Source organism: Pseudomonas sp. P1_A1, from assembly GCF_056406935.1.
Genome location: NZ_JBFTZE010000005.1, coordinates 1 through 55,704 on the forward strand (window position 1 = coordinate 1; position 55,704 = coordinate 55,704).

Consider the following 55,704-nt stretch of genomic DNA (forward strand, 5'->3'; position numbering starts at 1 on the left):
GAATTGCTTGATTCAGTTGTTAAAGAGCGGTTGGTTAAGAGCTTTCATCTCAACCGAGGCGCGCATTCTACAGCAGCCTCTGTTGCTGTCAAGCGGTTATTTTCAGAAGTTTTCAAAGTTTCCCGTAAGAAACATCAGCAACTTCAACCACTTGCGCTTCCGATCTCTCGTTAGCGGGAGGCGAATTCTACAGCGTTAGTCGCTGCTGTCAACACCTCTTTTTCTCCGCTTTCGACCGAGAAGATCGAACCGTCAATAAGGCGACAACACCCTGCCTTACCAACTCCTTCTGGCTTCGATGAACTGAAGCGTAACCGCTGTCGAAAACTGCGTAACTCGTTGTTTACCAAGGAGTTTTCCGTTTCGACTGCGCCGGAAGTGGGGCGAATTATAGACGTCCCGGATCTGCCGTCAACCTCTAATTTCACATTTCTGTCATATCGGTCAAAACAGCCCGAAAACACAAAGGCCGACCTCAAGAGGTCGGCCTTCTGCCCTTCTACTTACAAACTAGGGAAGGCGAATTGCGAAGCCTCATGGCTCGCCCGTTGCGGCCAGCGCTGGGTAATAGCCTTGCGACGGGTATAGAACCGCACGCCATCCGGACCATAAGCATGCAGATCGCCGAACAGCGAACGCTTCCAGCCGCCAAAGCTGTGATACGCCACTGGCACCGGCAACGGTACGTTGACGCCGACCATACCCACTTCGATCTCATCGCAGAACAACCGCGCCGCTTCCCCATCACGGGTAAAGATGCAGGTGCCATTGCCATACTCGTGATCATTGATCAGTTGCATCGCCTCTTCCAGGCTGTTGACCCGGACGACGCACAGCACCGGCCCGAAGATCTCTTCTTTATAGATGCGCATCTCCGGCGTGACGTTATCGAACAGGCAGCCCCCCAGGAAGAAGCCGTCCTCATGACCGGCCACGCTCAGACCACGACCGTCCACCACCAGCTTCGCACCAGCGGCTACGCCGTCTTCAACATAACCGCTGACCTTGTCCCGCGCCTGACCGGTGACCAGAGGCCCCATGTCCAGGCCACAAGTTGTACCGGCGCCGATTTTCAGTGCCTTGATCTGCGGTGTCAGTTTGGCCACCAACGCATCCGCCACCTGGTCACCGACACACACGGCCACCGAAATCGCCATGCAGCGCTCACCGCACGAACCGTAAGCGGCGCCCATCAACGCGCTGACCGCGTTATCCAGATCTGCATCCGGCATCAATACCGCATGGTTCTTCGCCCCGCCCAGCGCCTGGACGCGTTTGCCGCGCTTGGTGCCTTCGGCGTAGATGTATTCGGCAATCGGCGTCGAACCGACGAAGCTCAACGCTTTGACTTCCGGCGCTTCAATCAGCGCGTCCACTGCGGCCTTGTCGCCATGCACCACACTCAGCACGCCTTTCGGCAGGCCGGCTTCCAGTAACAATTGAGCAATCAGCAGCGTCGAGCTTGGATCGCGCTCGGACGGCTTGAGGATAAAGCAGTTGCCGCAGACGATCGCCAACGGATACATCCACAGCGGCACCATGGCCGGGAAGTTGAACGGGGTAATGCCGGCCACCACGCCCAATGGCTGGAAATCCGACCAGGCATCGATGTTCGGCCCGACATTACGGCTGTACTCACCCTTGAGGATTTCCGGTGCCGCGCACGCGAACTCGACGTTCTCGATCCCGCGCTTCAATTCACCGGCAGCATCTTCCAGGGTCTTGCCGTGTTCTTCGCTGATCAGTTGTGCGATACGGGCTTCGTTCTGCTCCAGCAGTTGCTTGAAGCGGAACATCACCTGAGCGCGCTTGGCCGCTGGCGTATTACGCCAGGCCGGGAACGCAGCCTTGGCCGAGTCGATGGCTTTCTGAATGGTTTCGCGGCTGGCCAACGGCAGCTTGTGGATAACCTGGCCGGTGGACGGGTTGAACACATCGGCCGTGCGACCGTCTTCGGTCACCAGTTCGCCATTGATCAAATGCGGGATGAGGCTCATGCAGGGCTCCTGAAATTGTCCACAGGCGTCCTTTGAAAGGACGCCTTTATATAGAAGAGGGAATCAGTCGATCTTGTTCAGCACTTCGCCGACCGCATCGAACAGACGATCAAGGTCCTGCGGCTTGCTGTTGAAGGTTGGGCCGAACTGCAGGGTGTCGCCGCCGAAGCGCACGTAGAACCCGGCTTTCCACAGCGCCATGCCGGCTTCGAACGGACGCACGATGGCATCGCCGTCGCGAGGCGCAATCTGGATTGCACCGGCCAACCCGTAGTTGCGAATGTCGATGACGTTCTTGCTGCCCTTCACACCGTGCAGCGCGTTTTCGAAATGCGGCGCGACTTCGGCCACGCTCTGCACCAGGTTTTCCTTTTGCAGCAGGTCGAGTGCCGCCAGGCCTGCGGCGCAAGCCACCGGGTGCGCGGAATAGGTGTAGCCGTGCGGGAATTCCACCGCGTACTCGGGCGTCGCCTGGTTCATGAAGGTCTGGTAGATCTCGGAGCTGGCAATCACCGCGCCCATCGGGATCGCGCCGTTGGTGACTTGCTTGGCAATGCACATCAGGTCCGGAGTGACACCAAAGCTGTCGGCACCGAACATCGAACCGGTACGACCGAAACCGGTGATCACTTCGTCGAACACCAGCAGGATGTTGTGCTGAACGCAGATCTCGCGCAGACGTTTGAGGTAACCCTGCGGCGGAACCAGCACGCCAGCGGAACCGGCCAGTGGCTCGACGAACACAGCAGCGATGTTCGAGGCATCGTGCAGTTCGATCAGCTTGAGCAATTCATCCGCCAGCGCGATCCCCCCCTGCTCCGGCATACCACGAGTGAAAGCATTGCTCGCCAACAAGGTGTGCGGCAGATGATCGACATCCATCATCGCCTGACCGAACAGTTTGCGATTGCCATTCACACCGCCAAGACTGGTGCCGGCGATATTCACGCCGTGATAACCACGAGCGCGGCCGATCATCTTGGTCTTGGTCGCCTGGCCTTTCAGGCGCCAGTAGGCACGCACCATTTTCACCGCCGTATCTGCGCACTCGGAACCCGAATCGGTGAAGAACACGTGATTCAGATTGCCCGGGGTCAGGTCGGTGATTTTCTCGGCCAACTGGAACGACAGCGGGTGACCGTACTGGAAGCCCGGCGAGTAATCGAGAGTGCCCAATTGCTTGGCCACCGCCTCCTGGATTTCCTTGCGGGTGTGCCCGGCGCCGCAGGTCCACAGACCCGAGAGCGAATCGTAGACCTTGCGGCCCTTGTCGTCTGTCAGCCAACTGCCCTCGGCCGCCACGATCAGGCGCGGGTCACGCTGGAAATTGCGGTTCGCGGTGTAGGGCATCCAGTGGGCGTCAAGCTTGAGCTGGCTGGCCAGGGAAGTCGGGGCGTTTTCAGGCACGTTCATGGGCAAAACCTCGCAGAGCAAATAAGCGGCGTGGAGATCAAAAGCGTTCTTGCAGCTAAATTGCCACGGGGATAAAGTCGGTGAAATCCAACTTTTCTAACCTTCAGTCAGCCATCTACTAAACTTTGAGTAAATGAAGCATGAGTACCCGCCGTCCCGACCCGCTGGCGCAAGTCAGTGACTTTGATATCCGCCTGCTGCGGATTTTTCGTAGCGTGGTGGAGTGCGGCGGCTTCTCCGCGGCGGAATCGGTGCTGGGTATCGGTCGCTCGGCCATCAGCCAGCAAATGAGCGATCTGGAGCAACGCCTGGGCCTGCGCCTGTGCCAGCGAGGTCGCGCGGGGTTTTCCCTGACCGAAGAAGGCCGCGAGGTCTACCAATCTGCGCTGCAGCTATTAAGTGCGCTGGAAAGTTTCCGCACCGAGGTCAATGGCCTGCACCAACACTTGCGCGGCGAGTTGACCATCGGCCTGACCGACAACCTGGTCACCCTGCCCCACATGCGCATCACCCACGCCCTGGCCCAACTGAAGGAACGCGGCCCCGACGTGCAGATCCAGATCCGCATGATCGCGCCCAATGAAGTCGAACAAGGCGTGCTCGACGGTCGCTTGCATGTCGGCGTGGTGCCGCAAGCCAGCGCGTTGTCGGGGCTGGAGTATCAGCCGCTCTACAGCGAACGCTCGCTGCTGTATTGCGCGGTCGGCCATCCGCTGTTCTATGTCGACGACAAGCAACTGGACGATGAGCGCCTCAACAGCCAGGACGCCATCGCCCCGACCTTCCGTTTGCCCGCCGAGATTCAGGCCCATTACCAGGCGCTCAATTGCACCGCCAGTGCGTCGGATCGCGAGGGCATGGCCTTTCTGATCCTGACCGGGCGCTACATCGGTTACCTGCCGGATCACTACGCCAGCCTCTGGGTCCAGCAAGGCCGTTTGCGTGCACTGAAACCCAAGGCACGTTTTTATGACCTGAGCCTGGCATCGGTTACACGCAAAGGCCGTCGCCCGCATCTGGTTCTGGAGAGTTTTTTGGAAAGCCTGGCGGCGACGCGCTGAAAACTTGTGGGAGCGGTGGCCTAGGTTTTATCGCAACAGGACTTGTCTGAGGCCCGCGGGTGCGCTATCAACGCATCTGGTTGCACCCATCTACCTGTTCGGAAGTGCCTATGACCTTTGAAGTCCCAGCCCACGGCGGCAAACCCGCCAGCCGCATTCGTCAGAAGAACGAAGAGACCATCATCAAAGCCGCCGAAGACGAGTTCGCCCGTCACGGGTTCAAAGGCACCAGCATGAACACCATCGCGCAGAAAGCCGGGTTGCCCAAAGCAAATCTGCATTACTACTTCACCAACAAACTCGGTTTGTACGTGGCGGTGCTGAGTAACATTCTTGAGTTGTGGGACAGCACCTTCAATACCCTGACCGTCGAGGACGATCCGGCAGAAGCATTGACGCGATACATTCGTGCAAAAATGGAATTCTCCCGGCGCCAGCCACAAGCTTCGCGGGTCTTCGCCATGGAGGTCATCAGCGGCGGTGATTGCCTGACCGAGCATTTCAACCAGGACTACCGCACCTGGTTTCAAGGTCGGGCCGCGGTGTTCCAGGCGTGGATCGACGCCGGAAAAATGGACCCGATCGACCCGGTGCACCTGATTTTCCTGCTGTGGGGCAGCACCCAGCATTACGCGGACTTTGCCACGCAGATCTGCCGTGTCACCGGGCGCACCAAGTTGACCAAGCAAGACATGGAAGACGCCGGCAGCAACCTGATTCGCATCATTCTCAAAGGCTGCGGCCTGACGCCGGCTATTTAAGACACCCATGCCTTTTACCCTCAGCGGTTTTTGCGAATACCGCGAAGAGATTCGCAAAAGCCGCTTCATCGCCCTCGCCGCGCCGATCGCCAGCGCAGCCGATGCCCAGGCGTTCATCGAGCAACACAGTGATTTGAACGCCTCGCACAATTGCTGGGCCTGGAAGCTCGGCGATCAATACCGCAGCACTGACGATGGCGAACCCGGTGGCACCGCTGGCCGGCCGATCCTTGCGGCGATTGAAGCGCAGGATTGCGATCAGGTCGCGGTCGTGGTGATCCGCTGGTATGGCGGCATCCAACTGGGCACCGGCGGCCTCGCCCGAGCATATGGCGGCAGTGCCAACAAGTGCCTGCAAGGGGCACCGAAAGTCGAGCTGATCAGTCGGGTACCGGTCAGTTGTGCCTGTGCATTTGGCGAGTTGGCGCTGGTGAAGCTTCGGGTGGCGGAGCTGGGTGGTTTGGTGGTGGAGGAAACCTTCACGGCCAATGGTGTGGAACTGCAATTGGCGATTGGCGAAGGGCAGATAAGTACGCTGCAAACGCAGCTGGCGGATTTGAGTCGCGGGCGTATTTTGTTGCAGCGTTGAAGATCAAAGATCAAAAGATCGCAGCCTTCGGCAGCTCCTACGCCGACCGTGCACACCCGTAATACCGGATAAACGCAAATCCCGTAGGAGCTGCCGAAGGCTGCGATCTTTTGGGGCACACCGGTTTTCTCGGCGCGTACCACTTGCCCACATCTGCTGTGCACCCGGCTGTGGATAACCTGAGCACATTCTGCTGTAACCCTTCTGTCATGCGGCTTTGCGGGCATTGCTCATTTTTCGTCCAACTCGCCATACGCGACGTTTATTCCATGTAAAAACAATCAGTTAGAGTGGTTTATCGCCATTAGAAGAAAGCCCCTCAGTGCTTATGCCCACGCGGTCGGCTTGCGCACAGATACTGTGGAACAAGCTGTGGATAACCCGTTCATGGCTGGCGCAGCCCCATGCCTGACAATGCCTGCAGCCTATTGCTCGTTTTTTGACCAATTGATCGCGCGCAAAACCGGAGCCTGATCAAAAACCTTGCCCTCAAGTGGTGCCTCTCCAGGAGTTGGAATAGGTCGAGGCAGCGTCCGCAACGCCTCTGCCAGCGGGCTTTTGTCGATTTCCTGACTCAATGGCCAGGAAATTGCTTTATCCACAGGCATAACCTTTTGCGACCCGAGCCTGTCATGTCCAACCCTGCGCCTCCCCCCGATCAAACACCCCGCCTGCAATTGCGCAGAATCAGCAAACGTTACCCCGGTTGCCTGGCCAACGATGCCATTGACCTGAGCATTGCGCCCGGTGAAATCCACGCCCTGCTCGGCGAAAACGGTGCGGGCAAAAGTACCCTGATGAAGATCATCTACGGTGTGACACACGCAGACTCAGGGGAGATGATCTGGCAGGGCCAGCGCGTAACCATGCGCAACCCGGCCCAGGCTCGTAGCCTCGGGATCGGCATGGTGTTCCAGCATTTTTCGCTGTTCGAAACCCTGAGCGTGGCGCAGAACATCGCCTTGGCGATGGGCGCGGCGGCCGGAACACCGAAGCAGCTTGAACCGAAAATTCGCGAGGTGTCCCAACGCTATGGCATGGCGCTGGAACCGGAGCGACTGGTCCACAGCCTGTCCATCGGCGAGCGTCAGCGGGTGGAAATCATTCGCTGCCTGATGCAGGACATCCGCCTGCTGATTCTCGATGAGCCGACGTCGGTACTGACCCCGCAAGAGGCCGACGAATTGTTCGTCACTTTGCGCCGGCTGGCCGCCGAGGGCTGCAGCATTCTGTTCATCAGCCACAAACTCGGCGAAGTGCGCGCGTTGTGCCACAGCGCCACGGTGTTGCGCGGCGGACGAGTGGCCGGGCATTGCGTGCCGGCCGAGTGTTCGGACCGGCAACTGGCGCAGTTGATGGTCGGTGAAGCCGCCGAGCTGATTACCGACTATCCGAAGGTCAGGGGTGCTGATGCGTTTCTGAACGTGACTGGATTGTCCTGGCACAACCCGGACCCGTTCGGCTGCTCGCTCAAGGACATTAATCTCGAGGTGCGCAGCGGCGAAATCGTCGGTGTCGCCGGAGTGGCCGGCAATGGCCAGGATGAGTTGCTGGCCTTGCTTAGCGGTGAAGAACGGCTGCCGGGAAATGACGCGGCGAAAATCAGTTTCGGCGGGCAACCAGTAGCGCACTTGAGGCCGGATGCACGACGCAAATTGGGCCTGGCCTTCGTCCCCGCCGAGCGTCTGGGCCATGGCGCGGTGCCGGAACTGAGCCTGGCGGATAACGCCCTGCTCACCGCATTTCAACAGGGGCTGGTCAGCAACGGGCTAATCCAGCGCAGCAAAGTCGAGGCACTGGCCGAAGACATCATCCGCCGCTTCGGGGTCAAGACACCCGATGCCCAGGCACCGGCCCGCAGCCTGTCCGGCGGCAACTTGCAGAAATTCATCCTTGGTCGGGAAATCCTTCAGCAACCCAGATTGTTGGTGGCCGCGCACCCGACCTGGGGCGTGGACGTCGGCGCCGCCGCGACCATTCACCGAGCGCTGATTGCCTTGCGCGACGCTGGCGCGGCGATCCTGGTGATCTCCGAAGACCTCGACGAACTGTTCCAGATCAGCGATCGCCTCGGCGCCCTGTGCGGCGGCCGGCTGTCTGCACTGCAAGCCACCGTCGACACCCGCCTGATCGATGTCGGTGGCTGGATGGCCGGCCAGTTCGATGCACCTCAATCACCTGCCCCCGTAACGCTTTAACGGAGTTTCACATGCTGCTTTCTCTCGAACCCCGTGGCCAGCAATCGCGCCTGATGTTGTGGTGCTCGCCGTTGCTGGCGGCTGTGTTGACCCTGGGCTGTGGCTCATTGCTGTTTATCGCGCTGGGCCACGACCCGTTGCTGACCTTGCACACCTTGCTGATTGCACCGATCAGCGACCTGTACGGGGTCTCTGAGTTGTTGGTCAAAGCATTGCCGATTCTGCTCTGTGCATTGGGCCTGGCAGTGGCGTATCAGGCACGGATCTGGAACATCGGCGCCGAAGGTCAGTTGCTGCTCGGCGCCTTGGCCGGCAGTGCATTGGCGGTGAACATCATCGACCTGCAAAGCCGTTGGGCGCTGGTGTTGATCCTGCTCACCGGCACCCTGGCCGGTGCCGCGTGGGGCGGGCTGACGGCATGGCTGCGTACACGCTTCAACGCCAATGAAATCCTGACCAGCATCATGCTCAATTACATCGCTTTGAACCTGCTGCTGTTCTGCGTTCACGGGCCGCTGAAGGACCCGGCCGGGTTCAACTTTCCGGAGTCGGCGATGTTTGGCGATGCCAGTCGTTTGCCGTTGTTGATGGAGGACGGACGGGTTCATGCGGGCGTGTATTTCGCCTTGCTCGTGCTGGTAGCGGTGTGGGTGTTGTTGCAGAAAAGCTTTGTCGGTTTCCAGATCAAAGTGCTCGGGCTGGACAAGCGCGCGGCGGGTTTCGTCGGCTTTCGCGAGAAGCGGCTGATCTGGCTGGCGCTGTTGATCAGCGGCGGCCTGGCGGGGCTGGCCGGGGTTTGCGAAGTCACGGGGCCCATCGGCCAATTGGTGCCGCAGGTCTCGCCGGGTTACGGCTATGCGGCGATCACCGTGGCGTTTCTCGGGCGGCTGAATCCCATCGGCATTCTGTTTTCCAGCCTGTTGATGGCGCTGCTGTACATCGGTGGCGAGAGTGCGCAGATGAGCATGAACCTGCCGCAAGCCATCACTCAATTGTTCCAGGGGATGATGCTGTTTTTCCTGCTGGCCAGTGACGTGCTGATTCTCTACCGACCGCGTTTGAACCTGCGCTGGGTACGGCGCACCTCGACCACCGCCGTACAAGCAGGAGCCTTGTGATGGATATCGATCTGCTGAGCAATATTTTCTACGCCATGGTTCGCTGTGGCACACCGCTGTTGTTGGTGGCGCTGGGCGAGCTGATTTGCGAGAAGAGCGGCGTCCTCAACCTCGGGCAGGAAGGCATGATGCTGTTTGGGGCGGTGATCGGTTTTATCGTCGCGCTGAACAGCGGCAACCTCTGGCTTGGTGTGTTGCTGGCAATGCTTGCCGGGATGCTGTTGTCATCGCTGTTTGCCTTGGTGGCGCTGGTGTTCAACGCCAATCAGGTGGCGACCGGGTTGGCGCTGACGATCTTCGGCGTGGGCCTGTCGACCTTCGTTGGCGCTGCGTGGGTCGGCAAACCGCTGGCGGGTTTCGAGCCGGTGGCGATTCCTTATCTGAGTGAAATTCCGCTGATCGGACGGATGCTGTTTGCCCAGGACCTGCTGGTGTATCTGTCGTTTGCCCTGTTTGCCCTGGTGGCCTGGGTGATTGTGAAAAGTCGCGTCGGGTTGATTATTCAGGCGGTCGGCGAAAGCCCGGACGCCGCCAGTGCGATGGGCTTGCCGGTGTTGCGCGTGCGTACGCTGGCGGTGCTGTTTGGCGGGGCGATGGCGGGATTGGCTGGGGCATATTTGTCCTTGGCCTATACGCCGATGTGGGCAGAGAACATGAGCGCCGGTCGCGGCTGGATTGCCCTGGCGTTGGTGGTGTTTGCCAGTTGGCGAGTGTGGCGGTTGCTGCTTGGAGCGTATCTGTTTGGTCTCGCCAGCATCCTGCATTTGGTGGCGCAGGGGTTGGGGCTGGCAATTGCGTCGAGTCTGCTGGCGATGCTGCCGTATGTCGCGACCATTGTGGTGTTGGTGCTGCTGTCCCGGGATGCCGTGCGCACACGATTGTATGCGCCGGTGTCGTTGGGGCAGCCGTGGCGGGCGGGGCATTAAATGGTGGCCCGTGAAGGCGTCCGAACCGGCAACACCTGAGCCACACCCCACATCAGTTCAAAGAACAGGAAAATCACCAATAGCGAACTCGCCCCATGGGCCAGCGCATAAGCCTGCCAGGCCGAGAACAGAAACCTCCCCACCGCGTCATATCGCCCAAACATCTGCTGCGGATCGCGAATCCGCAGCACGGCCCATACGCACACAATCGAGCCCAACAGATTGGCCATCAACATGTGCACCGGCTCGAACGGCGGTAGCTCGCCGGGCAGATTGAAAGTCTGACTCAGGTTTAACAGCACGCCATGCAACGCCGCAAAACTCCACGGCGTGGCAAATGCCGCCGTGACGATCAGGTCGTACCACGCGCTGCCACGCACCAGTTGACGATATTGCGTTGAAGTCCACATTGGCATTGCTCCATACATTCAGGAAGCAACAAGGCTAAAGCCTGGAGTATGCTCCAAGGTCAAGCCCTCTCGAGACATCAAGGAAGCCATTCATGTCCACGGCAAAAACCGCACTCATCATCGGCGCCTCCCGGGGCTTGGGCCTCGGTCTGGTGAAAACCCTGCTGGCCGACGGCTGGCAAGTCACCGCCACCGTGCGCAACCCGCAGGGTGCCGAAGCCTTGCAGGCGTTGGGCAAGGTACGGATCGAAAAACTCGACATGGACGACCAGCAAGCGGTCATCGCCCTCAGCCAACAGCTCAAGGGCGAGGTGTTCGACCTGTTGTTCGTGAATGCCGGGGTCAAGGGGCCGGAAGTCCAGACGCCGGGTGGCGCGACCCTGGCCGAGGTCGGTCAATTGTTCTTCACCAACGCCGTGGCGCCGATCAACCTGGCCCAGCGCTTCGTCGCGCAGATTCGTGAAGGCAGCGGCGTGCTGGCGTTCATGAGTTCGGTGCTGGGCAGCGTGACCATGCCCGACGCGCCGGAGCTGGCGCTGTACAAGGCCAGCAAAGCGGCGCTGAACTCGATGACCAACAGCTTCGTCACGCAATTGGGCGAACAGAAACTCACCGTGCTGTCGCTGCACCCGGGCTGGGTGAAGACCGACATGGGTGGCGAAGGTGCCGACATTGATGTGGAAACCAGCACCCGCGGGCTGATCGATCAGGTGAATGCGTATGCCGGCAAGGGCGGGCATCATTTTGTGAACTACCGGGGTGAAACCATTCCCTGGTAACACTCCCCCCTATGGGAGCTGGCTTGCCCGGCTCCCACAGGCTTTTGCATCGTCTGGTCGCGTGAGGCTTGCCCGGAACACGGTTTTGTTCGAAACTCCGCACCTCGCCCCCCGCGGCGACCCTGGATCAGCAGACAGGGCAACACTGAGCTGGCAACCCTGAACCCCACTTTCAGAGGAGCCGGCCACTATGCCTGCGACCCGTACCTGGTTAAAAAATCCCCTCGCCATTTTCACGGCCAACGCGCTCGATGCCCGTGGCGGTCTGGTGCTACAAGACGGTTTGATCGTCGAAGTGCTCGGCGTCGGCCAGCAACCGTCCACTCCCTGTGGACAAATCTTCGATGCCCGCGAACATGTGATCTTGCCGGGGCTGATCAACACCCATCACCACTTCTATCAAACCCTGACCCGCGCCTGGGCGCCGGTGGTCAATCAGCCGTTGTTCCCGTGGTTGAAAACCCTCTATCCGGTCTGGGCGCGACTCACGCCGGAAAAACTCGCCCTCGCCACCAAAGTCGCCTTGGCCGAGTTGCTGCTGTCCGGCTGTACCACTGCGGCCGATCACCATTACCTGTTTCCTGAAGGCCTGGAAAATGCGATCGACGTACAGGTCGAGAGCGTCCGCGAACTGGGCATGCGCGCCATGCTCACTCGCGGTTCGATGAGCCTCGGAGAAAAAGACGGGGGGCTGCCGCCGCAGCAAACTGTCCAGGAAGGCGAAGTGATTCTCGCCGACAGCCAACGCTTGATTGCCGCGTACCACGAGCGTGGCGATGGCGCGCAAATCCAGATCGCCCTGGCGCCGTGCTCGCCGTTTTCGGTGACCCCGCAAATCATGTCCGCCAGCGCCGAACTGGCGAACACCCTCGACGTGCGCCTGCACACTCACCTGGCCGAAACCCTCGACGAAGAAGACTTCTGCCTGCAACGCTTCGGCCTGCGTACCGTGGATTATCTGGACAGCGTCGGCTGGCTCGGCCCACGCACCTGGCTGGCCCACGGCATTCATTTCAACCCCGACGAAATCGCCCGCCTCGGCGCGGCCGGCACCGGTATTTGCCATTGCCCGAGTTCGAACATGCGCCTGGCTTCAGGGATTTGCCCAACCATCGAGTTGACTGACGCCGGCGCGTTGCTGGGCCTGGGCGTGGACGGTTCGGCGTCCAACGATGCCTCGAACATGATGCTCGAAACCCGACAGGCGCTGTACATCCAGCGCCTGCGTTATGGCGCGCAGAAGATCACCCCGGAACGCGTATTGGGCTGGGCCACCAAGGGCTCGGCGCAGTTGCTCGGGCGCAGCGACATCGGCGAATTGGCGGTGGGCAAGCAAGCGGATCTGGCACTGTTCAAACTGGATGAACTGCGCTTCTCCGGCAGCCATGATCCGGTGTCGGCGCTGCTGCTGTGCGGCGCGGACCGGGCGGACCGGGTGATGGTCGGCGGCAAGTGGCGGGTGATCGATGGGCAGGTTGAGGGGCTGGACCTGAAAGGCTTGATCGCCGATCACAGTCAGGCGGCTCGGCAGTTGATCAGCGGCGTCTGACCGGACGCCTTCGCGGGCAAGCCCCCGCGCCTACAAGGGTCACGCAAAACCTGTAGGCGTGAGGCTTGCCCGCGAAGCTTTTTAAAGGCCCAACAGTGACAACATGATAAACGTCGCAAACAGCACGAAATGGGTCATGCCTTCAATGGCGTTGGTTTCGCCGTCATTGAGATTGATCGCGCTGACGATCAGGGTGATGAAGATCATCACGGTCTGCACCGGAGTCATTGCCATCTGAAACGGTTGGCCGGTATAGAGCGCCATGGCTTCCATCACCGGCACCGTCAGAATCACCGTCGATAGCGAGGCGCCCATGGCGATGTTGACGACCGACTGCATGCGATTGGCCAATGCCGCCCGCAATGCGGTCAAAATCTCTGGCGCAGCGGAAATTGCCGCCACCAGAATCGCCGTGATCACCGGCGGTGCTCCGGTTCCTTCCAGCCCCAGATCGAGGGTCTTGGACATGACTTCGGCCAATGCGCCGATCACCACCACTCCAAACACCAACGTGCCGATGCTCAATGCCAGATTGATCGGCTCGGGCTCCTCGTCCGGTTGCTTCCTGCGACGTTTTTCCGGGTAGCTGTAACTGAAGAAATAACTGTGCGGCCCAACCTGCATGCGCAGGAACAGGGTGTAGAGCACGACCATCGCGCCGATGGTGAAGGCTGAATAGAGTTTCCAGTTGGCCTCGGGAATGAACTCCGGCACCACCATGGACACGCCCATGGCGGTGAGGATCATCACGCTGTAGCTGCGCGCCGAATCGTCGTTATAAGACTGCTCACCGTGCTTGAGCCCGCCCATCAACGCGGCCAGGCCGAGGATGCCGTTGATATCGAGCATCACCGCTGAATAAATCGTGTCGCGTACCAGCGTCTTAGATGCTTCGTTGCTCATCATGATCGCCAGGATTACCACCTCCACCAGCACTGCGGCCAAGGTCAGGATCATCGTGCCGTAGGGGTCGCCGACTTTTTCGGCGAGCAGTTCGGCGTGATGGGCGACCCGCATCGAGGCGGCGACGATGAAGGCAATCAGCACCAGGCCAGCGGTCAGCGCGATGGTCTGGCCGCTGTGCAGCAGCCAGTGCTCCATCGGGTAGGTGACGAAGGCAGCGAGCAAGGCCAGCAGCAGAAACTTTTCTTGCTTGAGGAGTGTGAGCATCGCGGGCCTTTTTGCCGAATGGAGCGAAATCGGTGTGATGAGCTAGTGACTGCAGGGCGGCGCCAACGTTTCGTTACACCTTAGCGCACCAGTGGATGGCGTGAGTGGGTGAGCGCGCACCGGGATGGTTCTGTGGTGGTCGTCAGGGCCGCTTCGCGGGCAAGCCTCGCCCCTACGGGGTTTGTGCCTGTCGCGGGATTGGGTACGGCGCAAAACCTGTAGGAGCGAGGCTTGCCCGCGAGGCCGTTACACGGACTCCGCATTTGTTGTCCTGTTGGTCAGCAATTTGCATTACCCCTGGCACACCTCACAACAAAATGGAGTTCCCGTTCATGCACAAACGTCCGTTGAAGCAGCTGCTTTGCGCTGTCGCCGCAGCCATCGGTCTGAGCGCCAGCCTGACCGCCAGTGCTGCCGCCCCGCTGAAAGTCGGCTTCGTCTATATCGGCCCGATCGGTGACCACGGCTGGACGTATCAGCATGAACAGGGACGCAAGGCACTGGCAGAGAAATTCGGCGACCAGATCACCACCAACTACGTGGAGAACGTCGCCGAAGGCGCCGACGCCGAGCGGGTGATCCGCAACATGGCCAAGGACCAGTACGACCTGATTTTCACCACGTCTTTCGGCTACATGAACCCGACCCTGAAAGTCGCCAGACAATTCCCCAAGGTGACCTTCGAACACGCCACCGGCTACAAGCAGGACAAGAACCTCGGCACGTACCTGGCACGCACTTACGAAGGCCGCTACGTCGGCGGTTTCCTCGCAGCGAAGATGACCAAGACCAAGAAAATCGGCTACGTCGCTTCCTTCCCGATTCCAGAAGTGATCCGCGACATCAACGCCATCCAACTGGCTCTGAACAAGTACAACCCGGGCACCGAGATCAAAGTGGTGTGGGTCAATTCCTGGTTCGATCCGGGCAAGGAAGCCGACGCCGCCAATGCGCTGATCGATCAGGGCGTGGACGTGGTGTTCCAGCACACCGACAGCCCGGCGCCGATCCAGGCGGCCGAACGGCGTGGCGTGTATGCCGTCGGTTATGCGTCGGACATGGCGCACTTCGGGCCGAAAGCGGTGTTGACGTCTATCGTCAACGACTGGGGCCCGCACTACATTCAGGCGACCCAAAGCGTGCTCGACCATGCATGGAAATCCCAGGATTACTGGGGCGGTTTGCAGGAGGGCACGGTTGAGCTGCCCATCAGCGACCTGGTGCCAGCGGCGGTGAAAACCGAAGCCGAGCAGATCATTGCCGACATCAAGAGCGGTGCGCTGCATCCGTTCACCGGGCCGATCAAGGATCAGGCCGGCGTGGAGAAAATCCCGGCGGGCGTGAGCGCGACCAATGCGCAACTGGCGTCGATGAACTACTACGTGGAAGGCATGAAGGCCGAGATGCCGAAGTAAATTTCCGTCAGTGAGACCGCCAGGATCGCAGCCTTCGGCAGCTCCTACAGGATTTMGCATTCCCCCTGTAGGAGCTGCCGCAGGCTGCGATCTTCTGGCCAAACCACAAAAACTCGCCTGGAATACTTCATGAACCAGCTCCCCATCATCGACATAAAACAGCTCTACAGCGATGACGCTCAAGCCTGGCAATCGGTCGCCACAGACATCGACCGCGCCTGCCGCGAATGGGGCTTTTTCTATATCAAGGGCCACCCGATCGCCCCGTCGCGCATCGAGGCCGTGCTCGACCACGCCCAACGCTTCTTCGCCCTGCCCAACGCCGAAAAACTCAAGATCGACATCACCCAGACCCGCCACCACCGCGGCTATGGCGCCATCGCCACCGAACAACTCGACCCGAGCAAACCCAGCGACCTGAAAGAAACCTTCGACATGGGCCTGCACCTGCCGGCCGATCATCCCGAGGTGCTGGCGGAAAAACCCTTGCGCGGGCCCAACCGTCATCCGTCGATGCCCGGTTGGGAAGCGCTGATGGAACAACACTACGTCGACATGCAAGCACTCGCGCAAACCCTGCTGCGGACCATGACCCTGGCATTGGGTATCGAGCGTGACTTCTTCGATAGCCGTTTCAAAGAGCCGGTCAGCGTGCTGCGGATGATTCATTACCCGCCACGTCACACGGCCAGCTCCTGCGATCAGCAAGGCGCCGGCGCCCATACCGATTACGGCTGCATCACCCTGCTCTACCAGGACGCCGCTGGCGGTTTGCAAGTGCGCAACGTAAAAGGCGAATGGATCGATGCACCGCCGATCGAAGGCACGTTCGTGGTCAATCTCGGCGACATGATGGCGCGCTGGAGCAACGACCGTTACCTGTCGACGCCACATCGGGTGATCAGCCCGCTTGGAGTGGATCGGTACTCGATGCCGTTCTTTGCCGAGCCACACCCCGACACCCCCATCGAATGCCTGCCCGGTTGCCAGGACGAACAGCATCCAGCGAAGTATCCGGCCACCACTTGCGCCGAATTCTTGCTCTCGCGCTTTGCCGACACCTACGCTTATCGACGGGAACAGGAAGCCGTGTAATGAACCGGCTGGTCAGGTTTTACTCATTGTTTCGGCGGGCATCTGTAGAATGCCCTCATTGCACCTGATGAGATTTCAAAAATGTACGACTGGCTGAACGCTCTGCCCAAGGCAGAATTGCACTTGCACCTGGAAGGTTCGCTGGAGCCTGAGCTGCTGTTCGCCCTGGCCGAACGCAACAAGATCGCCCTGCCGTGGAGCGACGTCGATACCCTGCGCAAGGCTTACGCCTTCAACAACCTGCAAGAATTTCTCGACCTGTATTACCAGGGCGCCGATGTGCTGCGCACCTCCCAGGATTTCTACGACCTGACCTGGGCCTACCTGTTGCGCTGCAAGGAACAGAACGTGATTCACACCGAACCGTTCTTCGACCCGCAAACCCACACCGACCGTGGCATCCCGTTCGAAGTGGTGCTCAACGGCATCGCCGCCGCATTGAAAGATGGCGAGCAGCAACTGGGAATCACCAGCGGTTTGATCCTCAGCTTCCTGCGCCATTTGAGCGAAGACGAAGCGCAGAAAACCCTCGACCAGGCGCTGCCGTTCCGTGATGCATTCGTGGCCGTGGGTCTGGACAGCTCTGAAATGGGCCACCCGCCGAGCAAGTTCCAGCGCGTATTTGACCGTGCCCGCCACGAAGGCTTCCTGACCGTGGCCCACGCCGGTGAAGAAGGACCGCCCGAGTACATCTGGGAAGCCCTCGACCTGCTGAAAATCCAGCGCATCGACCACGGCGTGCGCGCCATCGAAGACGAGCGCTTGATGCAGCGGATCATCGACGAGCAGATCCCGCTGACGGTGTGCCCGTTGTCGAACACCAAGCTCTGCGTGTTCGATCACATGTCCCAGCACAACATCCTCGACATGCTCGAACGCGGCGTGAAGGTCACGGTGAACTCCGATGACCCGGCGTACTTCGGTGGCTATGTCACCGAGAACTTCCACGCGCTGTACACCGATCTGGGCATGACCCAGGATCAGGCCAAGCGTCTGGCACAGAACAGCCTGGATGCGCGGTTGGTGAAACCATAAGATCAAAAGATCGTCCGAAGGCTCGGGCCGCGTTCGGACGATCTTTTTTTGCATCTACCCCACAGTGGCTTCGCTCAACTCCTCCAATGTCTTGCCCCGGGTCTCCATCCCGAAGATCCACACCACTGCCGCCGCAATCGCAAAGCACATCGCCCCCAGCGCAAACACCCCGCCCTGCCCCGTCATCGGGAACACCAGCCCGGTCACCATTGGCCCGAGCAGCGAACCCACGCGGCCGATGGCCGAAGCGAACCCCGAGCCCGTGGCCCGTGCCGACGTCGGGTACAACTCAGGGGTGTAGGTGTAGAGCACCGCCCACATGCCGAACAGGAAGAACTGCATCAGCAGTCCCGAGGAGATCAACAGGCTGACGTTGCCGCCGAACACCGCGCTCTGACCATAAAGAAACGCCATCACCCCGCCGCCGAGCAAGGTCACGACGCACACCGGTTTGCGCCCCCAACGCTCCACCAGCCAGGCGGCCATGAGGAACCCGGGAATCCCGCCGAGGGAAATCAGCACCGTGTAATACACCGACTGAGTCACAGCGAAACCCGACTGTTGCAGCAGCGCACTGAGCCAGGACGTCAGGCCATAGAAACCCAGCAAGGCGAAGAACCACACGCTCCAGATCATCATCGTGCGCCGGCGATACTGCACCGACCAGATTTCCCGCAGCGCGGAGAAGAAGTTGCCCGGTTGACTTGCCACCCGTGGCAGGCGAATCGGCTCAGGCAGATCCGAACGGCCCAATGAAGCCCGAACCCGTTCTTCGATGCGGTGTAAAACCGTGTCCGCTGCATCATGGTGCCCGGCCTGTTCCAGCCATCGCGGTGACTCGGGAATGAAAAAACGAATCGCCAGGACGAACACCGCCGGCACCGCCAACACCAGAAAGATGTCGCGCCAGCCAATCACCGGCAACAGGAAGTACGACAGCACCCCGGCCGCGACGAAACCGAGCGGCCAAAAGCCGTCCATCAATGCGATGTAACGCCCACGCCGCTTGGCCGGAATCAGCTCCGACAGCATCGACTGCGCAATTGGAAACTCCATGCCCATGCCGATCCCCAAGAGGATTCGGAACAGCGTCAGCATTTCGACATTCTGCGCCGTGGAACACAGGTAGCTGGCGATGCCCCACAACACAATGCTCCACTGAAACACCGGTTTGCGCCCGAAGCGGTCGGCCAGCATGCCGGACAGCGAGGCACCCACCACCATGCCGAAGAAACTTGAACTGGCCAGCAACCCGGCCTGCGCCGTGCTCAGGCCGAACTCGGTTTTGATCGAGCCGAGCAGGAAGGTCATCATCGCCAGGTCCATGGAGTCGAAGAAAAACGCCAAGGCAATGATGATGAAAATGATGCGGTGATAACCACTGATGGGTAGCCGTTCCAGTCGTTCCGCCGCGCTGAAGCTTCGTGTTTCCATGCCACATTCCCCCAATCCGAAAGTCCCCGGATCGAGTGTGCGCGATAGTGACTGGGGGTTATTGCTGGATACGACCTGCCCACAGCTCTGAACGACGCCTGAAGCCCAGAATCCCGGACATCGCCCCCCAATGGCTCTAAAGCGCCATTTCCAGCTCGGCTTCCTTGGCGAAACGATGGATTTCACGTTGCCCCGTGGCCGTGATCTGCAAGGCTCGCGAATCGTTGGGCAGGCTCAACCAGCCGGATTGCATGAACAGTTGCAACAAGGCCGCCCCCAAGGAACCGCCCATGTGCGGGCGTCTTTCGCTCCAGTCCGGGCACGCGCAGGCGACTCTGCCGTTGCGATGGGCCAGCGCCTGGATGAACACACCGCGTGCTGCCAATTGCGTGGAACCCTTGTGAGTGATCATGACCCGCTGATCGAGCTGCTCGATCCAGCCGGCATCCAGCAGTCGCTGGTAAAGATCGGCGGCCAGGGTGCCTCCCAGATGGTCGTCGCAGAGTCGGGCCCGCAGCAATGAGGAAGGTGCCGTCTGAGGTTTGGCGATAGGGCTCGGGCGTTTGAACACCTCTGGAATATCCCGAGGCGCGCTGGCCAGGGTAGCACTGGCCAAGGCTTCTATCGCGGCGCCGACTTCGGGCGCGGCAAGCCGGAAAAACCGTTTGCGCCCACGGGTTTCGACTTTCAACAGACCGCCGGTGGACAAGCGCCCCAGATGCGCACTGGCCGAAGACGGCGACAGGCCCGCCAGCAACGCCAGCTCCTCAGTGTGCCGTGCCGTGCCGTCCATCAAGGCCCACATCATTGCGCTGCGCTTTGGGTCAGCCAGCAACGTGGCAATCTGGCTGATGCAAGGTGCATGTTCCATGTATTCACTCCCTGTTGAATCGTTTCGTCTACTGCTCAGAGACATCTTGACCAGTAATGTGTCTTCGGCCAAGACGCGAAAACCGTCATAAGCCGGGCAAAGCCACCCACTCACCCAGGCCATTGCTTCGCGGGTGCAGCGAAGGTCCGGTGATGACCGTAGGGTCTGACCGACTCGAACGTGGACTCGCCATTGCGAGATCGACGGCGCGTACATGAGGCGGGCGCTAGTATAAGCGGGTTAACCGCCGGTTCCTGCCCTCGGGAATCCATTGGTGGTGATAGTTCCTGACAGAAATTTCGCTATTTGCCTGCGACTAATGATCGACACCCGATATCGTCGGAAATTGACTGCTTATCCGAGCGCATCGGCTGGCAAGCATTTCCCGCAAAAGGTTCACCGGCTTACTCAATTGTGCGCGATGGGCGCACAGTAAATTCAGCGGTGCGCGCTCACAGAGCAATTCAGGCATCAGCACTTTCAAGCGGCCGGCGAGCACATCGGCGGCGACATCGAGCCAGGACTTATACGCAATCCCCGCTCCCGCCACGGCCCACAGCCGCACCACATCGGCATCGTCACTGAAGCGATCGCCGCTGACGGTCAGGCTCACCTCGCGTTTGCCGTCGTGAAAACTCCAGTGATCGTGGACCCGGCTACCGAGCATAAACAGCAGGCAATTGTGCTGCGCCAATTGCTCCAGCTGCCGTGGTTCGCCATGTCGGGCCAGATAACTCGGCGCAGCACACAGCACACGGCGGTTCTGCGGCGCGATGGGCAACGCCACCAGGCTCGAATCTTCCGGCTCGCCGTAACGCAGGGCGATGTCCACCGGTTGGCGGAACAGGTCGGCGATGCGGTCGCCCAGCAGCAACCGTACGGTGAGTTTCGGATGCTCGCGCTGAAACTCGTCGAGCCATGGCAACAGCAGGTTGCGCCCGAAATCCGAAGGCGCGGACAGCTGCAAAATCCCACTGACCTGATCCTGCCCACTGGCCAGCAAACGGCGGCCCTCATCGAGAGTGCTCAAGGCGGCCCGGGCGTATTCCAGAAAGCCCTCGCCTTCGGCCGTCAGGCGCAGGCTACGGGTAGAACGGGTGAGCAAGCGTGCGCCAAGTTGTTGTTCGATGCGCTTCAACGCCGCGCTGGCCACCGCCGCCGACAGGTCCATCACCCGCGCCGCCGCCGACAGACTGCCCAGGTCCGCCGCCCGAACGAACAACTGCAAGTCATCGAAACGCAACATCTTCAGCCCCGATTATCAAAAAAATATTGAAAGAGACTGCTCTTTTAGCGGGTTTTATCTTGCAGAGAAATAACCAATCATCTGTGCCATCGAAATCATCCCTCTCCCCGGACCCCACTATGAAAGCCATTGCCTACTACGCCTCCCTGCCGATCAGCGACGAAAAGTCCCTGCAAGATATCGAACTGCCAGAACCGGTCGCCGGCCCGCGCGACCTGTTGGTGGAAGTCAAAGCCATTTCGGTCAACCCGGTGGACACCAAGATTCGCCAGAACGTGCAGCCTGAAGGTGGCGCGGCCAAAGTGCTGGGCTGGGACGTGGCGGGCGTGGTCAAGGCTGTTGGCAGCGAAGTGACCTTGTTCAAGGCCGGCGACAAGGTGTTCTACGCCGGCTCCATCGTCCGTGCCGGCGGCAACAGCGAGCTTCATGTGGTGGATGAGCGCATCGTCGGCCATATGCCGAAGACCCTTGGTTTCGCCGAAGCCGCCGCCCTGCCACTGACCGCCATCACTGCGTGGGAACTGTTGTTCGAACGCCTGCAAATACGCGAAGGCAAAACCGATGAGGGTCAGAGCCTGCTGATCGTCGGTGCCGCCGGGGGCGTTGGTTCAATCCTCACGCAATTGGCCAGCCAGCTCACCGGGTTGAAAGTCATCGGCACCGCGTCCCGTGCCCAAACCCAGAGTTGGGTGCGTGACCTGGGTGCCGATCAAGTGATCGATCACGGTCAGCCGCTGAGTGAAGCACTCAAACGTGCCGGGTTCGAACATGTCACCCACGTCGCCAGCCTGACCCAGACTGACCAACACCTGGATCAATTGGTGGAGGCGTTGGCGCCGCAAGGCAAACTGGCGCTGATCGATGATCCGAAGGCGCTGGACGTGACCAAGCTCAAACGCAAGAGCCTGTCGCTGCACTGGGAGTTCATGTACACCCGCTCGCTGTTCGAAACCGCCGACATGATCGAGCAGCACAAACTGCTCAACCGCGTCGCCGGGCTGATCGATGCCGGCACACTGAAAACCACGGTCGGTGAGCACTTCGGAACCATCAACGCCGCCAACCTGCGTCGTGCCCATGAGCTGCTGGAGAGTGGCAAGTCCAAGGGCAAGATCGTGCTTGAAGGGTTCTGACCCGAAGATCAAAAGATCACAACCTTTGTAGGAGCTGCCGGAGGCTGCGATCTTTTGATTTGGCTTTTTAAAACACAAGATCAAAAGATCGCAGCCTCCGGCAGCTCCTACAGGGTACGACCGAAATATCCGGGATACATGCCCAAAGCCGGCGATCTTTTGCCGTCAGTCAGAGAGTTGACCTCCGTCACAATTTCGATCTTATTCAGGTCTACAATCGAAAACTCTGCGAATAGTCTTTTACGTGATGTCTTATACGAGACGTCTTTTACGAGAGGAGCTGCGCAATGAAGATCCTGATAAAAGAATTGGCAACATCCCGCTGGCAGGTTCGCCTGGATCAACACGCTGTGACGTTCCGCAGTGAAGCCGAAGCCCTGGCCTTCACTAAAACCCTTGAAGCGCGCTTGCACGCGCCCCATCAGATTCCCGGCCGTCAGCAGCGTGCTGTTGGCTGAGTCCGTCCTCAGGCCTGGGCTTGTTCCAACGCCCGGGCATTCTGCAAACGCCGGGTGAGCATCGCCACGCTCACCACCACAATTGCGCACAGGCTGATGACCATGGCCATCGGCATGGCACTGCCATCGTGCAAAACACCCACCAGCGCCGCGGCCCCGGCGGCAACGCTGAATTGCAGGCAACCGAGCATCGCCGAGGCACTGCCCGCCCGTGCGCCCTGCCCGCTCATCGCACAGGCCGAGGCGTTGGGCACGATACAACCCAGGCTGGCGATGCAGACAAAAAGCGGAATCAGCAATGGCCACAAGTGCGCAGTGTGCAGCGAGCTGACCGCCAACAGGGCCAGGCCGCCCGCCAGGTAGAGCCAGACAGTGCGCGCCAGCAAGAAGGCCGGACCGCGTCTCGCCAGCAACCGGGCATTGACCTGGGCCACCAGAATGAACCCCGCCGCGTTGATCCCGAACAGCCAGCCGAAATGCTCGGCCGGCACACCATAGAGTTTGATGAAGACGAACGGCGAGCCCGCGATGTAGGCAAACATCCCGGCGATGGCGACACCACCGGTCAGGGCATGACCGAGGAATATCGGGTCCGCCAACAACCGACCGTACTGGCGTAGCGCGCCCGACAACGGTTGACGCGGCACATGGGCCGGTAGACTTTCCGGTAGCCCGAGGGCCACCCCCAACCCGGCCAGCGCACTGAAACCGGTCAGCGCGAGAAAGATCGACTGCCAACCCGTCGTGTTGACCAACAACCCGCCCAGCATCGGCGCAAGAATCGGCGCCAGGCCCATCACCAGCATCAACTGCGAAAAGACCTTCGCCGAACCCACCGCATCGCATTTATCGCTGACTACTGCCCGGGCGATCACCATGCCCGCGCAACCACCCAGCGCCTGGACAAAGCGGGCGCCGATCAGCCACTCAAGACTCGGCGCGTAAGCACAGGCCAATGAGGACACGGTGAATAAACCGACACCGGCCAGCAAGGGAAGCCGTCGCCCAAAGCGATCCGCCACCGGGCCGTACGCCAGTTGGCCGATGGACAGCCCGAGGAAATAGGCCGCCAGGGTCAGTTGAACGTGTTTTTCGTCGGTGCCGAAAGCGAGCGCCATCGCCGGGAAGGCCGGCAGGTAGAAATCGATCGCCAGCGGACCGAAAGCGCTCAAGGCGCCGAGAATCAGGATTGTGCGCAGGTTCATCAGGCGTCCAGGTTGGGCAGACAGGTTAGCCATGGATCGGCAGGCTGACAGTCTAGCCGGGCGTGGACGCCTTGAACATTCCGATAGGTCGCTAACTATTAAAAATAGCTCAGGCCTGTTTTACCCCGTACCCCTCTTCAGTGATGGCGGCGATTACCTGATCGGCTGTCAGCACACTTTCTACGCCGACTTCTTTTGCCGCCAGATCGATGCGCACACTGGCTGCCGGATCCTTGGCTTGCAGCGCCTCAGTAATAGCCTTGACGCAGTGACCGCAGGACATACCTTCAACGTTGAACACTTGCATGGGACGTCTCCTTTAATGAAGCCCTTATATGAGGGTTGCGCGCAGTCTCGAGCTTGCCACCATGGCAAGGTCAAGTTCTGAAACAAGCTGCCGGGCTGGCAATCGGCGTCGCGCTCGGCCAAGCTGCGCCCATCAATGACTCGACATCAGGAGATTCAGCCATGCGCTGGTCAGCTCTCAGCCTGTTTGGCTTCCTCAGCCTCTTTGCCGCGACACCTTCGGTTCAAGCCGCCGGGGAGGACTACGGCGTGCTGATCATTTCCCGCGAGCGTCTGGAAGTGTCGACTTCCTGCGAGATCGGCGTGTACATCCAGGATCAGTTGGCCGGGCGGCTGTTCCAGGAACAGAGCACCTCGTTCAACCTGCCGCCGGGCAATGTGTCCCTGCGCCTCAAACTGCTGCCGGGCCAGGCGCCGGGCTGCAACCCGGGCATGCTCGCGCCGGGGTCGCAGGACATCAGACTCAAGGCTGGGGATGTGTTGAAGTTCCGGATTGCGATGACGCAGGAAGGGATGTACCTCAAGCCTGCGGCTTTGGAATACTGAGTCGGCTGCGATCTTTTGATCTGAGACATGGCACTTGACCTTGCCAGCATGGCAAGGTTGATCCTGTAGGCAATTTCTACAGGGAGCGTGACCGATGTCCGAATCCACCACTTTCGATCTGCCGATTGCCGGCATGACCTGCGCCAGTTGCGCCGGGCGTGTCGAGCGTGCCTTGAGCAAAGTCATCGGCGCCACGGCCGTCAGTGTCAACCTGGCCACCGAACAGGCCCGGGTGCAAGCGCCCAGTGGCAGCCTGCCGGCCTTGATGGACGCCGTGCAGCGGGCTGGTTACAGCGTGCCGCAGCAGACCCTCGAATTGAGCATCGACGGCATGACCTGTGCGTCTTGCGTCGGCCGCGTCGAACGGGCATTGACCAAAGTGCCGGGGGTGAAGAGTGTCAGCGTCAATCTGGCCAACGAACGGGCGCACCTTGAGCTGCTCGGCCAGGTCGATCCGCAAACCTTGATCGGCGCCGTGACCAAGGCCGGTTATTCCGCCCGCGTCTGGGAAGTCGAACACCCGCAAACCGATAATCAGCAACAACGCCTGCAGCGCGAACGCTGGGCCTTGCTGGCGGCCATCGCCCTCGCCTTGCCGCTGGTGCTGCCGATGTTGCTGCAACCTTTCGGCGTGCACTGGATGCTCCCGGCGTGGGTGCAGTTCGCGTTGGCAACGCCCGTGCAGTTCATCTTCGGTTCACGCTTCTATGTCGCAGCCTGGAAAGCCGTGCGCGCCGGTGCCGGCAACATGGATTTGCTGGTGGCTCTGGGCACCAGCGCCGGCTACGGCTTGAGCGTTTACGAGTGGGCCACCGCTGCCGGTCGCATGCCGCACCTGTATTTCGAAGCCTCGGCGGTGGTAATTGCCTTGGTGTTGCTGGGTAAATACCTGGAAAGCCGCGCCAAGCGCCAGACCGCCAGCGCCATCCGCGCCCTCGAAGCCTTGCGTCCGGAGCGAGCCATTCAAGTGATCGACGGCCGGAAGCAGGAGGTTGCGATAAGCGCTTTGCGCCTCAACGATCTGGTTCTGGTCAAACCCGGCGAGCGCTTCCCGGTGGACGGCGAAGTGGTGGAGGGCCAGAGCCACGCCGATGAAGCATTGATCAGCGGCGAAAGCCTGCCGGTGCCCAAAGCTCCGGGCGACAAGGTCACCGGCGGTGCGATCAACGGTGAAGGTCGGCTCCTGGTGCGGACCTTGGCGCTCGGCGCAGAAACTGTGCTGGCGCGGATCATCCGCCTGGTCGAAGACGCGCAGGCAGCGAAAGCGCCGATCCAGAAACTGGTGGATAAAGTCAGCCAGGGGTTCGTGCCCGTGGTGCTGCTGATTGCACTGGCGACCCTGGTTGGTTGGTGGCTGTACGGTGCGCCGCTGGAAACCGCATTGATCAACGCCGTCGCGGTGTTGGTGATCGCCTGTCCTTGCGCGCTCGGGTTGGCCACACCGACGGCAATCATGGCGGGCACCGGTGTGGCGGCGCACCACGGGATTCTGATCAAGGACGCCGAAGCCCTGGAGCGCGCCCATGAAGTCAGCGCCGTGGTGTTCGACAAGACGGGCACACTGACCTCGGGCACGCCGCGCATCGCGCATTTGAGTGCCATCGAAGGTGACGAAGCTGCCTTACTGCAAATGGCCGGCGCGCTGCAACGGGGCAGTGAGCACCCGCTGGCCAAGGCGGTGCTGGATGCCTGCGCCGAGCGCGGCTTGACCGTGGCCGATGTCAGCGACAGTCAATCGCTGACCGGGCGCGGCATTGCCGGCAGCCTCGATGGTCGGCGATTGGCCCTGGGCAATCGGCGCTTGCTGGAAGAAAGTGGCTTGAATGCCGGGCCATTGGCCGACTCCGCAAGCGCTTGGGAAACCGAAGGCCGGACGCTGTCCTGGTTGATCGAGCAAAGCCCCGAACCTCGGGTGCTGGGCCTGTTCGCCTTCGGTGACACGCTCAAGCCCGGCGCCCTGCAAGCGGTGCAACGCCTAAGCGCCCGCAATATCAGCAGCCACCTGCTGACCGGCGATAACCGTGGCAGCGCCAAAGTCGTCGCCCAAGCGCTGGGCATCAAGGATGTTCACGCCGAAGTACTCCCGGCGGACAAAGCCGCCACCGTCGCCGCCCTGAAAAAAACCGGCGTGGTGGCGATGGTCGGCGACGGCATCAACGACGCCCCGGCCCTGGCCGCTGCTGACATCGGCATCGCCATGGGCGGCGGCACCGACGTCGCCATGCACGCTGCCGGCATCACTCTGATGCGCGGTGATCCACGGTTGGTGCCGGCGGCGCTGGAAATCAGCCGCAAGACCTACGCGAAGATTCGCCAGAACCTGTTCTGGGCCTTCGTCTATAACCTGATCGGCCTGCCACTGGCGGCATTCGGCTTCCTCAACCCGGTGCTGGCCGGCGCGGCCATGGCGCTGTCGAGCGTCAGCGTGGTCAGCAATGCGTTACTGTTGAAAACCTGGAAGCCCAAAGACCTGGAGGACAACCGATGAACATTGGCCAAGCGGCCCGCCAGAGCGGTCTGAGCGCGAAGATGATCCGCTATTACGAATCCATCGGTCTGCTCAAGGCGGCCCATCGCACCGACAGTGGCTACCGGGTCTATGGCGATGACGACCTGCACACCCTGGCGTTCATCAAGCGCTCTCGGGATTTGGGGTTTTCACTGGAAGAGGTCGGCAAACTGCTGACCCTCTGGCAGGACCGCCAGCGCGCCAGTGCCGATGTGAAGGCCTTGGCCCGTCAGCACATCGACGAGCTGAACCAGAAGATTCGCGAACTTGGTCAGTTGCGCGACACCCTGCAAGACCTTGTAGAACACTGCCACGGCGACCACCGCCCGGACTGCCCGATTCTCAAGGAGCTGGCCTCGGGTTGCTGCGCCGAACCCGCTCATTCTTGAGCGCCAACCCCTTCACCACCAGCAACAGGGTGAGGGGAATGCCGTGGAACAACAGCACCACTGCGCCGGGTGTCCACCAGGAATAGAACGGCGCGGCGATCAACATGCCGACGCCGAACCCGGTCATCTGCAGCAGGGTCAGAAAGCTGAAAATCGGCAGGCGCAGGCTGTCCGGCTCACGTTGCAGACGCGACATCAGGCCGACTTCCGAGAACCCGTCGCCCAAGCCTGCAGGCAACGAAAACAGCAGCAAACCGTACAGGGTCTGCTGCTGAAACGTCAGGATGAAGCCGCAGGACATCAGCAACACGCCAAAGAAAAATCGCCGCTCAAGGTGCGCGTTGTCCGTGCCGTTCAGGCGACTGGCGATTCGCGCACCGATGAACTTGCCGCAAGCCCACACCGCCAGCATCAGGCCCAGGGTGGTGCTGGCCGACTCGGGCGTGAGCAGTTTTGAAATGATCGGAAGACCGACGTTGTGCGCGGCGCTGCCCAAGGTGTCGGCCATGGCGACGGCCAACATCGCCGCCAGTACCGGCGCCGTGCGCAAACCCTGGCGCAGGGCCTGCCATTCGCCCTGTTTGTGAAGRGGTTCGTCACAGCTGGGGGCCGGTCCGCAAAACCGCAGTGGCACAATCAGCAGCGCCGCCAGCAGGTACGTGACCACGTTCAGCGCAAATACCGTTTCAAAGCCAAAACTCGCCACCAACAACCCAGCCACCAGACTCCCGCTGACCATCGCCGCAGACGACGCCGAAGTTATCCAGGCGTTGGTCTTGAGTAATTGCGCCTCTTCGATCAGGTGCGGCAATTGGCTGTTGAGGCCGATGGCAAACATCGAATTACCAAACCCCAGGCCGAACGCGATCAGCGGTAACAGCAGCGCTTGCTGGGCCACTGGCAGCATCAACAGCAGACCCAGCAAACCGGCGCGCAGCAGATCGAAGGCAATCAGCGGCAAGCGCCCGCCCCAGCGGCGATAGAACCGGGTGCCGATCAGGCTGGCAAAGATTCCCCCGGCGACACGGCTGGCGAGGAAGATACCGACACTCATGGCGCTATTGCTGAGCAAGTAGACGTAGGTAGCCAGGGCGACCATGTTGAGGAAAGCGCCGAAGTCCGAAATCAGCCGGGCGGCGATGATCAGTTGGGCATTGCGGATGGAGTTCACATTCAGTCCTTGAGTGTGCGGGGTATTGCTGGTGTAAAAAACCCGGCCAAAGCCGGGTTTTGGGTCAACCGATCACTGCATCCACGGTGGAGGCGGTTCTTCGGTCTTGCTCGGTGGCGCATCGTCTGCCGCCCGAACCGCCTGGCGACGCTCTTCGTCGAGACGGGCCGCCTCGATCTCGCGCATGATTCCGCCGACGTCCGCCAGCTCTTCCGGCTCGTCGAACTCGCCAGTCAACACACTGGCCGGGTGCAAGGTGCCGGCTTCGTACAACGCCCACATTTCCTTGGCGTACTTGGTGCGTTTCAACTCCGGTGCAAAGCGACCGAAGTACGACGCCATGTTGCCCACGTCCCGTTCCAGCATGCTGAACGCGTGGTTGTTGCCCGCCGCATCCACCGCTTGCGGCAGGTCGATGATGACCGGGCCGGTCGGCGTCAGCAGCACGTTGAACTCGGACAGGTCACCGTGCACCAGGCCGGTACACAACATCAGCACGATTTGCGAAATCAGGTAAGCGTGATATTCGCGTGCCTGGTCCGGCTCCAGCACCACATCGTTCAGGCGTGGCGCGGCATCGCCGTACTCGTCGGCCACCAGCTCCATCAGCAGCACGCCTTCGAGGAAGTCATACGGCTTGGGCACCCGTACCCCGGCACTGGCCAGGCGGAACAACGCCGCCACTTCGGCGTTCTGCCAGGCGTCTTCGGTTTCCTTGCGGCCAAACTTGGAGCCCTTGGCCATCGCGCGAGCCTGCCGGCTGTTGCGCACCTTGCGGCCTTCCTGATACTCGGCCGCCTGACGAAAACTACGTTTGTTCGCCTCCTTGTAGACCTTGGCACAACGCAGCTCGTTGCCGCAGCGCACCACATAAACAGCTGCTTCTTTGCCACTCATGAGTGGGCGCAGCACCTCGTCGACCAGACCGTCCTCGATCAGGGGTTCAATGCGTTTTGGAGTCTTCATCAGCTTTTATTGTGGGTCCTTTATTACCAAACACGCGAAAGTCATTCGTTATACGGCAATCCTCTCATTCGGGGGAGGGGTTGCCGACCTATGAACGTTCCCATGAACATCAAGATGCACACAATGTGCCGGATTAATCAGGCAAAACTCATCGACCGCCCCGGATCATAGCTGAGCGAGGACCACTTGTTGACGACGGAGTGCCAAGGTATTTGCGACAGAATCTAACCTCGATCCCTGGCGTTCGCAGGATTTTTCTCAAAAGACCTCAATTTCCCCGCGCCTCAGCCGAAGTCATTAGAGAGAAAAGGAATTGTCTGACAATCGCCTCGACAACAATCAAGAAGGCGCGCTCAAGGATCGGGGCATATCAAACGTTTTCGGCTGCCAATAATCCGCGAGTCATCAGTACTGCGTGGGCCTACAAGAAAAACTGGAGCGCGGATGAACATCAAACAGAAGTTGACCTGGGCGTTTGCAATCATCGCCTGCTTGCCTGTGGTGCTGGTCGCCACCCTCGTTGTGCTGAACTTGCGCAGCGATGCCAAGGACAATTTTGTCGACGGCAGTGGCCGCGAGATTCGTCAGGTCAGCAATGCCATGCAACTGTTCTTTGATGGCATCAGCCAGAACGTTGACTACCTGGCCACCCAGCCGCTGATCAAGAACTCCGACGACAGCCTCAAGACCTACATGAGCGCCAACGCCGAGAGCATTCCCCAAGGCGAGATGGACAAGAAGGTCTTCGCCCTCCTCCAGGACCTGGGCAACAGCCACCCAGCCTACGCCTATGCGATTCTCGGGACGGCGGCGGGCGGTTACGTGTCCTGGCCGGACGATGCGAAGCTGAGCAATTACGACCCACGACAGCGCCCGTGGTACAAGGCGGCCCAGGCCAAGCCGGGCAAGCCGCTTCGCACCGAGGCCTATTACTGGGCCCAGGATGACGCGACCTACGTCAGCACCGTGCGCACCATCGATAACAAACTGGGCAGCAATGGCGGCGTGGTCAGCATCGACGTGACGCTCAAGCAGCTCACCGAAATCGTCAAACAGATCAAACTCGGCGAAACCGGCTACCTGATGCTGGTGGAAAACACCGGCACCATACTGGTCGATCCCAAGCAGCCGGAACACAACTTCAAAGCCCTGAGCAGCCTCGGCGACGGCTACGCGCAACTCGGCAAGGCCGGTAAAGGGCTGGTAGAGGTTGAGCTCAATGGCGAGCGCTACATGGCCAACGTCTGGCCGTCGGAGCAACTGGGCTGGACCTTTATCGGCCTGATCAAGCAGACCGACGTGATGAGCTCGGCCACTCAACTGACCTGGCTGATCGCGATCATCGCAGCAGTACTGGCGGTGTTCTTCGCCATCGTCGGCGCCAGTTTCGCCAGCCTGATCGTGCGGCCGATCCGCAGCGTGGCCAGCGGTCTGGAAGGCATCGCCCAGGGCGAAGGCGACCTGACCAAGAATTTGTCCATCCGTGGCAGCGACGAAACCGCGCAACTGGCCAACTGGTTCAACCAGTTTCTGGCGGCGATCCGCAACCTGATTCAAAGCATCGGCGGCGCCGCGACCAAGATCCTCGCCACCTCCCAGAGCTCGACCCAGGTATCCAGCGACATGGCCGAAGCCGCCGGGCGTCAGCGTGAAGCGGTGGACATGGTGTCCACGGCGTTCCACGAAATGGTCGCCACCGCCAACGAAGTCGCGCGCTCTTGCAGCCAGGCCGCCGAGTCGGCCGACAGCGGCCAGCGCCAGGCCCGTGAAGGTCAGCAACAGATTGATGCAGCGGTGAGCAGTGTCGATCGCTTGAGCCAGGAAATCGAACAGTCAGCGCAATCGATGCAACAGCTTGAGCGCGACAGCAACGACATTCAGTCGATCCTCGGGACCATCCGTTCCATCGCCGAACAGACCAACCTGCTGGCCCTGAACGCGGCCATCGAAGCGGCCCGGGCCGGTGAACAGGGTCGTGGCTTTGCGGTGGTGGCGGATGAAGTTCGCGCCCTGGCCAAACGAACTGCCGATTCCACGGCGGAAATCGACGGTCTGCTGGGCAATCTGGCCAAGCGCACCAGCCAGGTGACGCAGCAGATGCATGCGAGCCTGGAGGTGTCTCAGCAATCGGTGACCCGCATCGGTGAAGCGCGCAGCAGCTTTGGGCAAATCCGTGAGTCGGTGGATGTGATTCGCGACATGAACACTCAAATCGCCACGGCGGCTGAGGAACAGCATCAGGTGGCCGAGGACATCAATCGGCATATCAGTCAGATTCATGGCGATGCGCAGTTGGTGGCGGAATTGGCCAACTCGGCGCGGCTGGATTCTCAGAGCCTGGCAGGGTTGTCGAATGAGCTGGACGGGTTGGTTCGCCGCTTCAGGACTTGAGTAGGCATGATCGTTCCCACGCTCTGCGTGGGAATGCCTCAATGGACGCTCCGCGTCCGCTTCGGCAGGGACGCGGAGCGTCCCGGGCTGCATTCCTTTGCTGCGCGTGGGAACGATCATTCAACTACTGTTTGAACAACTCACCAGGGGTAAACCCGAACAACCCCTTGAACGCCGCAATAAACGCCGACGTCGAGTCATACCCGCAAGACAGCGCGGCATTGGTCACGCTGTCGCCCTCTTCCAGCAGACTCAATGACGACAGCAGCCGCATGCGCTGCCGCCAACCGCGAAAGCTCAACCCGGTTTCACGCTGAAACAAGCGCATCAGGGTTTTCTCCGACATGCCCAAACCCTCGGCCCATTCCTGCAAGGTCACCGTGCACTCGGGACTTTCGATCAGTTCGTTGCACAAACCCAGCAGTCGCTCATGCCGGGGCAACGGCAAGGAAAACCCAACCTCCGGCAGACTCGCCAACTGATCCAGCAGCACGCCCACCAATCGCGCCTCCTGACTGTCGCCCTGTGGATACTCCACCGGCAACTGGCAAAAGCGCTTGATCAGCTCCCGGGCCAATGGCGTAACTTCCAGCACCCGGCAACGCCCGTCCGCCCATTGGCAGTCCTCGCGGCGCACATACAGGCTGCGCATTTCGGCACGCATCGAGGTCACGACCTGATGCTCGAGATCCGCCGGAATCCAGATGCCCCACTGCGGCGGCGCAAAGAAACTGCCCTCGGCGGTGTGCACGCCGAGAACGCCGCTGATGGCGTAGGAAAACTGCACCCAATCATGACGATGAGGCGGCGTCCACGAACCGGCGCTCAGGCTTTCCGCCCGCGCATACAACGGACGCGGCAACACCGTCAGCGCCGGGATGGTCCGCTCGAGGGTAAGTTGTCCGTTAGTCGGCATTGATTGGCCTTATGTCGCAAGACGGCTGATAGGGCCGACGTTAGGCTAAGTCATCAATTCTTACAAATGGATTCGGTGCCGGTCATGCATGCCTTCAAACACCTTAAACGCGTGGTCACCGACTGGTTCTTGTGCGGCATGCTGATCGCCACGCTGCTGGCGTATTTCTTCCCGACCTTCGGCGCCACCGGCGGCGGGATGCATGCCGAGTGGGTAATCAACATCGGGGTGTTCCTGGTGTTTTTCCTGCACGGGGTCAACCTCTCCAGCGAGCAGATCCGCCACGGGCTGAAAAACTGGAAGCTGCACGTGATGGTTCAAGTCTTCACCTTTGCGGTGTTTCCGTTGATCTGGTTGCTGAGTGACACACTGCTGGGCTCACACATTCCATCGTTGCTGATGCTCGGTTTCCTCTACCTCTGCGCCCTGCCCTCGACCATCTCTTCGTCCGTGGCCCTGACCGGCAGCGCGGGCGGCAACGTACCGGCGGCGATTCTCAACGCGAGCCTGTCCAGTGTGCTGGGGATTTTCCTGACACCGTTGCTGGTGAGTTTCGTGGTCGGCAGCGGCGCTGGCGGCATCGACCTGGGTTCAACCCTGCTCGATCTGTGCGCGATGCTGTTGTTGCCGCTGGTGCTTGGGCAATTATTGCGGCCGTTGCTGGGAAAAATTTTCGCCCGGTACAAGCGCTACACCAACATCGCCGACAAACTGGTGATCCTGTTGCTGGTGTACTCGGCGTTCTGCAACTCGATGGTCTCGGGGATGTGGCAGCAACAGGGCAACAGCGTGATTCTCACGGCGTTGATCGGCAGTGCGATTCTGCTGGCGATCATCCTGTGGATGACCACCCGCACCGCCCACGCGCTGAAGTTCAGCCCCGCCGACGAGATCGCCGCGGTGTTCTGCGCCAGCAAAAAATCCCTGGCGGCCGGGGCACCGATGGCGGCGCTGATCTTCGGCGCCAACCCTGGCCTTGGATTGATCCTGCTGCCGATCATGATCTACCACCCGTTGCAGCTGATCGTGTGCTCGGTGATGGCCGAGGGTTACGCCAACCGCAACCGGCAACTGGCCGCGCAGCAAGACGCGGCAGTGCTCAGCCCTCAATAATCAGCGCTCGATAATCGCCGTCACGCCCTGACCACCGGCGGCGCAGATCGAGATCAACCCTCGGCCCTTGCCCGCCGCGTCCAGCAGCTTCGCCAGGTTGGCGACGATGCGCGCACCGGTGGCGGCAAACGGATGCCCGACGGCCAGTGAACTGCCTTTGACGTTGAGGCGACTGCGGTCGATGGAACCCAGCGGCGCGTCGAGGCCGAGACGGGTTTTGCAGTACTCCGGATCTTCCCAGGCCTTCAACGTGCACAGCACCTGCGCGGCAAACGCTTCGTGGATTTCGTAGTAATCGAAATCCTGCAAGGTCAGGCCGTTGCGCGCCAGCAATCGCGGCACCGCATACACCGGCGCCATCAGCAGCCCTTCGGCACCGTTGACGAAATCCACCGCCGCCGCCTCGCCATCGCGCCAATAGGCAAGCACCGGCAAACCGCGCTCCTTCGCCCATTCCTCACTGCCCAGCAGCACCACCGACGCACCATCGGTGAGTGGCGTGGAGTTGCCCGCGGTCAGGGTGCCCTTGGCACTTTTCTCGAAGGCCGGTTTCAGTGAGGCGAGTTTTTCCAGGGTCAGCTCCGGGCGCAGGTTGTTGTCGCGGGTCAGGCCGAGGAACGGCGTCATCAGATCGTTGTGCCAGCCTTCGGCGTAGGACGCCGCCAGTTTCTGATGGCTTTCGAGGGTCAGCCGATCCTGCTCGTCACGCGGGATGCCCCAGGTCTGGGCCATCAATTCACAGTGTTCGCCCATCGACCGGCCGGTGCGCGGCTCGCCGATACTTGGAAAGTCCGGGATCAGGTGTCGGGGACGCAATTGCAGGAAGGTTTTCAGTTTGTCGGCGGTGCTTTTGGCGCGATTGGCTTGCAAGAGAATCTTGCGCAAGTCTTCGTTGACGCCGATCGGCACGTCCGAGGCCGTGTCGACACCGCCGGCAATGCCACATTCGATTTGCCCCAGGGCGATTTTGTTCGCCACCAACAACGTCGCCTCCAGCCCCGTACCGCAGGCCTGCTGGATGTCGTAGGCCGGCGTCGTCGGCGACAAACGCGAGCCCAATACACATTCGCGGGTCAGGCCGTAATCGCGCAAATACTTGAGCAACGCCCCGGCCGCCACTTCGCCCATGCGCACACCGTGCAGGTTATAGCGCTCGATCAGGCCTTCCAGCGCTGCGGTGAACATCGCCTGGTTACTGGCAGTGGCGTACGGCCCGTTGGACCGGGCAAAGGGGATACGGTTACCACCGATAATCGCGACGCGGCGCAGCTGAGTCATGAAAAAAGCTCCTTCTGATAGTCAATGGTGAACACACATCCCTGTGGGAGCGGGCTGCAATTCCTGAAAGACCTGCTAAACCCAAGCTCAAACCAACCTGCAATGTTCAAGCGTAGGCCTTATCTCGCGGATCGAACGACTAATTGCCATTCATGGTCCACACTTTTAACCCCGGCTTCTGGAGCGTGATTCATGTCTGACCGCTATATCGACTTCGCCAATTCGTCCATCGGCCATCGTGTGGTCGGTGCCCTGGGTCTGCCGTCGCCGGTACGGCTGGAACGCTGGCAAGCAGGCCGATTGCGGCCTGTCGAGGGGGCGCTGTTGATTGGCGGTGGCCCGCTGACGGAAAAAATCAGCACCCTCGCCAACCGCCTGACCGACACCATTTACAGCTACGGCACCGACCCGACCCTGGCCACCGCGTGGATTCCCGGCCACGGCCAGAAACTCAAAGCCGTGGTGTTCGACGCCAGTGACCTGGTGCAGGTCGATCAGCTGAAACAGCTGCGCGAATTCTTCCAGCCACTGATGAAAAACCTCGACCACCATGCGCACCTGGTGATTCTTGGTCGCGCGCCGGAGACCTTGAGCGACCCGTTCGCCGCCAGCACCCAACGGGCTCTGGAAGGGTTCAGCCGTTCGCTGGCCAAGGAACTGCGCAACGGCGGCACCTTGCAGCTGATCTATGTCGGCGAAGGGGCCGAAGATCAACTGGAAGGCCCGTTGCGGTTTTTCCTCTCGCCCAAAAGTGCCTTCATTTCCGGACAAGTCATACGCTTGAAGGCGTGTGCGACGCAGGTGATGGACTGGACCCGCCCGTTGTCGGGGCGCAAGGCGTTGGTGACCGGGGCAGCCCGGGGCATTGGCGCCTCGATCGCTGAAACCCTGGCCCGGGACGGCGCCGAAGTGATCCTGCTGGACGTGGCGCCGGCCAAAACCGATCTCGACGCCCTGGCCGCGCGCCTCGGCGGGCGCAGCATCACCCTGGACATCTGCGCCGAAGACGCCGCCACGCAACTGATCGAACACTTGCCGGACGGCGTCGACATCGTGGTGCACAACGCGGGCATCACCCGCGACAAAACCCTGGCCAACATGACGCCGGAGTTCTGGGACGCGGTGCTGGCGGTCAACCTCAATGCGCCGCAAGTGCTGACCAAGGCGCTGCTCGACAGCGGCACCTTGCGCGACGACGGCCGAGTGATCCTGTTGGCGTCCATCAGCGGCATCGCCGGCAATCGCGGGCAAACCAATTACGCCGCGAGCAAGGCCGGGCTGATTGGCCTGGCCCAGGCCTGGGCACCGCTGCTGGCCGAGCGCGGCATCAGCATCAACGCGGTGGCCCCCGGTTTTATCGAAACCCAGATGACCGCGCACCTGCCCTTCGGCGTACGCGAAGCCGGGCGGCGCTTGAGTTCGTTGGGCCAGGGCGGCCTGCCGCAAGACGTCGCCGAAGCCGTGGCCTGGATGGCACAACCGGGCACCGGAGCGTTTACCGGGCAAGCACTGCGCGTGTGCGGGCAAAGCGTGTTGGGAGCCTGACCATGACCACCGACTGGCACACACTCAATAGCGAACCGGGCCTGCAGACGCTGTATTTGAGAGCGGCGACGCGACGCAAAATCACCGGCACCACACTGCCTGAGCTGGGTTATCACTGTTGGGTCAACGTCGATCCGAAACGCCTGGAGGCTTATCGTAAAGTGTGTGGTTTCGCCGACAACGGACTGCTGCCACCGACGTATCCGCACATTTTGGCGTTTGCCTTGCAGATGCAACTGCTCACCGCCAAGGCATTTCCCTTCCCGTTGCTGGGGCTGATTCACTTGAGCAATCGCATCCGCATCTTGCGCCCCATGGGTGGCGTGAGCCGCGTGCGGGTCAGCGTGAAGGTGCAGAACCTGCAACCCCATGCCAAGGGCGCGACGTTCGAGTTGGTGACAATGCTCGACGACCAGTTGGGACCGCTGTGGGAAGCCGAAAGCCAGATGCTCTGTCGCGGCGTCAAACTGGAAGGCGAGCCTGTCGAGCAAGCGTTTGCATCGACGTTGTCGCTGACCGAAGTGGCCCACTGGAAAGCACCGGCGGACATTGGTCGCCGATACGCCAAAGTATCCGGAGACTACAACCCGATTCACCTGAGTGCGATCAGCGCCAGACTCTTCGGCTTTCCCAGCGCCATCGCCCATGGTCTGTGGAACAAGGCGCGCACCCTGGCAGCCCTGAGCGATCATTTGCCGACGGCCAACGTCGAGATTGCGGTGCAGTTCAGAAAACCGGTGCGTTTGCCCAGCGAGGTGACGCTGATGTCCAGCGCGGCGGGGTCCAGTGGGGATTTCCAGTTGATGGGGGCCGGGGAGATCGAGCATATGGTGGGGCAGTGGCGGCCGGTTGCCTGATGGATTGTGGTGAGGGGGCTTTCCCCCTCGCCACAGTACGCTCAGGAACTCACCAAACCCCGAGGCTGCGGAAACAAATTATTCAACGTATCCAACAAACGCACGTGATAGATCGGCTTGCGAAACAGATCCAGCACCTGCAAGCGCAACATGTCACTCACATCCTCCATATCCGCATGCCCCGACGTCACAATCACCGGCAAATGCTGACGAGCCGTGTGCTCACGCAGACGCTTGATCAACGATATGCCGCTTTCCTCCGGCATCCGCAAATCAGTAATCACCAGCGCAATATCAGGATGACGAGTCAAATGATGCAGGGCGAGCTTGACCGACGTTGCCGTAAAACAAGTAAAACCCTCGCCCTCCAGCAACTCCGCCAGTTCCAGTAACGCATCCTCCTCATCATCGACCAGAAGAAGCTGTTGCCGAGGGAGGGCTGGAGCGTTCATGGGGCAACACCTGCAATGGACTAAGCCTTGACGTTAGAAGCCCTTTGCAGGATTGGCAAATGACTGCCCATTGCCAGTCTTCAAATCAAAGCGCGGCTGAAATCGTGTTGAACATTGCGGTGACCGCCGTGGAGATGGGTGCCACAAACGTTGCCAGCACCACGGCCACCATGCCTGCAATGATTGCGTACTCGATGCCCGAAGCGCCTTCGGTGTCTTTGGCAAGGTCTTTGTAAAAAGCGATGTGGGATTTGATCTTCTGAACCGTTTTAGAGAAGGACATGACGCGTCTCCTGAATGACAGCGGATGTTGCACGACCGCAACATGATTCCCATATGCCAGCATCAGCATTGTCGGCAAACCCATGACCAACAACTGTAAGAACGCATTAATACTTAAGCAGTAACCAGTGCATTGATGTCACAAAAACATCATCTTGAGCATTGGCCGTTATTTTTTGTCAGATATTTCCAGTCCCGTAATGGCATTTTGCTTTACCTGCGCTACCGTCAAATAGCGAAATAGTCCCACGCTCATAACTGCCTGATTGCGAAGTCATCTCGTTAGAGCTCTTGGGGGCGTTACGCGCAGGAAAGGGGGAAAGCCTTCATGAACAGCCGCGTCACCCTGGGCCTGGCCGGGCTGTTTCTGGCAGGCGCCATCATTGCCGGTTACTGGGGGCTGGCGCTGAGTCGTCAACCGGCTCCCGAGCCTGTCGCACAAACCGGCACATCAACGCCCTCGATACTGGCCTCGGTGGACGACCCGACCCGCCAACCGGTGGTGGTGCTGCTGCGTGATATCGCACCGTTCGAGCAGATCACCGCCGCCGACGTGACCCTGGAAAAACTGCGTACCGTCCCGGTGGGCTGCCTGACCCGTCTCGAACAAGCCATTGGCCGTACACCCTGGCGCGCGCTCACCGCCGGCAGTTGGCTCAATGATCAGAGTTTCGAAGCCGGCGGTACGCTGGCGCGGATGATCCGCGCCGATGAACGCGCCCTCGCCGTGGCGGCGGATGATGTGATCAATGTCGGCGGCCAACTGAGCCCCGGCGACTATGTCGATGTGCTGCTGTTTCTGCGCATGGACACCAACAACCTCCAGCAGTCGGCCCAGGTCGTGGTCCCGGCGCTACGGGTACTCGGGGTCGGCGAGCAGTTGGGGCTGACGAATGATGGCAAACCTGCCAACCCGGCGCTCAGCCATGAAGAGAAACTCAAGCAGGAACAACTGCGCTCCAGCGCCCGCACCGTGTTGCTCGCCGTCCCTGAATCCCTCTTGAGCCGCCTGATGCTCGCGGCACAGGTCGGGGTTTTGCGTCTGGCTGTGCGCAGCGCCGAGGAACAACGCCTGAGCCAATACTGGGCCGGCCGTGGTGACTCATCGGCGAGCCTGGCCAACGCCAACCGCGAGCTGGTGCAGTTCAGTCAACTGGCCCTGGCCGGCACTCCACAATCCCCCGCCCCCAGAGCCGCAGCACCGCGCAAGCCGAGCGTGGAAGTCATTCGCGGCAATGCCGTCACCCAACAAACGCCCTGAATCGAGCGAGGACTCTCCATGCGCAGATGTTTCACGCCGCACTTCCTCGAAAACGGCCACGTCGATAAACACGGCGGATTATCGCAATGAGCCAAAGCCAGAACCTGAGCCAGACCTTCCTCGCGATCACACGCAACAACACCGACTTGGAGTGGCTGCAAGGGGCGCTCGCCCCTTTGGGCCGAGTGATCAGCGCCGGTGGCGGCAACCTCGACGAGCTCCTGACACTGGTGGACGTGACCTTCGCCAGCCTGGTGTTCGTGGGCCTGGACCATGAGCATGTGGTGGCCCAGAGCGCGTTGATCGAGGGAGCCCTGGAAGCCAAACCGATGCTGGCGATCGTGGCCCTGGGCGATGGCATGGACAACCAACTGGTGCTCAATGCCATGCGCGCCGGAGCGCGGGATTTTGTCTCTTACGGCTCGCGGTCCAGTGAAGTCGCCGGCCTGGTGCGACGCCTGAGTAAACGCCTGCCGACCGTGGCGCCGAACCCACAACAGGCTCAACAAGGTAGCCTGACCGTACTTTACGGCGCACAGAACAATGCCGACGGCGCGTTGCTCGCCAACCACCTGGCGCATGTGGTGCAAAAGAGCGGCCAGCAAACGCTGCTGCTGGATCTGGGGCTGCCCCGTGGCGACAGCCTGGCGCTGCTGGGGCTGGAGAGTTCGTTTCATTTCGGCGATGCCTTGCGTCACCTCAGGCGCCTCGATGCAACGCTGATCGACAGCGCCTTCACCACCTGCGACGCCGGGCTGCGGATCCTCGCCTACGCCAGCAACGATGAACCGCTCGAACAGACCAGCGCCGCCGAGCTGTACATGCTGCTCAGTGCCTTGCGCCAACATTTCCAGCACATCGTGGTGAACCTCACCGGCCAGTCGGACAGCGAAGCATTGCGCACCTTCGTCAGCCATTGCGACAAGTTGCTGTGGTACACCGATCAAAACGTGCTCGACTGCCGACGCAACCTTGAGGTGCTCAGCCGCTGGCGCGAAAAAGGCCTGAAGCTCGACCACGCCAGATTGCTGGTGGACCGCTACCTGCGCAGCGTCGCGCCGGACTCCGACACCTTGGGCAAAACCTTCGGCATGGAGGTGATCGCTGTGTTTGCCTACAGCCCGGAAGTGCGGCTCAACGCCAAGAATCAGGGGCTGAGCCTGTTCGAGCTGGCCCCGCGCGAGGGCCTGACCCAAAGCCTGCGTGCCCTCGGCGAATGGCTGGCCAAACGCTCCGAAAGCCTGGATAAACCCAAGGCCGGCTGGTTCAACCGGTTGAGGGGCGTGCAATGAGCGGGGAAAAACTCTTCGGCGCGCCCTCGCACGGGCCGACCGGCAATACCGACCACGAAGGCCTGAAGCTGGTGCTGCACCGCTACATCATCGACGCCATCGAAGAGTCCGGGAAAAACCTGCTGGAAGGGTCGCGGCCCATGCTGTCGCAGTTCGTCACCGACAAAGTCGCCGAGTACATCGCCCGTCTGCACCTGGCGATTTCCCGCTACGAGATGGAACGGCTGGCGGAAGAAATCGTCGACGAACTCACCGGTTTCGGTCCGCTGGAAGTGCTGCTGCGCGACTCGGCGGTGACCGAGATATTGGTCAACGGCCCGCACCGGGTGTTCGTCGAACGTGAGGGAGTGTTGCACCTCAGTGACCTGCGGTTCATCGACGACCACCACGTCGAACGAGTCATGCAACGGATTCTCGCGCCCCTGGGCCGACGGCTCGACGAGTCTTCGCCGATGGTCGATGCGCGCCTGCCCGATGGCAGCCGGGTCAACGCGATCATCCCGCCGATTGCCCTCGACGGCCCGTGCCTGTCGATTCGAAAATTTCGCAAGGACATGCTCAAAAGCTCCGACCTGATGGCGATGCAAACCATTGACCAGGCGATCTTCGAGTTCATTCAGGAGGCCGTGGGCAAGCGTTGCAACATCCTGGTCAGCGGCGGTACCGGCACCGGCAAGACCACGCTGCTGAACATTCTCAGCCAGTTGATCGCCCCTCACGAACGGCTGGTTACCATCGAAGACGTCGCCGAACTGCAACTCGGCCATCCTCACGTGGTGCGCCTGGAAACCCGGCCACCGAATGCCGAAGGCCACGGCGAAGTGAAGGCCAGCGACCTGATTCGCAACGCGCTGCGGATGCGCCCGGACCGGATCATCCTCGGCGAGATTCGCGGCGTCGAAGTGGTCGACGTGCTCACCGCCATGAACACCGGGCACGACGGCTCAATGAGCACCGTGCACGCCAACAATGCCCAGGATGCGCTGTTGCGTCTGGAGACGCTGGTGGGCCTGACCGGACGGCTCATCGCCGAACGCACCCTGCGGCAAATGATCTGTGCGGCGCTGGACGTGGTGATCCAACTCACGCGCCTGCCCGATGGCCGCCGCTGCGTCAGCGAAGTGGTGGAGGTCGTCGGTATTCGTGACGACGTCTACGTGACCAACACCCTGTTCCGCTTCGACCGACACACCGGCCGCGGTTTTCTGCGCGAGGCGGCCAACCCCGCCGGCGACAAACTGCGTCGCGAGTCGGCACTCTCTCCCTTGGCGTATTGAGGGTCACGGCATGCTCAAACCGGCGCTGCTCATCCTGCTTTGCCTGACGCTGTTGGGAGTGTCGATCCGTTTGTTCTACAACGGTCTGCGCCAGGCCGGCATCGATCGAACCCTCGGGCGCCTGACGCAGGGGCAACCGCAACTGACCGTGGCGAAATCATCCTGGTCGGGCCTGGAGCGGACCTTTCTACGCGCCGGCCTCGGTCGCCCCACCGAGCGCATCGGATCGTGGCTGCTGCTCTGGGCCTTGGGCGTTTTGCTGGGCTTTACTCTGGCGGGCTGGATCGGTTTGTTGATGTTGCTGCTGGTGCCGCCCCTCGCTCTGCGGCTGTACATCAGTTGGCGCTATCAGCGCCGGCTCAAGCGCATGATCGAACAACTGCCGACGCTGCTCGACCACACCGTGCGCAGCCTGAAGTCCGGACGCACCCTGGCCGATGCAGTGCTGGGCGCCATCAACGCCGCCGAAGCGCCACTGAAAGACGCCATGGGTCGGGTTCAACGCAACGTGCACTTGGGCGTCAGCCTGCCAGACGCCGTTTCAGACCTCGCCGAGCTGTATGAGAAAGACGAGTTTCGCCTGTTCGCGCTAGGTCTGAAGGTCAATCACCGTTACGGCGGCAATGCCAGTGAGCTGTTTGAGAACCTGATCAAAATGATCCGCGAACGAGACCAGGCGGCGCGCCAACTGCGCGCCATGACCGGCGAAACCCGCGTCACGGCCGTGGTGCTGGGGCTGATGCCAGTGGGGCTTGCCGGTTATTTTTTGGTGTCCAATCCGAAATACCTGCTGGCCATGTGGAACAGCGGCTCGGGACAACTGATGCTGGCGACCGCGTTCGGCTTGCAGGTCGTGGGCTGCCTGGCGCTGTGGCGCATGTTGCGAAGCGTATGAAAATCGCCCTGCTGCTGAGCGCACTGCTGTTTCTGGCGGCCACGCTGTTGCTGCTCAGCGGCCTGCTGGATCAGCACCGGCGTGCGCGCCAGGTGGCCCAACGACTGGACGGCAAACCGCTGAGCGACCATCGCGTCAGTCACTGGCTACAACTGCTGGGCGACAGCCGCATCGGTCAGCGTTCGATCCAACTGGACAACGAAACCCAGACCCTGCTCAACCGCCTCGGCTGGCGCAGCGCCCGACAACGCTCGCTGTTCGCCGCCTGCCAGATCGGCACACCGGTGCTGGCGTTGGCCCTGTGCCTGTTGATCCAGGGCCTGTTCTTCCCGCAGGTGAACAACCACTGGATCACCCCGACCCTCGCCACCGCCCTCGGCTACCTGCTGCCCAAACGCTTACTGGCCGCCGCCGCGCAGCAGCGGCAAAAACAACTGGCGATCGAGATATCAACCTTCATTCCACTGCTGCGCATCCTGTTCGAATCCGGCATGGCGGTGGAACAGTCGCTGCGAGTGTTGAGCGTCGAAGGCAAACAACTGCTACCGGCCCTGACCCACGAATTGCGCCTGATACTGGCGCGGGTCGATTCCGGTCTGGAACTGGGCGAAGAACTGAACAAGGCCACCCAATTGCTCGCGGTGGACGAATTCACCGACACCTGCGTGATCCTTCAACAACTGATCCACCAGGGCGGCGGCGCGATGAAATCACTGCTGGCGCTCAAGCTGCTGCTCGATGACCGACGCCTGACACGCTTGCAGGAATACATCTCCAAGATGTCCGCAAAAATGTCCGTGGTGATGATGTTGTTCCTCTTCCCGGCGCTGCTGATCGTGCTGGCCGGACCGAGCTTCACCGCGCTGGCGCGGGCCTTTGGTTCTTGAAAGACCGGTGATCCTGCAGGAGCGAGCCTGTGGTGAGGGGCCCGCTCCTGCCAGGGGTCAGCTGTGTGGCGCGGCTTTTGGTACGTCGACGTTATCCAGCACCCGATTCACCGCCAGCTCGGCCAGCATGATCACCTGCTGAATCGCCAGGAGCGTATGCCGCTGCGGGGCGTCGACATAGGCGGCGATATCGCTGGTCATGACGCTGGCCGAGGCCAGTGATTCGCAGACATGGGCCAGCAGGCTTTCGTTGTCCATGTCCGGGGCGACCTGAAACATCCTGCTTGGTTTGCGGCCTTCGGGTTGTTTGGGTGGTGGTTTTAGGTAGTGGTCGAGCGCGCGTTCGGCGGCTTCGTTGAGTTTTTTCGAATCGAGGGATTCGTAGGGCGAAACGTCGTCAGTTTCAGGGGGATTCGGGGTTGCTTTGAACATGGTGACACCTCTCAGATTTGAAATGGAGCCACATCCAATTGCCGCGACGCAATTTTAGGTGGCAACTGTACGCGGGTTCGCGGACCGAGATCTGAGTAACTCGACATACCCGAAGGTATCCCGCGCACAGTCGCCATAACACGAAACGACAGACACAAAAGTGCTGTTGCTAGGTGGAGCGATTATGCATCAGATCAAAGGGCCGCGACGCCCAGACGCTGAATTGTCAGCGACGGACAAAGGCTAGAGATTCCACTTCCGACGGACAACCTGAAAAACATGTGGGAAGGTTCTGACGTTTTTACCGACCAATAAACATCGTTGCCTGTAAGGCCACCATCGCGAGCAAGCCCGCTCCCACAATGGAGCGGCATACACCCGCCAAACTACAGGCCGAGCGTTAGCTCGCCTCGCCAGCTTTTGATCTTGATCCACCCGCCCCTTCGGGAGGCTGAGTGGAGGTGTTCATCTGGGGATTGGCGCGCAGCGCCGTTCGACGCAGTCGAACACATCGCATGTAGGTTGAAGCGAAGCCAACCGTAGGGCGATGCCCCCAGATGGATACCGGAGCGAAGGAACGCCGAGCCTTAGCGAGGGGCCGTACGTTCGGGGCGAGACCTTTTGGTTACTTTTGGCTGGGCCGGCATTCCGGGCGTTTGCCAAAAGGGACTCGCTGTAAGAGCGAAACCATAGGTGGTCGTTACCGCAGAAATGGATATGTACTCGATCAACAAGAACCTGGTCGGCTACCAGGCCGCCAAGATCAAGAGACAGAAACTCAGTGCGCAGAAACCCGCCGCCCCCCAACATTCCCGGGCGACAACGCCAACGCCACCTGCGTACGATTATGCATATGCGTCAACCGCAACACCTGCGACACATAAAGCTTCACCGTGTTCTCGGTAATCCCCAACTCACAGGCAATCTGATAATTGGTCTGCCCCTTGCCCACCAACTGCGCCACCTCCAACTGCCGCGGCGACAGCTGATTGAACACCGCCGGCATCCCCACCACCCGCTCCGGCTCACTGAGCGCACCGTCAACCGAACCTGACGCAGGCTCCGGGGACGCCCCCCGCCGAACCTTGTCCAGATCCTGATAAAGCTCATCGATCGATTCACAAAGGTACTGCAGCTTCTGACTCAAATGCCCCAACTGCAGGTTTTTCTGCCGCTCCTGCAAGGCCACTTCCTGGCGCTGCAAACCTTCGAGCAACTCAGCCAGATCAATCGGCTTCTGATAGTAATCGGCGAACCCGGTACGCAAAGCCTTGATCACATCCTGCTTGTCCCCATGCCCGGTGAGCATGATCGCCTCGAATGCCCGATGCTTGCCGGACAACCGCTGCAACGCCTGGACAAGCTGGATGCCATCCATGTCAGGCATCTGCAAATCACACAGCACCAAGCCGATATTCATGTCTTCGCTGAAACGCTCGATCGCCTGATGGCCAGAGACACAAGGCACGCAGCGATAACCATTGAGCTCGATGAACTCGCAAAGCTCTTCGACAATCAACGGCTCATCATCAACTACAAGAACTTTTACTGCCGAGGTAAGCTTGTTCACGTGCCACTCCATGCCAAGTCTGGCTTGGCCGCTCCTGCACCGATACCACAGGCTGTACAACAACAGTTTTGAAAGTAGACGCACTTTCCGACTATGTACATAGAACAGGTGACGCCCGCGACTAATGCATCCAGGCCAGAGTGAGCAGCACCCCCACCAGCACGAACGGCGCAAAGGGCTGTTTTTTTGACATGCCTGGCTCCAGATAACGAAGACGCGCCCTAAGCCTCTGACCCATATGCAGCCAGAGTCTTGGCGCCAGCAGCAGCCAGAGCGCACTGGCCACCCCGGCGCCGATGAAACCGCCGAGCAGGTGCGTACCATCCGTCGCAAGGCCCAGCGTCGCCATCAGCTTCACGTCGCCTGCCCCCATACGTCGCACTGCATAACCGGGCAAGGTGAAGGCCAATGCCAACAATAAAGCCCAGCCGCCCTGCACCGCCTCGGCCCCCAGCCAAGTAGTCCCTGTCCACAACAGATAGATAAGCGCCAGCACACCTGCGCCAACGGTCAGACCGTTGGCGATGTGGCGTTCTCGGGCATCCTGTGCTGCGCAAAGCGTCAGCCAGATGAGTAGGACAAGGCTTTGCATCCGGTAAAAAACGTCCGTTTTGGCTGAATGATTCTATGCTGACACTACGCAGTAATTGTCAGGGTAGACGCGCTCATGAAAACAGGCCTCCCCCGCAAACAAAAAGGTGCCGTGGCGATTGAGTTCGCCTTGGTGTTCGTGATTTTTTTCGCCGTGTTTTATGGGTTGGTCAGTTACAGCCTGCCGCTGTTACTGATGCAATCGTTCAATAAATCCACGGCTGAAGCGGTGCGCCGCAGTGTGGCGCTGGACCCGAGCACCGCCAATTACGACACCGCCGTGCGAACCGTTGCCACCACCGAACTGACCCGGCAACTGGCGTGGATTCCCGCCGCACTGAATTTCAACGTGGCCACCGACGCCAGCGCCACCTACACCGGCGGCGTGCTGACGGTCAGCATCAACTACCCCACCAGTAAACTGAATCAAGTGCTGCCGTTTCTGGTACTGCCAGGAATCGGCTCGGTGCCCAATCTGCCGGCGACCCTCACGGCCCAATCGAGCCTGCAATTTTGAGCTCCGGGGACAAACTCTTCGGGCGTCTGCTCAATCGTCACCCGCCACAGACCCCGAACACGCCAGACCCTGCGAGCGTGCAACGTGTCGGCTTGCAGCTGCATCTGAATGATGAAGGTCGAGTGATTCAGCTGAGCGGTCCGTTGCGGTATCTGCTGGCGCAACAAATACCCGACGCGCAGTCACCGCACCTGCTCGATTACCTCATGCCCCATAGCGCCCTGTCGGTCGAAGGCACGCCGGCCGAGTGGCAGGGACAGAGCCTGGACCTGGACTTTTTCAGCCTCGCCGGGCAACCGCTGCACCTGCGCGGCTGGGTGCAGCCGTTGGGCAAGGATTGGTTGTTGCAGCTGATCGACATCGGCGACCTGTTGCTCGAACGTCGACAAGCACGCAGCCGTGAGCAATGCCAGTTGCTCGCGGCGCAGGTCAGCGAACAGTTGCGCCTGTGCAGCCCGCCTCGTCTGCCCGAGGTGCTGGCGGAACAACTGCAAAGCCTGGCCCAGCGTTTTCAGATCCCGTGCATGGCCATGGCCTTGCTCGATGAACAGGCCGAGGGTTGGTTGATTCACCAGCAGTACGCGGCCTTCGATGCACCAAGGTTGTGGGAAACCCATCAACGCCTGGGCACCGGCCTCGACAGTTTGAATGGCTCAGTCCCCCAACAGCTGACACCCAGCGAGCACCCACGCCTGCAAAGCATCTTCGGCAATGCCGAAGGGTTCGCGGTGCCCTATCGCAATGCCCAGGGCGTGGTCGCGTGGTTGCTCTGTGGTTTCTACCCGGTGCAAGAACGTGCCCCCGACTTGAGCGAGCGCGACTGGTTGCAACTCACCGCCGCCCTGGCCGGGCCGCTGCTGGAGCGCTTGCGTGAACATCAACACCATCTGCAACTGGAGCGACTGGAGTCTCTGCAAGCCTTGCTCGGCACTGGCTGGTGGGAAATCTTCAGTGACCAGGCCCAGGTGCAACTGGCGCCGTCGCTTGCCAATGCGCTGAACCTGGCGAGCGCCCGCTTGCCGCTGCATGACTGGCTCGAACAGATCCACCCCGCCGACCGTGAAGAACTGACGATTCGCTTGCAAGCCTTGCAGGACGAAGGCGCGCCATTGCTGTTGTGCGTACGGCTGCATCGCCACGATTCGGTGCAAACACCGATCTGGTATCGACTGCAAGGCCAGGCATTGGGCATCGGTAAAAACCGCCGGCTGGTGGGTTTCATGCTCGACATCAGCGACATCAAGAACCAGCAGCAGAACGCCGCTGCCGCCCATGCCCGGCTGGACAACCTGATCGCCAGTTCACCGGCGGTGATCTACGTGCAGCGCTATGTCGAAGGGGCGCTGCAACCGACGTTTTTCAGCGACAGCCTGTTGCCATTGCTCGGCTGGTCGCTCGACGATTGCGCCGCGGGTGCGCTGGTGGAGCGGGTCCATCCCGAAGACCGCGACAGCTATTTCGAGCGTACCCGGCAACTGCTGCGCGAGGGTTCGGTGAGCGCCCGATATCGACTGCGCGACAGTCGCGGCGATTACCACTGGCTGCTCGACGAAGCCAAACTGCTGCGCGATGACCTCGGGCTGCCGGTTGAAGCCGTAGGCCTGTGGCTGGATGTCACCGAGGCGACCCTGGCCAGCGAGAAAGTCAAACAAAGTGAAGAGCGCTATCGGATCCTGGTGGAAGACTCTCCGGCGATGATCTGCCGCTACCGCCCCGACCTGACGCTGACCTTCGGCAACCGGCCACTGGCGACCTATCTGGAATGCCAACCCGAGCAGTTGCCGGGGGTGAATCTGGGCAGCTGGATGTCGCCGGAACAGCGCGAAGCGTTCCTTCAGCGGCTCAGTCGGCTGAGCCCGGAGTTCCCGGTCAGCACTGCGGAGATCAACCTGCAACTGCCGGGACGGGAACACGCCTGGTGGGTCTGGTCGGATCGCGGCGTGTTCGACGACCAGGGTCGTTTGCTGGAAATTCAGGCCGTGGGCCGCGACAACACTGAGGTCAGGCGCGCCCAGCAGCAGCTTACCCAGAGCGCGAAAATGGCCACCCTCGGCGAAATGGCCACCGGGCTTGCCCATGAAATCAATCAGCCGCTGAACGTGATGCGCATGGCCATCGTCAATGTGCTCAAGCGCCTGAGCAATGGCGATGCGCAAATCGATTACCTGACAGACAAGCTCAATCGCATCGACGCACAAGTTCAGCGCGCCGCGAAGGTGGTGGATCACATGCGGGTGTTCGGCCGGCGTTCGGAGGTCGAGCAGCAGCCGTTCAATCCGGTTCAAGCCATCGAGGGCACGCTGGCGCTGCTGTCCGAAGGCTTGCGCGGCAAAGGCATCGAGCTGCGGGTCAGCGAGAGCGGTTTTGATGTGCAGGTGCGCGGTTACGTCGATCAGCTGGAACAGGTGCTGATCAACCTGATGGTCAATGCGCGGGACGCGCTGCTGAGCAAACGCGAAGCCGACCGTGAGTTCAAACCGTGGATTTCGCTGTACGCCGAACGCGATGAACACGCGGTGCGGCTGTGGGTCGAGGACAACGGCGGCGGCATCGACCCACGGTTACTGGAGCGGATTTTCGAACCGTTCTTCACCACCAAACCGGTGGGTGTCGGCACCGGGCTCGGGTTGTCGGTGAGTTACGGCATCGTCGAGAACATGGGCGGACGGTTGAGCGTAAGAAACTCGGCCGAAGGCGCGCGGTTCTGTATCGAGTTGCCGATTGTCCCGGGCGATCAGATCACCAGCGACGCGCGCCCCGAGTGACAGCTGAGGTTGGCGCCGACGTCGACCTTGTTCAGGTCAATCCCCAGGCTGACCAGCAAGGTGTTGATCAAGCTGTCGAGCAACGGGTTGAGCACGCCGTTGATTGCGCTGACCAGCACACTGGTCACGCTGCTCAGGATCGCCCCCAGACCGCCGACGAGACTGCCCGACGGGCCATACATATCCACATGAAGGTTGACCGGGGTGTTGAGCAAGTTGCTGACGATGCTGCTGGTGGAAAATGAGTAGTAAAACGGCGGCTGGTTGATGTCCGGCAGGTTGTTGGCCGGTGGTGCGGAGTAGACATGGGGCATGTTGGTGTTCGCCGCCACACTGGTGTCGGCAACGACATCGAGGCCACCACCGACGCCAGGTACACGCGGATCGCAGGTGATGGGCACGAACAAAAATCTGCGACAAGTTTTGATGCCGATATCGATCAGCTTCAGCGGCTGCACCGTGACCGCCGGCGGTGTGGTGTTGCTGCCGAACATACTGGCGGCATCGATCCGGCCGATTTTCAGGTTCACCAGCGATGTACTGGTGTTGGTGGTCAGGGTTTTGCTGGTGTTGCTGACGCAGCTGTAGGCCGTGACGTAACTGTTGGCACTGGCGACGTCCAGCGCCACGTCGAGCCGTATCGGCCCCGGTAGCACGATGACGTCGGGCGTCTGACAGGGCACGCCGATGGCACAGGTCAGTGAGTTGAGCACCGCCACCAGATCGAGATCGAGCAAGGCGTTGAGGGTGTTGGTCAGCGGCCCTGCCAGGTCCGCCGCCGCATTGACCAGCGCCGCAATGGCGTCCAGCGCTGGCAAGTCGATTGACAATAACGTGCGAAGCTGTGCGGTTCTCACGTAGATCCGATTGGGCCCCAGCGGATCCAGCGCAGCGTTTTTCGGATTGCCGATCGCGGAGAGTTGCGGCGGCTCCAGTACCTGCACCCGGGCGGTGATTTGCGCCAGCCCCGCCAGATTGATCGGCACTGTCGCCACCACACCGTTTTTCTTGTTGGCCAGTTGCACGACGCCTTCGATCAGGTCGAACACACTCACAGTCGTCGCGAACGTTGAGATGTCGCTGCCGTTCTCGACGTGCAGCAGATTGCCCAACACCACAGTCGTGGAGCCAGCGGCCACCTTAAGGGCTTGCAGACCGACAATGGTCGCCGTCGCGCCGAGTGTGCCGCCGGGGTCCAGCACATTGACGGCGGTCTGGATCAACTGGCTGACGGCCACCGAAGCGCCCAATACCTGGTTATATCCGGCGGCGTTGAGGCCGAGGTCGACCTTCAGTCGATCAAGGTAACCCAGCAGGCTGATGTTGGTGTTCACCAACCCATCCCACCCTGCCACGGATACGTTCAGACTGCCGCCGAGCAAACCGCCGAACAGCGCATTAAGGGTGGCCGACTTGCTGCTATCGATGCTCAGCGCCGTGGTGCGCAGGGTCAGCGATGCCAGTGGTGGCGGCAGCGCCGCAACGGCGGTCGCCGTCAGGTTGAGGGTGGCCCCGGCCGGCGCACCGCCGAACAGGGCGCCAACGCCACCGGCGAAACTCCGCTGCACCGAATGACTGACGATCACCCGAATGGCTTCACTGCTGCTTGGGTTAGCCGCAAAAACCCGAAGATTGTTGGCGTCCAGGCTCAAGGTGCCACAGGCTACCGTCAGGTTGCGCGTGGGGTCAGGAAGGGTGAAGCCGTTGCGGTTTACGCTGGCAGTGGCATAAGCGGTGGCTGTGCCCCCCACGGCGCAATCACCGTTGCGCGTGGCAGCCTCCAGTGCGGCCATGTCGGCTATCCGCTGCAAGCTGCGTTTTTCCAGGTACAAACGGCCACTGTCGACCACGACCAGCAGGAACACCAGGGCCATGCCGAGGGTCAGCACCGCCATCAGACCGATCGCTCCCCGTTGCCGGGCCGGGCTACGAAACTGCAAGCAGGGAGACATGGCGCACTCCTTTGCCGGCGCACCGCCGCGGGCTACCTCCATTGATGAACAGCAGTGTAGACAAGGGTTTGCCGGATTGCTGGCAACTCGCCATCCCACCAACAAAAACCCAATGTGAAAATAGACTTATTGTGGGGCGTGTGTGGCGAGGGGCTTGCCCCTCGCCACAGGCTCGCCCCTACAGGGGGGCTGTCGTGTTGGTTAGTTCAGTGTTCAGCGCGGTGGATAGTTAGCCATTATCCGCCCGACCGTCTCGCGTATCGTATTGCTGCGGTCCTCTGGCTTCGGTGTACGGCTGAGGGTCTGCTCGTCGCTGCCGCGCCACACCAGTTTGCCGTCCTTGCCATCGAGCAGGTCGATCTGGATGGTCGCCACCTTGTAGCTGACGTTGCGGGTTTCGTTGTACATCGGCCCGCCCCAGTAGCCGTTCCACGGGCCACCATAACCGCCGCCATAGGAGGTGGTCACTTGTTGCTGGCGATCTTCAACGATCAGGTAGGTCTGCACCTTCAGGTCTGCCTTGGCGCCGGCGGCGGCCGGACGCAAGCCACGCTGATCCAGTTGATCGGCAACGGCCTGGCGGATGCGTTGCTCGGTCAGGTCACTCTTGATCCTTGGGTCGTCGGGACGGTACTGCACGGCGGGCTCTTTCCAGCTCCAGCTGCGATAGGCGGCAAAGTCGCGACTGGCATCGAAGTCATGATTGACCTGATTGGCGGCGCAGGCAGTGAGCAACGCGGCCATGGCCAGTAAAACGAGACGGCGGAACATGATTTTTCTCCGATAGAAGACATGCGCCTGCGAGGTGCTCCCTTATAGGGAGCTAACTAGGAGGATACGCCGACATGGCCTTTTCGACAGCTTCGCGCAGGGCATCGGCACGTTCGCTCTGGTTGCCCTGACTGCTGGTTTCGGCACTGGCACTCCACACCGGTTGACCGCTGCTCGCGTCGAACAGATCGACCCGCACCACCACGACTTGCACCTGATAAGTACGGACGACCGGCACGCTGTTGTACATGCCGTAACCCGTGCCGTAGCGGTTGTAACCACCGCCGTAATACCCGCCGCCATAGCCGCCACCGTAACCAGAGCCGTCCTGCACCTGGCGCAAGCGGGTTTCCAGATGCAGGTCGGCGCTGACCAACAGGTCCGCCGGGCGGTTGTCGTGCAGTGGGCGCAAGCCGCGTTGATCGAGGGCATTGCTGACGACTTCGGCCACCTGCGCCGAGTCGGCCCAGGCCGTGCCCGCAGGCAGGCGCCCGTTGAGCCAGGCCCAGCTGCGGTAGCGACCGTAATCCCGCGGCGCCGCCGGGTAGGCGCTGCGGTCGAAAGTGCCAGCGGCCTGGGGCGGTGCCGGTGGCAGGGGATTGGACGTCGCGATGTAAGGGTTGCTGCCCTGACAGGCCGCCAACCCGAGACAGATCACCAGTAAACCTGAACGACTATTCATTGCGCACTCCGGTCAGATCGGCCGACAGATCCAGTGCAAGTAGCGCCCAAGCCCGGCGAAGCTTGGGTGACGGCGGTGGGCCAGTTCCATTTCCAGCAAGTCGAGCAGTTCGGCGCGGGCCTGGAATTCCACCGGCATGTAGTCGTGAAAAACCCGCACTCCACTCTGGGTTTCGACCCGCCACAGACCCTCAAGTTGCGCTGCCAGCTCCCGTGGATCAAGCGGCTGTTGCGGCGTCAGGCTCTGCTTCTCGCCAGCCATGTCGTTCTTGCGCATCTTGCGGAAATGGCCCTTGAGCAGGTTGCGGTAGATCAGCGCATCGCGGTTATAGAACGCCAGGGACAACCAGCCGTCCGGCTTCGTCAGCTGATGCAACACCGGCAAAATCGCATGGGGTTCGGCCAGCCATTCCAGCACGGCATGGCACAGCACCAGGTCGTAGGGTTCGGTGAGCTGACCAAGCAAATCCTGCCATGGCGCCTGAATGAACGTCGCCGTCTGCCCGGCTTCGGCGAAACGCTGGCGAGCGCCTTCAAGCATCGGCTCGGCGGGTTCGGCCAGGGTCACCTGGTGACCGCGCTGGGCCAGCCACAACGACATGTGGCCCAGGCCGGCGCCGATGTCCAGTACGCGCAACGGGCGGTCCGGCAGGGTTTCGGCCAGGTCGGCCTGCAGCACTGCGAGGCGGATCGCCCCTTTGGCGCCACCGTAGATTTTTTCAGCGAAGCGGGTCGCCAACTGATCGAAATGACGGTCGCTCATCAGCTGAACCGCCGTTCGCTGTCCGCGAGCTTGCTGCGTACCACTTCATTCATGTCCAGCCCCAACTCGCTGCACAGCAGCAGTAGATACAGCACGATGTCGCCGATTTCCTGCCCGGCATGGGTCAGTTTGTCCGCCGGCAACTGGCGCGACTGGTCTTCGGTCAGCCACTGGAAGATTTCCACCAGCTCGGACATTTCCACGCTCGCGGCCATGGCGAGGTTTTTCGGGCTGTGAAATTGCCGCCAGTCATTGCGGTCACGAATGGCGTGCAGGCGTTCGGTCAGTTCAACAAGGTTCATCGGGCTCTCCTGAAGGCGTATAGCTTCAGGGGGATGACGGGTGAAGGCAAGTGGCAGCGTTGTGCCTGCGTACTTGCGCCATACTCAAAAAAATCGCAGCCTTCGGCAGCTTCTACGGGAACCCGGGAGCACGATCGATAGCCCAAGGCTCGGATCTGGCAACCACGCCACCACTCCATCAGGACGAACACATGCAGGTAGAAAGCTTTTTCGAATGGCTCGGCCAGGCAATCGGTTCAGTCATTCGCTTTATCATCGATGCCCTCAGTGGCCTGTTCAATCTGTTGAGCAACGCCAGCAAAAATTTTGTCGATGGGCTGGCCCAGGCATTGGGCATGGACACTTCGATCATCAGCATCATCACGTTGATCCTCGGGCTGATGCTGCTGTGGGCGGCGATCCGCGCCTTCATGAACGTGTCGATCATCATGGGGATTATCTGGTTGCTGCTGGGGTTGTGGTTGCTGAGCTGGATCATTCACTAAGGCTGCCACACAGGCTCGCTTCCACAATGGATCGATGCAGATTCCGAGTACGTCGCTACAATGCAGGCGCCCCCAAGGAGCCTGCATGTCCAACCTGATTGCCGACTGGCGCGACCGTCCGACCCATCGTCGTGTCTGGGCGCTCGCCGCCCCGATGATTCTCTCGAACATTTCCGTACCGCTGGTGGCGCTGGTCGACAGTACCGTCATCGGTCACCTGCCCTATGCTCATCAGCTCGGCGCCGTCGCGGTGGGCGCCAGTCTGTATACCTTTCTCGCCTGGGCCATGGGCTTTCTGCGCATGGGCTCCACCGGGTTCGCCGCACAGGCTGCCGGGCGTGGGGATGGCGCTGCGTTGCGGCAGATTTTGCTGCAAGGTCTGTTGTTGGCCATGGGCCTGGCCATTCTGTTGGGGGCGTTGGGCGTGCCGTTGAGCGGGGTTGCGTTGCACTTCATGCAACCGTCGGCGGAGCTGGATCAACTGACCCGCGAGTTCTTCCACACACGGCTGTTCGGCCTGCCGGCGGCGCTGTCCAGCTATGCGCTGGTCGGCTGGTTTCTTGGCACCCAGAATGCCCGGGCTCCGCTGGCGATTCTGCTGAGTACCAACCTGGTCAATATCGCACTCAATTTGTGGTTTGTGCTCGGCCTGGAGTGGGGCGTGGTCGGCGCGGCACGG

General features: G+C 60.9%; 53 protein-coding genes and 1 pseudogene (1 of these 54 only partly in view). 30 read left to right on the forward strand and 24 right to left on the reverse strand.

The annotated features are described in order from the left end of the window. Nucleotides 1–503 precede the first annotated feature (503 nt). Nucleotides 504–1,997 (reverse strand): CoA-acylating methylmalonate-semialdehyde dehydrogenase, encoded by a 1,494-nt coding sequence (locus tag AC1D2Q_RS09010; protein ID WP_477812961.1) that lies wholly within the window; start codon nt 1,995–1,997, stop codon nt 504–506. A 63-nt stretch (nt 1,998–2,060) separates the two neighbouring features. Next, nucleotides 2,061–3,410 (reverse strand): omega-aminotransferase AptA, encoded by a 1,350-nt coding sequence (gene aptA / locus AC1D2Q_RS09015; RefSeq protein WP_477812962.1) that lies wholly within the window; start codon nt 3,408–3,410, stop codon nt 2,061–2,063. Nucleotides 3,411–3,550: 140 nt separating this feature from the next. Here aptA and AC1D2Q_RS09020 point away from each other — a divergent pair, with 140 nt between their 5' ends. The 3 genes from AC1D2Q_RS09020 to AC1D2Q_RS09030 all read left to right on the forward strand — a co-directional run bounded on the left by AC1D2Q_RS09020 (nt 3,551) and on the right by AC1D2Q_RS09030 (nt 5,821). Then, a complete protein-coding gene (locus AC1D2Q_RS09020; RefSeq protein WP_007940170.1) occupies nt 3,551–4,471 on the forward strand; it encodes a LysR family transcriptional regulator in 921 nt (306 codons plus the stop codon). Between the two features lie 110 nt (nt 4,472–4,581). After that, nucleotides 4,582–5,232, forward strand: coding sequence for a TetR/AcrR family transcriptional regulator (locus AC1D2Q_RS09025; RefSeq protein WP_007940169.1), 651 nt, complete (start codon nt 4,582–4,584; stop codon nt 5,230–5,232). A 7-nt stretch (nt 5,233–5,239) separates the two neighbouring features. Beyond that, nucleotides 5,240–5,821 (forward strand): IMPACT family protein, encoded by a 582-nt coding sequence (locus tag AC1D2Q_RS09030; RefSeq protein ID WP_477812963.1) that lies wholly within the window; start codon nt 5,240–5,242, stop codon nt 5,819–5,821. A 425-nt stretch (nt 5,822–6,246) separates the two neighbouring features. On the opposite strand, the gene AC1D2Q_RS09035 is transcribed toward AC1D2Q_RS09030, so the two are convergent. Continuing rightward, on the reverse strand, nt 6,247–6,423 hold the full coding sequence (locus tag AC1D2Q_RS09035; RefSeq protein ID WP_477812964.1) for a hypothetical protein: 177 nt from the start codon (nt 6,421–6,423) through the stop codon (nt 6,247–6,249). Nucleotides 6,424–6,453: 30 nt separating this feature from the next. On the opposite strand from AC1D2Q_RS09035, the gene AC1D2Q_RS09040 reads away from it, so the two are divergent. The 3 genes from AC1D2Q_RS09040 to AC1D2Q_RS09050 are packed head-to-tail and all read left to right on the forward strand — an operon-like array spanning nt 6,454 to nt 10,063. Further along, a complete protein-coding gene (locus tag AC1D2Q_RS09040; RefSeq protein ID WP_477812965.1) occupies nt 6,454–8,019 on the forward strand; it encodes an ABC transporter ATP-binding protein in 1,566 nt (521 codons plus the stop codon). Nucleotides 8,020–8,030: 11 nt separating this feature from the next. After that, entirely contained in the window at nt 8,031–9,137 is a 1,107-nt protein-coding gene (locus tag AC1D2Q_RS09045; protein ID WP_477812966.1) for an ABC transporter permease, read from the forward strand. Then, a complete protein-coding gene (locus AC1D2Q_RS09050; RefSeq protein ID WP_477812967.1) occupies nt 9,137–10,063 on the forward strand; it encodes an ABC transporter permease in 927 nt (308 codons plus the stop codon). Before AC1D2Q_RS09045 ends, AC1D2Q_RS09050 begins: the two co-directional genes overlap by 1 nt. On the opposite strand, the gene AC1D2Q_RS09055 is transcribed toward AC1D2Q_RS09050, so the two are convergent. After that, nucleotides 10,060–10,473 carry a hypothetical protein gene (locus AC1D2Q_RS09055; RefSeq protein WP_230175461.1) on the reverse strand — a complete coding sequence of 138 codons (414 nt, stop codon included), beginning with the start codon at nt 10,471–10,473 and terminating at the stop codon, nt 10,060–10,062. The genes AC1D2Q_RS09050 and AC1D2Q_RS09055 overlap by 4 nt on opposite strands. Nucleotides 10,474–10,565: 92 nt before the next feature. Here AC1D2Q_RS09055 and AC1D2Q_RS09060 point away from each other — a divergent pair, with 92 nt between their 5' ends. Both AC1D2Q_RS09060 and AC1D2Q_RS09065 read left to right on the forward strand, forming a co-directional pair. Next, complete coding sequence (locus tag AC1D2Q_RS09060) at nt 10,566–11,252, forward strand: SDR family oxidoreductase (RefSeq protein WP_019582311.1); 687 nt, start codon at nt 10,566–10,568, stop codon at nt 11,250–11,252. A 190-nt stretch (nt 11,253–11,442) separates the two neighbouring features. Then, a complete protein-coding gene (locus AC1D2Q_RS09065) occupies nt 11,443–12,801 on the forward strand; it encodes an 8-oxoguanine deaminase (RefSeq protein WP_477812968.1) in 1,359 nt (452 codons plus the stop codon). A gap of 81 nt (nt 12,802–12,882) precedes the next feature. On the opposite strand, the gene AC1D2Q_RS09070 is transcribed toward AC1D2Q_RS09065, so the two are convergent. Beyond that, the gene (locus AC1D2Q_RS09070; protein ID WP_477812969.1) at nt 12,883–13,971 is read right to left on the reverse strand and encodes a calcium:cation antiporter; all 1,089 of its coding nucleotides are present in this window, start codon (nt 13,969–13,971) and stop codon (nt 12,883–12,885) included. A 332-nt stretch (nt 13,972–14,303) separates the two neighbouring features. On the opposite strand from AC1D2Q_RS09070, the gene AC1D2Q_RS09075 reads away from it, so the two are divergent. The 3 genes from AC1D2Q_RS09075 (at nt 14,304) to AC1D2Q_RS09085 (ending at nt 17,516) form a co-directional block, all read left to right on the forward strand. Beyond that, the gene (locus AC1D2Q_RS09075) at nt 14,304–15,386 is read left to right on the forward strand and encodes a BMP family ABC transporter substrate-binding protein (protein WP_477812970.1); all 1,083 of its coding nucleotides are present in this window, start codon (nt 14,304–14,306) and stop codon (nt 15,384–15,386) included. Nucleotides 15,387–15,515: 129 nt separating this feature from the next. Beyond that, nucleotides 15,516–16,481: an isopenicillin N synthase family dioxygenase gene (locus AC1D2Q_RS09080; RefSeq protein WP_477812971.1), complete on the forward strand. Its 966-nt coding sequence runs from the start codon at nt 15,516–15,518 to the stop codon at nt 16,479–16,481. Nucleotides 16,482–16,562: 81 nt separating this feature from the next. Beyond that, a complete protein-coding gene (locus AC1D2Q_RS09085) occupies nt 16,563–17,516 on the forward strand; it encodes an adenosine deaminase (RefSeq protein ID WP_019582307.1) in 954 nt (317 codons plus the stop codon). Between the two features lie 54 nt (nt 17,517–17,570). Here the strand turns inward: AC1D2Q_RS09085 and AC1D2Q_RS09090 are convergent, their stop codons facing one another. The 3 genes from AC1D2Q_RS09090 to AC1D2Q_RS09100 form a co-directional block, all read right to left on the reverse strand. Continuing rightward, a complete protein-coding gene (locus AC1D2Q_RS09090; RefSeq protein ID WP_477812972.1) occupies nt 17,571–18,950 on the reverse strand; it encodes an MFS transporter in 1,380 nt (459 codons plus the stop codon). 136 nt (nt 18,951–19,086) lie between these two features. After that, nucleotides 19,087–19,821, reverse strand: a complete 735-nt coding sequence (locus AC1D2Q_RS09095) for an ArsR/SmtB family transcription factor (RefSeq protein ID WP_477812973.1) — start codon at nt 19,819–19,821, stop codon at nt 19,087–19,089. A gap of 316 nt (nt 19,822–20,137) precedes the next feature. Beyond that, nucleotides 20,138–21,067, reverse strand: a complete 930-nt coding sequence (locus AC1D2Q_RS09100) for a LysR family transcriptional regulator (protein ID WP_477812974.1) — start codon at nt 21,065–21,067, stop codon at nt 20,138–20,140. Between the two features lie 119 nt (nt 21,068–21,186). On the opposite strand from AC1D2Q_RS09100, the gene AC1D2Q_RS09105 reads away from it, so the two are divergent. Together AC1D2Q_RS09105 and AC1D2Q_RS09110 are read left to right on the forward strand one after the other, a co-directional pair. Next, entirely contained in the window at nt 21,187–22,200 is a 1,014-nt protein-coding gene (locus AC1D2Q_RS09105; protein WP_477812975.1) for a zinc-binding alcohol dehydrogenase family protein, read from the forward strand. A 287-nt stretch (nt 22,201–22,487) separates the two neighbouring features. After that, nucleotides 22,488–22,658, forward strand: a complete 171-nt coding sequence (locus AC1D2Q_RS09110; protein ID WP_428632432.1) for a hypothetical protein — start codon at nt 22,488–22,490, stop codon at nt 22,656–22,658. Between the two features lie 8 nt (nt 22,659–22,666). Here AC1D2Q_RS09110 and AC1D2Q_RS09115 read toward each other — a convergent pair whose 3' ends face one another. Then, a complete protein-coding gene (locus AC1D2Q_RS09115) occupies nt 22,667–23,863 on the reverse strand; it encodes a multidrug effflux MFS transporter (RefSeq protein WP_477812976.1) in 1,197 nt (398 codons plus the stop codon). Nucleotides 23,864–23,972: 109 nt separating this feature from the next. Beyond that, entirely contained in the window at nt 23,973–24,170 is a 198-nt protein-coding gene (locus AC1D2Q_RS09120) for a heavy-metal-associated domain-containing protein (RefSeq protein ID WP_018928384.1), read from the reverse strand. Nucleotides 24,171–24,331: 161 nt separating this feature from the next. Between AC1D2Q_RS09120 and AC1D2Q_RS09125 the strand changes: the two genes are divergently transcribed. The 3 genes from AC1D2Q_RS09125 (at nt 24,332) to cueR (ending at nt 27,613) form a co-directional block, all read left to right on the forward strand. Continuing rightward, nucleotides 24,332–24,715: a hypothetical protein gene (locus AC1D2Q_RS09125; protein ID WP_477812977.1), complete on the forward strand. Its 384-nt coding sequence runs from the start codon at nt 24,332–24,334 to the stop codon at nt 24,713–24,715. A 94-nt stretch (nt 24,716–24,809) separates the two neighbouring features. Beyond that, on the forward strand, nt 24,810–27,203 hold the full coding sequence (locus tag AC1D2Q_RS09130) for a heavy metal translocating P-type ATPase (protein WP_477812978.1): 2,394 nt from the start codon (nt 24,810–24,812) through the stop codon (nt 27,201–27,203). Continuing rightward, nucleotides 27,200–27,613: a Cu(I)-responsive transcriptional regulator gene (cueR, locus tag AC1D2Q_RS09135; RefSeq protein WP_007907120.1), complete on the forward strand. Its 414-nt coding sequence runs from the start codon at nt 27,200–27,202 to the stop codon at nt 27,611–27,613. Before AC1D2Q_RS09130 ends, cueR begins: the two co-directional genes overlap by 4 nt. On the opposite strand, the gene AC1D2Q_RS09140 is transcribed toward cueR, so the two are convergent. Both AC1D2Q_RS09140 and AC1D2Q_RS09145 read right to left on the reverse strand, forming a co-directional pair. After that, entirely contained in the window at nt 27,567–28,784 is a 1,218-nt protein-coding gene (locus AC1D2Q_RS09140; protein WP_477812979.1) for an MFS transporter, read from the reverse strand. The genes cueR and AC1D2Q_RS09140 overlap by 47 nt on opposite strands. A gap of 72 nt (nt 28,785–28,856) precedes the next feature. Then, nucleotides 28,857–29,750, reverse strand: a complete 894-nt coding sequence (locus AC1D2Q_RS09145; RefSeq protein WP_019651901.1) for a PA4780 family RIO1-like protein kinase — start codon at nt 29,748–29,750, stop codon at nt 28,857–28,859. Nucleotides 29,751–30,194: 444 nt separating this feature from the next. Here AC1D2Q_RS09145 and AC1D2Q_RS09150 point away from each other — a divergent pair. Together AC1D2Q_RS09150 and AC1D2Q_RS09155 are read left to right on the forward strand one after the other, a co-directional pair. Beyond that, a pseudogene (locus tag AC1D2Q_RS09150) lies at nt 30,195–31,283 on the forward strand (cache domain-containing protein); the annotation flags it as partial. Nucleotides 31,284–31,412: 129 nt separating this feature from the next. Further along, complete coding sequence (locus AC1D2Q_RS09155; RefSeq protein ID WP_370694720.1) at nt 31,413–32,141, forward strand: methyl-accepting chemotaxis protein; 729 nt, start codon at nt 31,413–31,415, stop codon at nt 32,139–32,141. 124 nt (nt 32,142–32,265) lie between these two features. Here AC1D2Q_RS09155 and AC1D2Q_RS09160 read toward each other — a convergent pair whose 3' ends face one another. After that, nucleotides 32,266–33,057 carry an AraC family transcriptional regulator gene (locus AC1D2Q_RS09160; RefSeq protein ID WP_477812980.1) on the reverse strand — a complete coding sequence of 264 codons (792 nt, stop codon included), beginning with the start codon at nt 33,055–33,057 and terminating at the stop codon, nt 32,266–32,268. 84 nt (nt 33,058–33,141) lie between these two features. Here AC1D2Q_RS09160 and AC1D2Q_RS09165 point away from each other — a divergent pair, with 84 nt between their 5' ends. Further along, entirely contained in the window at nt 33,142–34,170 is a 1,029-nt protein-coding gene (locus tag AC1D2Q_RS09165; RefSeq protein ID WP_477812981.1) for a bile acid:sodium symporter family protein, read from the forward strand. On the opposite strand, the gene AC1D2Q_RS09170 is transcribed toward AC1D2Q_RS09165, so the two are convergent. Further along, a complete protein-coding gene (locus AC1D2Q_RS09170; protein ID WP_230175457.1) occupies nt 34,171–35,448 on the reverse strand; it encodes an acetyl-CoA C-acetyltransferase in 1,278 nt (425 codons plus the stop codon). A 192-nt stretch (nt 35,449–35,640) separates the two neighbouring features. On the opposite strand from AC1D2Q_RS09170, the gene AC1D2Q_RS09175 reads away from it, so the two are divergent. Beyond that, nucleotides 35,641–36,993, forward strand: a complete 1,353-nt coding sequence (locus AC1D2Q_RS09175; RefSeq protein WP_477812982.1) for a 3-oxoacyl-ACP reductase — start codon at nt 35,641–35,643, stop codon at nt 36,991–36,993. Nucleotides 36,994–36,995: 2 nt separating this feature from the next. After that, a complete protein-coding gene (locus tag AC1D2Q_RS09180; RefSeq protein ID WP_477812983.1) occupies nt 36,996–37,850 on the forward strand; it encodes a MaoC family dehydratase in 855 nt (284 codons plus the stop codon). Nucleotides 37,851–37,891: 41 nt separating this feature from the next. On the opposite strand, the gene AC1D2Q_RS09185 is transcribed toward AC1D2Q_RS09180, so the two are convergent. Together AC1D2Q_RS09185 and AC1D2Q_RS09190 are read right to left on the reverse strand one after the other, a co-directional pair. Beyond that, nucleotides 37,892–38,302 carry a response regulator gene (locus AC1D2Q_RS09185; protein ID WP_111455400.1) on the reverse strand — a complete coding sequence of 137 codons (411 nt, stop codon included), beginning with the start codon at nt 38,300–38,302 and terminating at the stop codon, nt 37,892–37,894. A gap of 85 nt (nt 38,303–38,387) precedes the next feature. Further along, nucleotides 38,388–38,585: a Flp family type IVb pilin gene (locus AC1D2Q_RS09190; protein WP_138866726.1), complete on the reverse strand. Its 198-nt coding sequence runs from the start codon at nt 38,583–38,585 to the stop codon at nt 38,388–38,390. Between the two features lie 327 nt (nt 38,586–38,912). Between AC1D2Q_RS09190 and cpaB the strand changes: the two genes are divergently transcribed. The 5 genes from cpaB (at nt 38,913) to AC1D2Q_RS09215 (ending at nt 44,196) form a co-directional block, all read left to right on the forward strand. Continuing rightward, on the forward strand, nt 38,913–39,845 hold the full coding sequence (gene cpaB / locus AC1D2Q_RS09195) for a Flp pilus assembly protein CpaB (RefSeq protein ID WP_477812984.1): 933 nt from the start codon (nt 38,913–38,915) through the stop codon (nt 39,843–39,845). 86 nt (nt 39,846–39,931) lie between these two features. Continuing rightward, nucleotides 39,932–41,137 carry a CpaE/TadZ family protein gene (locus tag AC1D2Q_RS09200; protein ID WP_305411012.1) on the forward strand — a complete coding sequence of 402 codons (1,206 nt, stop codon included), beginning with the start codon at nt 39,932–39,934 and terminating at the stop codon, nt 41,135–41,137. After that, on the forward strand, nt 41,134–42,414 hold the full coding sequence (locus tag AC1D2Q_RS09205) for a TadA family conjugal transfer-associated ATPase (protein WP_305411011.1): 1,281 nt from the start codon (nt 41,134–41,136) through the stop codon (nt 42,412–42,414). Before AC1D2Q_RS09200 ends, AC1D2Q_RS09205 begins: the two co-directional genes overlap by 4 nt. Before the next feature lie 10 nt (nt 42,415–42,424). Further along, nucleotides 42,425–43,309, forward strand: a complete 885-nt coding sequence (locus AC1D2Q_RS09210) for a type II secretion system F family protein (protein WP_477812985.1) — start codon at nt 42,425–42,427, stop codon at nt 43,307–43,309. Then, complete coding sequence (locus AC1D2Q_RS09215; RefSeq protein WP_477812986.1) at nt 43,306–44,196, forward strand: type II secretion system F family protein; 891 nt, start codon at nt 43,306–43,308, stop codon at nt 44,194–44,196. The genes AC1D2Q_RS09210 and AC1D2Q_RS09215 overlap by 4 nt, the downstream gene beginning before the upstream one ends. A gap of 57 nt (nt 44,197–44,253) precedes the next feature. Here AC1D2Q_RS09215 and AC1D2Q_RS09220 read toward each other — a convergent pair whose 3' ends face one another. The 3 genes from AC1D2Q_RS09220 to AC1D2Q_RS09230 all read right to left on the reverse strand — a co-directional run bounded on the left by AC1D2Q_RS09220 (nt 44,254) and on the right by AC1D2Q_RS09230 (nt 46,790). After that, nucleotides 44,254–44,628: a DUF6124 family protein gene (locus AC1D2Q_RS09220; protein ID WP_086944033.1), complete on the reverse strand. Its 375-nt coding sequence runs from the start codon at nt 44,626–44,628 to the stop codon at nt 44,254–44,256. Nucleotides 44,629–45,406: 778 nt separating this feature from the next. Further along, nucleotides 45,407–46,210: a response regulator gene (locus tag AC1D2Q_RS09225; RefSeq protein ID WP_477812987.1), complete on the reverse strand. Its 804-nt coding sequence runs from the start codon at nt 46,208–46,210 to the stop codon at nt 45,407–45,409. Nucleotides 46,211–46,319: 109 nt separating this feature from the next. Further along, nucleotides 46,320–46,790 carry a prepilin peptidase gene (locus AC1D2Q_RS09230; RefSeq protein WP_477812988.1) on the reverse strand — a complete coding sequence of 157 codons (471 nt, stop codon included), beginning with the start codon at nt 46,788–46,790 and terminating at the stop codon, nt 46,320–46,322. Between the two features lie 75 nt (nt 46,791–46,865). On the opposite strand from AC1D2Q_RS09230, the gene AC1D2Q_RS09235 reads away from it, so the two are divergent. Together AC1D2Q_RS09235 and AC1D2Q_RS09240 are read left to right on the forward strand one after the other, a co-directional pair. Continuing rightward, nucleotides 46,866–47,306 carry a TadE/TadG family type IV pilus assembly protein gene (locus AC1D2Q_RS09235; RefSeq protein WP_477812989.1) on the forward strand — a complete coding sequence of 147 codons (441 nt, stop codon included), beginning with the start codon at nt 46,866–46,868 and terminating at the stop codon, nt 47,304–47,306. Continuing rightward, on the forward strand, nt 47,303–50,071 hold the full coding sequence (locus tag AC1D2Q_RS09240) for a PAS domain-containing sensor histidine kinase (protein ID WP_477812990.1): 2,769 nt from the start codon (nt 47,303–47,305) through the stop codon (nt 50,069–50,071). Before AC1D2Q_RS09235 ends, AC1D2Q_RS09240 begins: the two co-directional genes overlap by 4 nt. On the opposite strand, the gene AC1D2Q_RS09245 is transcribed toward AC1D2Q_RS09240, so the two are convergent. From AC1D2Q_RS09245 to AC1D2Q_RS09265, 5 genes are all read right to left on the reverse strand, one after another. Further along, complete coding sequence (locus AC1D2Q_RS09245; RefSeq protein ID WP_477812991.1) at nt 50,041–52,023, reverse strand: pilus assembly protein TadG-related protein; 1,983 nt, start codon at nt 52,021–52,023, stop codon at nt 50,041–50,043. The genes AC1D2Q_RS09240 and AC1D2Q_RS09245 overlap by 31 nt on opposite strands. Nucleotides 52,024–52,236: 213 nt before the next feature. Continuing rightward, on the reverse strand, nt 52,237–52,794 hold the full coding sequence (locus AC1D2Q_RS09250; RefSeq protein WP_477812992.1) for a DUF4136 domain-containing protein: 558 nt from the start codon (nt 52,792–52,794) through the stop codon (nt 52,237–52,239). Between the two features lie 52 nt (nt 52,795–52,846). After that, nucleotides 52,847–53,476 (reverse strand): DUF4136 domain-containing protein, encoded by a 630-nt coding sequence (locus tag AC1D2Q_RS09255; RefSeq protein WP_477812993.1) that lies wholly within the window; start codon nt 53,474–53,476, stop codon nt 52,847–52,849. A gap of 12 nt (nt 53,477–53,488) precedes the next feature. Then, complete coding sequence (locus AC1D2Q_RS09260) at nt 53,489–54,238, reverse strand: methyltransferase domain-containing protein (RefSeq protein ID WP_253416936.1); 750 nt, start codon at nt 54,236–54,238, stop codon at nt 53,489–53,491. Beyond that, the gene (locus tag AC1D2Q_RS09265) at nt 54,238–54,540 is read right to left on the reverse strand and encodes a MazG-like family protein (RefSeq protein ID WP_477812994.1); all 303 of its coding nucleotides are present in this window, start codon (nt 54,538–54,540) and stop codon (nt 54,238–54,240) included. Before AC1D2Q_RS09265 ends, AC1D2Q_RS09260 begins: the two co-directional genes overlap by 1 nt. A gap of 191 nt (nt 54,541–54,731) precedes the next feature. Between AC1D2Q_RS09265 and AC1D2Q_RS09270 the strand changes: the two genes are divergently transcribed. Continuing rightward, complete coding sequence (locus AC1D2Q_RS09270) at nt 54,732–55,025, forward strand: hypothetical protein (RefSeq protein ID WP_305411003.1); 294 nt, start codon at nt 54,732–54,734, stop codon at nt 55,023–55,025. Between the two features lie 85 nt (nt 55,026–55,110). Beyond that, nucleotides 55,111–55,704, forward strand: partial view of an MATE family efflux transporter gene (locus AC1D2Q_RS09275; protein WP_477812995.1) — the beginning only. 747 nt of this gene lie beyond the right edge of the window; 594 of the gene's 1,341 nt are visible here — the first part of the coding sequence; it begins with the start codon at nt 55,111–55,113; its stop codon lies off the right edge, out of view.

Bases quoted from the DNA above. Each gene is read 5' to 3' on its own strand.
- AC1D2Q_RS09010 (WP_477812961.1), bottom strand. From the start codon at position 1,997: ATGAGCCTCATCCCGCATTTGATCAATGGCGAACTGGTGACCGAAGAC.
- aptA (WP_477812962.1), bottom strand. From the start codon at position 3,410: ATGAACGTGCCTGAAAACGCCCCGACTTCCCTGGCCAGCCAGCTCAAG.
- AC1D2Q_RS09020 (WP_007940170.1), top strand. From the start codon at position 3,551: ATGAGTACCCGCCGTCCCGACCCGCTGGCGCAAGTCAGTGACTTTGAT.
- AC1D2Q_RS09025 (WP_007940169.1), top strand. From the start codon at position 4,582: ATGACCTTTGAAGTCCCAGCCCACGGCGGCAAACCCGCCAGCCGCATT.
- AC1D2Q_RS09030 (WP_477812963.1), top strand. From the start codon at position 5,240: ATGCCTTTTACCCTCAGCGGTTTTTGCGAATACCGCGAAGAGATTCGC.
- AC1D2Q_RS09040 (WP_477812965.1), top strand. From the start codon at position 6,454: ATGTCCAACCCTGCGCCTCCCCCCGATCAAACACCCCGCCTGCAATTG.
- AC1D2Q_RS09045 (WP_477812966.1), top strand. From the start codon at position 8,031: ATGCTGCTTTCTCTCGAACCCCGTGGCCAGCAATCGCGCCTGATGTTG.
- AC1D2Q_RS09050 (WP_477812967.1), top strand. From the start codon at position 9,137: ATGGATATCGATCTGCTGAGCAATATTTTCTACGCCATGGTTCGCTGT.
- AC1D2Q_RS09055 (WP_230175461.1), bottom strand. From the start codon at position 10,473: ATGTGGACTTCAACGCAATATCGTCAACTGGTGCGTGGCAGCGCGTGG.
- AC1D2Q_RS09060 (WP_019582311.1), top strand. From the start codon at position 10,566: ATGTCCACGGCAAAAACCGCACTCATCATCGGCGCCTCCCGGGGCTTG.
- AC1D2Q_RS09065 (WP_477812968.1), top strand. From the start codon at position 11,443: ATGCCTGCGACCCGTACCTGGTTAAAAAATCCCCTCGCCATTTTCACG.
- AC1D2Q_RS09070 (WP_477812969.1), bottom strand. From the start codon at position 13,971: ATGCTCACACTCCTCAAGCAAGAAAAGTTTCTGCTGCTGGCCTTGCTC.
- AC1D2Q_RS09075 (WP_477812970.1), top strand. From the start codon at position 14,304: ATGCACAAACGTCCGTTGAAGCAGCTGCTTTGCGCTGTCGCCGCAGCC.
- AC1D2Q_RS09080 (WP_477812971.1), top strand. From the start codon at position 15,516: ATGAACCAGCTCCCCATCATCGACATAAAACAGCTCTACAGCGATGAC.
- AC1D2Q_RS09085 (WP_019582307.1), top strand. From the start codon at position 16,563: ATGTACGACTGGCTGAACGCTCTGCCCAAGGCAGAATTGCACTTGCAC.
- AC1D2Q_RS09090 (WP_477812972.1), bottom strand. From the start codon at position 18,950: ATGGAAACACGAAGCTTCAGCGCGGCGGAACGACTGGAACGGCTACCC.
- AC1D2Q_RS09095 (WP_477812973.1), bottom strand. From the start codon at position 19,821: ATGGAACATGCACCTTGCATCAGCCAGATTGCCACGTTGCTGGCTGAC.
- AC1D2Q_RS09100 (WP_477812974.1), bottom strand. From the start codon at position 21,067: ATGTTGCGTTTCGATGACTTGCAGTTGTTCGTTCGGGCGGCGGACCTG.
- AC1D2Q_RS09105 (WP_477812975.1), top strand. From the start codon at position 21,187: ATGAAAGCCATTGCCTACTACGCCTCCCTGCCGATCAGCGACGAAAAG.
- AC1D2Q_RS09110 (WP_428632432.1), top strand. From the start codon at position 22,488: ATGAAGATCCTGATAAAAGAATTGGCAACATCCCGCTGGCAGGTTCGC.
- AC1D2Q_RS09115 (WP_477812976.1), bottom strand. From the start codon at position 23,863: ATGAACCTGCGCACAATCCTGATTCTCGGCGCCTTGAGCGCTTTCGGT.
- AC1D2Q_RS09120 (WP_018928384.1), bottom strand. From the start codon at position 24,170: ATGCAAGTGTTCAACGTTGAAGGTATGTCCTGCGGTCACTGCGTCAAG.
- AC1D2Q_RS09125 (WP_477812977.1), top strand. From the start codon at position 24,332: ATGCGCTGGTCAGCTCTCAGCCTGTTTGGCTTCCTCAGCCTCTTTGCC.
- AC1D2Q_RS09130 (WP_477812978.1), top strand. From the start codon at position 24,810: ATGTCCGAATCCACCACTTTCGATCTGCCGATTGCCGGCATGACCTGC.
- cueR (WP_007907120.1), top strand. From the start codon at position 27,200: ATGAACATTGGCCAAGCGGCCCGCCAGAGCGGTCTGAGCGCGAAGATG.
- AC1D2Q_RS09145 (WP_019651901.1), bottom strand. From the start codon at position 29,750: ATGAAGACTCCAAAACGCATTGAACCCCTGATCGAGGACGGTCTGGTC.
- AC1D2Q_RS09155 (WP_370694720.1), top strand. From the start codon at position 31,413: ATGGTGTCCACGGCGTTCCACGAAATGGTCGCCACCGCCAACGAAGTC.
- AC1D2Q_RS09160 (WP_477812980.1), bottom strand. From the start codon at position 33,057: ATGCCGACTAACGGACAACTTACCCTCGAGCGGACCATCCCGGCGCTG.
- AC1D2Q_RS09165 (WP_477812981.1), top strand. From the start codon at position 33,142: ATGCATGCCTTCAAACACCTTAAACGCGTGGTCACCGACTGGTTCTTG.
- AC1D2Q_RS09170 (WP_230175457.1), bottom strand. From the start codon at position 35,448: ATGACTCAGCTGCGCCGCGTCGCGATTATCGGTGGTAACCGTATCCCC.
- AC1D2Q_RS09175 (WP_477812982.1), top strand. From the start codon at position 35,641: ATGTCTGACCGCTATATCGACTTCGCCAATTCGTCCATCGGCCATCGT.
- AC1D2Q_RS09180 (WP_477812983.1), top strand. From the start codon at position 36,996: ATGACCACCGACTGGCACACACTCAATAGCGAACCGGGCCTGCAGACG.
- AC1D2Q_RS09185 (WP_111455400.1), bottom strand. From the start codon at position 38,302: ATGAACGCTCCAGCCCTCCCTCGGCAACAGCTTCTTCTGGTCGATGAT.
- AC1D2Q_RS09190 (WP_138866726.1), bottom strand. From the start codon at position 38,585: ATGTCCTTCTCTAAAACGGTTCAGAAGATCAAATCCCACATCGCTTTT.
- cpaB (WP_477812984.1), top strand. From the start codon at position 38,913: ATGAACAGCCGCGTCACCCTGGGCCTGGCCGGGCTGTTTCTGGCAGGC.
- AC1D2Q_RS09200 (WP_305411012.1), top strand. From the start codon at position 39,932: ATGAGCCAAAGCCAGAACCTGAGCCAGACCTTCCTCGCGATCACACGC.
- AC1D2Q_RS09205 (WP_305411011.1), top strand. From the start codon at position 41,134: ATGAGCGGGGAAAAACTCTTCGGCGCGCCCTCGCACGGGCCGACCGGC.
- AC1D2Q_RS09210 (WP_477812985.1), top strand. From the start codon at position 42,425: ATGCTCAAACCGGCGCTGCTCATCCTGCTTTGCCTGACGCTGTTGGGA.
- AC1D2Q_RS09215 (WP_477812986.1), top strand. From the start codon at position 43,306: ATGAAAATCGCCCTGCTGCTGAGCGCACTGCTGTTTCTGGCGGCCACG.
- AC1D2Q_RS09220 (WP_086944033.1), bottom strand. From the start codon at position 44,628: ATGTTCAAAGCAACCCCGAATCCCCCTGAAACTGACGACGTTTCGCCC.
- AC1D2Q_RS09225 (WP_477812987.1), bottom strand. From the start codon at position 46,210: ATGGAGTGGCACGTGAACAAGCTTACCTCGGCAGTAAAAGTTCTTGTA.
- AC1D2Q_RS09230 (WP_477812988.1), bottom strand. From the start codon at position 46,790: ATGCAAAGCCTTGTCCTACTCATCTGGCTGACGCTTTGCGCAGCACAG.
- AC1D2Q_RS09235 (WP_477812989.1), top strand. From the start codon at position 46,866: ATGAAAACAGGCCTCCCCCGCAAACAAAAAGGTGCCGTGGCGATTGAG.
- AC1D2Q_RS09245 (WP_477812991.1), bottom strand. From the start codon at position 52,023: ATGTCTCCCTGCTTGCAGTTTCGTAGCCCGGCCCGGCAACGGGGAGCG.
- AC1D2Q_RS09250 (WP_477812992.1), bottom strand. From the start codon at position 52,794: ATGTTCCGCCGTCTCGTTTTACTGGCCATGGCCGCGTTGCTCACTGCC.
- AC1D2Q_RS09255 (WP_477812993.1), bottom strand. From the start codon at position 53,476: ATGAATAGTCGTTCAGGTTTACTGGTGATCTGTCTCGGGTTGGCGGCC.
- AC1D2Q_RS09260 (WP_253416936.1), bottom strand. From the start codon at position 54,238: ATGAGCGACCGTCATTTCGATCAGTTGGCGACCCGCTTCGCTGAAAAA.
- AC1D2Q_RS09265 (WP_477812994.1), bottom strand. From the start codon at position 54,540: ATGAACCTTGTTGAACTGACCGAACGCCTGCACGCCATTCGTGACCGC.
- AC1D2Q_RS09270 (WP_305411003.1), top strand. From the start codon at position 54,732: ATGCAGGTAGAAAGCTTTTTCGAATGGCTCGGCCAGGCAATCGGTTCA.